Source organism: Caballeronia sp. LjRoot31 (assembly GCF_964253885.1).
Lineage (GTDB): Bacteria > Pseudomonadota > Gammaproteobacteria > Burkholderiales > Burkholderiaceae > Caballeronia.
Genome location: NZ_CAXURX020000001.1, coordinates 172048 through 229361, shown reverse-complemented (window position 1 = coordinate 229361; position 57314 = coordinate 172048). Strand labels below are relative to the sequence as shown.

53 protein-coding genes and 1 riboswitch (2 of these 54 only partly in view) are annotated in these 57314 nt (G+C 60.6%); of the genes, 30 read left to right on the top strand and 23 right to left on the bottom strand.

Annotated elements, in window-relative coordinates:
- Window positions 1–960 carry the final stretch of a methionine synthase gene (gene metH / locus ACSQ8V_RS01020; RefSeq protein WP_213764697.1) on the top strand. Its footprint begins 1758 nt before the window's first position, so only the last 960 of its 2718 coding nucleotides appear in the window; its start codon lies beyond the left edge, outside the window; the stop codon is at window positions 958–960.
- A gap of 139 nt (window positions 961–1099) precedes the next feature.
- A complete protein-coding gene (locus ACSQ8V_RS01015; protein WP_436204641.1) occupies window positions 1100–1318 on the top strand; it encodes a hypothetical protein in 219 nt (72 codons plus the stop codon).
- A gap of 160 nt (window positions 1319–1478) precedes the next feature.
- On the opposite strand, the gene ACSQ8V_RS01010 is transcribed toward ACSQ8V_RS01015, so the two are convergent.
- Window positions 1479–1805 (bottom strand): DUF1840 domain-containing protein, encoded by a 327-nt coding sequence (locus ACSQ8V_RS01010; RefSeq protein ID WP_089164573.1) that lies wholly within the window; start codon window positions 1803–1805, stop codon window positions 1479–1481.
- A gap of 443 nt (window positions 1806–2248) precedes the next feature.
- Here ACSQ8V_RS01010 and argS point away from each other — a divergent pair, with 443 nt between their 5' ends.
- From argS to ACSQ8V_RS00990, 4 genes are all read left to right on the top strand, one after another.
- Window positions 2249–4033, top strand: coding sequence for an arginine--tRNA ligase (gene argS / locus ACSQ8V_RS01005; protein WP_436204640.1), 1785 nt, complete (start codon window positions 2249–2251; stop codon window positions 4031–4033).
- 204 nt (window positions 4034–4237) lie between these two features.
- Window positions 4238–4990: an SPOR domain-containing protein gene (locus ACSQ8V_RS01000; RefSeq protein WP_436204639.1), complete on the top strand. Its 753-nt coding sequence runs from the start codon at window positions 4238–4240 to the stop codon at window positions 4988–4990.
- 188 nt (window positions 4991–5178) lie between these two features.
- Complete coding sequence (locus ACSQ8V_RS00995; protein WP_436204638.1) at window positions 5179–5832, top strand: thiol:disulfide interchange protein DsbA/DsbL; 654 nt, start codon at window positions 5179–5181, stop codon at window positions 5830–5832.
- A 16-nt stretch (window positions 5833–5848) separates the two neighbouring features.
- Window positions 5849–6646 (top strand): SDR family oxidoreductase, encoded by a 798-nt coding sequence (locus ACSQ8V_RS00990; RefSeq protein ID WP_436206570.1) that lies wholly within the window; start codon window positions 5849–5851, stop codon window positions 6644–6646.
- Window positions 6647–6775: 129 nt separating this feature from the next.
- On the opposite strand, the gene ACSQ8V_RS00985 is transcribed toward ACSQ8V_RS00990, so the two are convergent.
- The 13 genes from ACSQ8V_RS00985 to motA all read right to left on the bottom strand — a co-directional run bounded on the left by ACSQ8V_RS00985 (window position 6776) and on the right by motA (window position 20182).
- Complete coding sequence (locus ACSQ8V_RS00985; protein ID WP_436204637.1) at window positions 6776–8095, bottom strand: DUF3443 domain-containing protein; 1320 nt, start codon at window positions 8093–8095, stop codon at window positions 6776–6778.
- A gap of 18 nt (window positions 8096–8113) precedes the next feature.
- The gene (locus ACSQ8V_RS00980; RefSeq protein WP_436180617.1) at window positions 8114–8641 is read right to left on the bottom strand and encodes a DUF2844 domain-containing protein; all 528 of its coding nucleotides are present in this window, start codon (window positions 8639–8641) and stop codon (window positions 8114–8116) included.
- A gap of 259 nt (window positions 8642–8900) precedes the next feature.
- Window positions 8901–9599, bottom strand: coding sequence for a protein phosphatase CheZ (gene cheZ / locus ACSQ8V_RS00975; RefSeq protein WP_213764807.1), 699 nt, complete (start codon window positions 9597–9599; stop codon window positions 8901–8903).
- 11 nt (window positions 9600–9610) lie between these two features.
- Window positions 9611–10006 carry a chemotaxis response regulator CheY gene (gene cheY / locus ACSQ8V_RS00970; protein WP_213764690.1) on the bottom strand — a complete coding sequence of 132 codons (396 nt, stop codon included), beginning with the start codon at window positions 10004–10006 and terminating at the stop codon, window positions 9611–9613.
- Between the two features lie 92 nt (window positions 10007–10098).
- The gene (locus ACSQ8V_RS00965; protein ID WP_213764689.1) at window positions 10099–11214 is read right to left on the bottom strand and encodes a protein-glutamate methylesterase/protein-glutamine glutaminase; all 1116 of its coding nucleotides are present in this window, start codon (window positions 11212–11214) and stop codon (window positions 10099–10101) included.
- Window positions 11211–11930, bottom strand: coding sequence for a chemoreceptor glutamine deamidase CheD (cheD, locus tag ACSQ8V_RS00960; RefSeq protein WP_436204636.1), 720 nt, complete (start codon window positions 11928–11930; stop codon window positions 11211–11213). The genes ACSQ8V_RS00965 and cheD overlap by 4 nt, the downstream gene beginning before the upstream one ends.
- Window positions 11927–12874, bottom strand: a complete 948-nt coding sequence (locus ACSQ8V_RS00955; protein ID WP_436204635.1) for a CheR family methyltransferase — start codon at window positions 12872–12874, stop codon at window positions 11927–11929. The genes cheD and ACSQ8V_RS00955 overlap by 4 nt, the downstream gene beginning before the upstream one ends.
- Before the next feature lie 151 nt (window positions 12875–13025).
- Window positions 13026–14843 (bottom strand): methyl-accepting chemotaxis protein, encoded by a 1818-nt coding sequence (locus tag ACSQ8V_RS00950; protein WP_436204634.1) that lies wholly within the window; start codon window positions 14841–14843, stop codon window positions 13026–13028.
- Window positions 14844–14887: 44 nt separating this feature from the next.
- Window positions 14888–15421, bottom strand: a complete 534-nt coding sequence (gene cheW, locus ACSQ8V_RS00945) for a chemotaxis protein CheW (protein WP_346730505.1) — start codon at window positions 15419–15421, stop codon at window positions 14888–14890.
- 56 nt (window positions 15422–15477) lie between these two features.
- Window positions 15478–17724, bottom strand: a complete 2247-nt coding sequence (gene cheA / locus ACSQ8V_RS00940) for a chemotaxis protein CheA (RefSeq protein ID WP_436204633.1) — start codon at window positions 17722–17724, stop codon at window positions 15478–15480.
- 127 nt (window positions 17725–17851) lie between these two features.
- Window positions 17852–18232 carry a response regulator gene (locus ACSQ8V_RS00935; RefSeq protein ID WP_213764683.1) on the bottom strand — a complete coding sequence of 127 codons (381 nt, stop codon included), beginning with the start codon at window positions 18230–18232 and terminating at the stop codon, window positions 17852–17854.
- Window positions 18233–18298: 66 nt separating this feature from the next.
- Window positions 18299–19288 carry a flagellar motor protein MotB gene (motB, locus tag ACSQ8V_RS00930; protein ID WP_436204632.1) on the bottom strand — a complete coding sequence of 330 codons (990 nt, stop codon included), beginning with the start codon at window positions 19286–19288 and terminating at the stop codon, window positions 18299–18301.
- A gap of 33 nt (window positions 19289–19321) precedes the next feature.
- The gene (motA, locus tag ACSQ8V_RS00925; protein WP_213764681.1) at window positions 19322–20182 is read right to left on the bottom strand and encodes a flagellar motor stator protein MotA; all 861 of its coding nucleotides are present in this window, start codon (window positions 20180–20182) and stop codon (window positions 19322–19324) included.
- Between the two features lie 763 nt (window positions 20183–20945).
- Between motA and ACSQ8V_RS00920 the strand changes: the two genes are divergently transcribed.
- Window positions 20946–22016, top strand: coding sequence for a glycosyltransferase family 4 protein (locus ACSQ8V_RS00920; RefSeq protein WP_436204631.1), 1071 nt, complete (start codon window positions 20946–20948; stop codon window positions 22014–22016).
- A 220-nt stretch (window positions 22017–22236) separates the two neighbouring features.
- Here ACSQ8V_RS00920 and ACSQ8V_RS00915 read toward each other — a convergent pair whose 3' ends face one another.
- On the bottom strand, window positions 22237–22542 hold the full coding sequence (locus ACSQ8V_RS00915; protein WP_213764679.1) for an H-NS histone family protein: 306 nt from the start codon (window positions 22540–22542) through the stop codon (window positions 22237–22239).
- Between the two features lie 293 nt (window positions 22543–22835).
- Between ACSQ8V_RS00915 and aqpZ the strand changes: the two genes are divergently transcribed.
- Together aqpZ and ACSQ8V_RS00905 are read left to right on the top strand one after the other, a co-directional pair.
- Complete coding sequence (aqpZ, locus tag ACSQ8V_RS00910; protein WP_213764678.1) at window positions 22836–23555, top strand: aquaporin Z; 720 nt, start codon at window positions 22836–22838, stop codon at window positions 23553–23555.
- Window positions 23556–23904: 349 nt separating this feature from the next.
- A complete protein-coding gene (locus tag ACSQ8V_RS00905) occupies window positions 23905–24189 on the top strand; it encodes a PXPV repeat protein (protein WP_213764677.1) in 285 nt (94 codons plus the stop codon).
- A gap of 162 nt (window positions 24190–24351) precedes the next feature.
- On the opposite strand, the gene ACSQ8V_RS00900 is transcribed toward ACSQ8V_RS00905, so the two are convergent.
- Entirely contained in the window at window positions 24352–25188 is an 837-nt protein-coding gene (locus ACSQ8V_RS00900; protein WP_436204630.1) for a Cof-type HAD-IIB family hydrolase, read from the bottom strand.
- A gap of 39 nt (window positions 25189–25227) precedes the next feature.
- Window positions 25228–26130, bottom strand: coding sequence for a BadF/BadG/BcrA/BcrD ATPase family protein (locus ACSQ8V_RS00895; protein ID WP_436204629.1), 903 nt, complete (start codon window positions 26128–26130; stop codon window positions 25228–25230).
- 317 nt (window positions 26131–26447) lie between these two features.
- On the opposite strand from ACSQ8V_RS00895, the gene ACSQ8V_RS00890 reads away from it, so the two are divergent.
- The 3 genes from ACSQ8V_RS00890 (at window position 26448) to ACSQ8V_RS00880 (ending at window position 28516) form a co-directional block, all read left to right on the top strand.
- Window positions 26448–27089, top strand: a complete 642-nt coding sequence (locus ACSQ8V_RS00890) for a DNA-3-methyladenine glycosylase I (RefSeq protein WP_436204628.1) — start codon at window positions 26448–26450, stop codon at window positions 27087–27089.
- A 479-nt stretch (window positions 27090–27568) separates the two neighbouring features.
- Window positions 27569–27994 (top strand): hypothetical protein, encoded by a 426-nt coding sequence (locus ACSQ8V_RS00885; protein ID WP_436180605.1) that lies wholly within the window; start codon window positions 27569–27571, stop codon window positions 27992–27994.
- Between the two features lie 162 nt (window positions 27995–28156).
- A complete protein-coding gene (locus tag ACSQ8V_RS00880) occupies window positions 28157–28516 on the top strand; it encodes a hypothetical protein (RefSeq protein ID WP_213764672.1) in 360 nt (119 codons plus the stop codon).
- Between the two features lie 238 nt (window positions 28517–28754).
- On the opposite strand, the gene rpsU is transcribed toward ACSQ8V_RS00880, so the two are convergent.
- Both rpsU and ACSQ8V_RS00870 read right to left on the bottom strand, forming a co-directional pair.
- The gene (gene rpsU, locus ACSQ8V_RS00875; RefSeq protein WP_031357080.1) at window positions 28755–28967 is read right to left on the bottom strand and encodes a 30S ribosomal protein S21; all 213 of its coding nucleotides are present in this window, start codon (window positions 28965–28967) and stop codon (window positions 28755–28757) included.
- 352 nt (window positions 28968–29319) lie between these two features.
- On the bottom strand, window positions 29320–30267 hold the full coding sequence (locus tag ACSQ8V_RS00870; protein WP_436204627.1) for an aldo/keto reductase: 948 nt from the start codon (window positions 30265–30267) through the stop codon (window positions 29320–29322).
- 248 nt (window positions 30268–30515) lie between these two features.
- Here ACSQ8V_RS00870 and ACSQ8V_RS00865 point away from each other — a divergent pair, with 248 nt between their 5' ends.
- The 3 genes from ACSQ8V_RS00865 to fliT all read left to right on the top strand — a co-directional run bounded on the left by ACSQ8V_RS00865 (window position 30516) and on the right by fliT (window position 34056).
- Window positions 30516–32015, top strand: coding sequence for a flagellin (locus ACSQ8V_RS00865; RefSeq protein ID WP_436204626.1), 1500 nt, complete (start codon window positions 30516–30518; stop codon window positions 32013–32015).
- A gap of 139 nt (window positions 32016–32154) precedes the next feature.
- Entirely contained in the window at window positions 32155–33735 is a 1581-nt protein-coding gene (fliD, locus tag ACSQ8V_RS00860; RefSeq protein ID WP_436204625.1) for a flagellar filament capping protein FliD, read from the top strand.
- Window positions 33736–33756: 21 nt separating this feature from the next.
- Window positions 33757–34056 carry a flagellar protein FliT gene (gene fliT / locus ACSQ8V_RS00855; RefSeq protein WP_213764668.1) on the top strand — a complete coding sequence of 100 codons (300 nt, stop codon included), beginning with the start codon at window positions 33757–33759 and terminating at the stop codon, window positions 34054–34056.
- Between the two features lie 142 nt (window positions 34057–34198).
- On the opposite strand, the gene ACSQ8V_RS00850 is transcribed toward fliT, so the two are convergent.
- Window positions 34199–35209 (bottom strand): sodium:calcium antiporter, encoded by a 1011-nt coding sequence (locus ACSQ8V_RS00850; RefSeq protein WP_213764667.1) that lies wholly within the window; start codon window positions 35207–35209, stop codon window positions 34199–34201.
- 136 nt (window positions 35210–35345) lie between these two features.
- Window positions 35346–35523: riboswitch (yybP-ykoY riboswitch) on the bottom strand.
- A gap of 247 nt (window positions 35524–35770) precedes the next feature.
- Here ACSQ8V_RS00850 and ACSQ8V_RS00845 point away from each other — a divergent pair.
- Entirely contained in the window at window positions 35771–37357 is a 1587-nt protein-coding gene (locus ACSQ8V_RS00845; protein ID WP_436204624.1) for an ABC transporter substrate-binding protein, read from the top strand.
- Between the two features lie 51 nt (window positions 37358–37408).
- Here the strand turns inward: ACSQ8V_RS00845 and ACSQ8V_RS00840 are convergent, their stop codons facing one another.
- Window positions 37409–38488: an MBL fold metallo-hydrolase gene (locus ACSQ8V_RS00840; protein WP_436204623.1), complete on the bottom strand. Its 1080-nt coding sequence runs from the start codon at window positions 38486–38488 to the stop codon at window positions 37409–37411.
- Between the two features lie 110 nt (window positions 38489–38598).
- On the opposite strand from ACSQ8V_RS00840, the gene ACSQ8V_RS00835 reads away from it, so the two are divergent.
- The 8 genes from ACSQ8V_RS00835 (at window position 38599) to ACSQ8V_RS00800 (ending at window position 46419) form a co-directional block, all read left to right on the top strand.
- On the top strand, window positions 38599–39063 hold the full coding sequence (locus tag ACSQ8V_RS00835) for a MerR family transcriptional regulator (protein ID WP_436180598.1): 465 nt from the start codon (window positions 38599–38601) through the stop codon (window positions 39061–39063).
- 140 nt (window positions 39064–39203) lie between these two features.
- Window positions 39204–41003: a bifunctional isocitrate dehydrogenase kinase/phosphatase gene (aceK, locus tag ACSQ8V_RS00830; RefSeq protein WP_436204622.1), complete on the top strand. Its 1800-nt coding sequence runs from the start codon at window positions 39204–39206 to the stop codon at window positions 41001–41003.
- Between the two features lie 21 nt (window positions 41004–41024).
- A complete protein-coding gene (can, locus tag ACSQ8V_RS00825; protein WP_436204621.1) occupies window positions 41025–41819 on the top strand; it encodes a carbonate dehydratase in 795 nt (264 codons plus the stop codon).
- Window positions 41812–43005 carry an acetyl-CoA C-acetyltransferase gene (locus ACSQ8V_RS00820; RefSeq protein WP_436204620.1) on the top strand — a complete coding sequence of 398 codons (1194 nt, stop codon included), beginning with the start codon at window positions 41812–41814 and terminating at the stop codon, window positions 43003–43005. Before can ends, ACSQ8V_RS00820 begins: the two co-directional genes overlap by 8 nt.
- Window positions 43006–43026: 21 nt before the next feature.
- A complete protein-coding gene (locus tag ACSQ8V_RS00815; protein ID WP_436204619.1) occupies window positions 43027–43704 on the top strand; it encodes an SDR family oxidoreductase in 678 nt (225 codons plus the stop codon).
- 83 nt (window positions 43705–43787) lie between these two features.
- Complete coding sequence (locus tag ACSQ8V_RS00810) at window positions 43788–44396, top strand: glutathione S-transferase family protein (RefSeq protein WP_436204618.1); 609 nt, start codon at window positions 43788–43790, stop codon at window positions 44394–44396.
- Window positions 44393–44815, top strand: coding sequence for a YchJ family protein (locus tag ACSQ8V_RS00805; protein WP_436204617.1), 423 nt, complete (start codon window positions 44393–44395; stop codon window positions 44813–44815). Before ACSQ8V_RS00810 ends, ACSQ8V_RS00805 begins: the two co-directional genes overlap by 4 nt.
- A gap of 362 nt (window positions 44816–45177) precedes the next feature.
- A complete protein-coding gene (locus tag ACSQ8V_RS00800; RefSeq protein WP_213764657.1) occupies window positions 45178–46419 on the top strand; it encodes a dienelactone hydrolase family protein in 1242 nt (413 codons plus the stop codon).
- Window positions 46420–46723: 304 nt separating this feature from the next.
- On the opposite strand, the gene ACSQ8V_RS00795 is transcribed toward ACSQ8V_RS00800, so the two are convergent.
- Together ACSQ8V_RS00795 and ACSQ8V_RS00790 are read right to left on the bottom strand one after the other, a co-directional pair.
- Window positions 46724–47904, bottom strand: a protein-coding gene (locus ACSQ8V_RS00795) for an IS3 family transposase (RefSeq protein ID WP_436204582.1) whose coding sequence is annotated in 2 segments (ribosomal slippage) — window positions 46724–47652 and window positions 47652–47904 — 1182 coding nt in all. Because the reading frame shifts where the segments join, the coding sequence is not laid out codon by codon here.
- A 736-nt stretch (window positions 47905–48640) separates the two neighbouring features.
- Window positions 48641–49987, bottom strand: coding sequence for an IS4 family transposase (locus tag ACSQ8V_RS00790; protein ID WP_436204616.1), 1347 nt, complete (start codon window positions 49985–49987; stop codon window positions 48641–48643).
- Between the two features lie 202 nt (window positions 49988–50189).
- Between ACSQ8V_RS00790 and ACSQ8V_RS00785 the strand changes: the two genes are divergently transcribed.
- The 6 genes from ACSQ8V_RS00785 to bioB all read left to right on the top strand — a co-directional run.
- The gene (locus ACSQ8V_RS00785) at window positions 50190–51320 is read left to right on the top strand and encodes an IS110 family transposase (protein WP_436180774.1); all 1131 of its coding nucleotides are present in this window, start codon (window positions 50190–50192) and stop codon (window positions 51318–51320) included.
- 1005 nt (window positions 51321–52325) lie between these two features.
- Window positions 52326–53111, top strand: coding sequence for an enoyl-CoA hydratase/isomerase family protein (locus ACSQ8V_RS00780; protein WP_436206569.1), 786 nt, complete (start codon window positions 52326–52328; stop codon window positions 53109–53111).
- A 64-nt stretch (window positions 53112–53175) separates the two neighbouring features.
- A complete protein-coding gene (bioA, locus tag ACSQ8V_RS00775; RefSeq protein WP_436204615.1) occupies window positions 53176–54537 on the top strand; it encodes an adenosylmethionine--8-amino-7-oxononanoate transaminase in 1362 nt (453 codons plus the stop codon).
- A complete protein-coding gene (gene bioF / locus ACSQ8V_RS00770) occupies window positions 54534–55754 on the top strand; it encodes an 8-amino-7-oxononanoate synthase (protein WP_436204614.1) in 1221 nt (406 codons plus the stop codon). Before bioA ends, bioF begins: the two co-directional genes overlap by 4 nt.
- On the top strand, window positions 55751–56476 hold the full coding sequence (gene bioD, locus ACSQ8V_RS00765) for a dethiobiotin synthase (RefSeq protein ID WP_436204613.1): 726 nt from the start codon (window positions 55751–55753) through the stop codon (window positions 56474–56476). Before bioF ends, bioD begins: the two co-directional genes overlap by 4 nt.
- 35 nt (window positions 56477–56511) lie before the next feature.
- Window positions 56512–57314, top strand: partial view of a biotin synthase BioB gene (gene bioB / locus ACSQ8V_RS00760; RefSeq protein ID WP_436204612.1) — the 5' portion only. 259 nt of this gene lie beyond the right edge of the window; 803 of the gene's 1062 nt are visible here — the first part of the coding sequence; it begins with the start codon at window positions 56512–56514; its stop codon lies off the right edge, out of view.

The following is a 57314-nucleotide window of genomic DNA, read 5'->3' as shown; positions in this document are numbered from 1 at the left end:
CGCGCCAACAAGACGAAGATCGATTGGGCGAGCTACGAACCGAAAAAACCGACCTTCATCGGACGGCGCATTTTCAAGAACTACGATCTCGCGGAACTGGCGAACTACATCGACTGGGCGCCGTTCTTCCAGACCTGGGATCTGGCTGGCCCGTATCCGGCCATTCTCAACGACGAGATCGTGGGTGAATCCGCGCGGCGCGTTTTCTCCGATGGCAAGTCGATGCTCTCCCGCATCATCCAGGGCCGCTGGTTGCAGGCGAACGGCGTGGTGATGCTGCTGCCGGCGAACACGGTGAACGACGACGACATCGAAATCTATACCGACGATACCCGCACGCAAGTCGCCATGACATGGCGTAATCTGCGCCAGCAAACCGTGCGTCCGATCGTGGATGGCGTGCAGCGTTCCAACCGCTCGCTCGCGGATTTCATCGCGCCGAAGGACTCGGGCGTGGCGGATTACATCGGCATGTTCGCGGTGACGGCGGGCCTGGGTATCGACAAGAAAGAGAAGCAGTTCGAAGCCGATAACGACGACTACAGCGCGATCATGCTGAAGGCGCTGGCCGATCGGTTCGCTGAAGCCTTCGCTGAAGCGCTTCACGCACGGGTGCGCCGCGAATTGTGGGGTTACGCGGCCGGCGAGACACTCGACAACGCCGCCATGATCGAAGAGAAGTATCGGGGAATTCGTCCCGCGCCGGGTTATCCGGCGTGCCCGGATCACCTGGTGAAGCAGGACATGTTCGACGTGCTGCAAGCCAACGAGATCGGCATGACGGTGACGGAGTCGCTGGCCATGTTGCCGGCGGCCAGTGTGTCGGGTTTTTACATCGCGCATCCGGAAAGCACGTACTTTTCGGTCGGCAAGATCGCGGACGATCAGGTGGAAAGCTTCGCGCAGCGCATGGCGATTTCGAAGAACGACGCCGAACGCGCGCTGGCACCGTTACTGTAGGCAAATACCGGGAATCACAACGGCACAATATTGGCGAAGTCTATTACGGTTATTTTGGTTTTCCTTACACTCGAAGGGGTGCAAAGGCCGTCATGGCGGCGGTCACGCATTCCTTCAATCGTCACGGAGAAAGTCGAAAATGAGCAAGCTGACGCCTGTCCTCGCCGTTGCTGTCGCTGTGCTGTTCACGTCGGGAAGTCCGGCTGCCTTCGCGCAGGGCAACGCCAAGCCGGGTACGGGCGCAAGCTCGAGCACCGCGTCGAGCTATTCGCCGCCCGTCGTGGAGCACAAGAAGAAACCCCGCAAGCCGCGTGCAAAGAAAGGCGCGAGCGTGCCGGCATCCGGAGCTGCGCAGTAAGCGCTGTATACGTCTACACGTCCGTACGCTCCGTATTCATCGGAACAAAAAAACCCGCATCGGCAACGATGCGGGTTTTTTTTAATGCTGACTTACCGGTGCGCGTCAGGCTCAGCCAGCGAACAAATCCCGCCACGTCACCCGAGGCTCAATCCGAGACTCACACGCCCCACAGGATGTCACCCTCGGCCTGATGGGCGAGGCGCATCATGTCGAGGAACGGGTACGCACGCTGCGCCAGACCGACGGGAATCTCGTGCGGTTCATGGCCGGGCTCGCCTTCGTGGAAGTGGCCATCGTGCTCGGCGCGTTCCTGCTTGTCCGTCGCAACAGCCGATTCCAGCTTCTGGATGCATTCAGGGAGTTCTTCATGCGTAATGACGCCGCGCTCGCCAAGCCGCTTACCGATGATGCCAAGCAGGTAATCAGCAAGGTTGTCGAGCATCTGAACGTCTGGTGCAGCTCTGGTTTTAAATGTGATCAGCATGGCAAGGTCCTTTCCCTTTATGTTGGCCTTTTGTGGCTAATGAGCGAGATGCGCCAAGCGTGACAACAGCCCAGGCCACTACACCACACGCCGGCGCATTGTTTTAATTCCTGACTCGCTTTCTCGACTCGACCCTGATTCGACATATTAGCACCTGCTAAAATCCCGATTTAACCGAGCGAATGTTGCCACCGGTTACAAAACCCCGGTTTTGGCGTTATCGCCGCAACCGGCTCCGGCTATGCTTCCAGACGCGCATACGCAGACATGCATTGCGTCCTGACCGAGTGTCGGAAGTCTTCGCCCGCTTCCGGGCGAGCGCAGTGGATTGAAGCAAACAAAGAAACACGCGTCGTATCGGCGTTTGAAGCTCAATCGCACGTTTTTGCCGCGTTCTTCAGCGAGCGCGTGGATCGAAACAATTACCGGATTTAAGAATCAGCATGCTGCCCGCACAAAAACATACACTCGAAACGCTGCTCGCCGACGCGGTCAAGCAGGTCGTACAGGCGTCGCAAGGCGCATCGGAAGCGAGCTTTGTCGCGCCGGTCATCGTCCTGGAGCGCCCGAAAGTCGCGGCGCACGGTGACGTGGCGTCGAACGTGGCCATGCAGATCGCCAAGCCGCTGCGCGCGAATCCGCGCCAACTGGCGCAGCAGATCGTGGATGCGGTGCTCGCTCTGCCGGCAGCGCTGGGCCTGGTCGATGCCGCCGAGGTCGCCGGTCCGGGCTTCATCAACTTGCGGCTGGCGGCAGCGGCGAAACAGGCCGTGGTGCCGGCGGTTATCGCGGAAGGCGCGCGCTACGGCTACAACGCCCGCGACGAAGGCAAACGCGTGCTGATCGAATTCGTTTCGGCCAACCCGACCGGGCCGCTGCATGTGGGCCACGGCCGTCAGGCCACGCTCGGCGACGCATTGGCGAACCTGCTCGGCACGCAAGGCAACGCGGTGCATCGTGAGTTCTACTACAACGACGCCGGCGTGCAGATCGGCAATCTGGCCATGTCCACGCAATTGCGCGCCCGCGGTTTTGCGCCGGGCGACAAGGCGTGGCCGGAGAACGCGTACAACGGCGAGTACATCGCGGATATCGCACGCGACTATCTGGCCGGCGCGACGGTCGCGGCCAAGGATGGCGCCCCGGTGACGGCGAAGGGCGATGTGGACGATATCGACGCTATTCGCGTCTTTTCCGTCGCATATCTGCGCCACGAACAGGATCTGGACCTGACTGCGTTCGGCGTGGACTTCGACCAGTTCTACCTGGAGTCGTCGCTGTATAACGAAGGCCGCGTGCAAGCCACGGTCGACGCACTGATCGCCGCCGGCAAGACCTACGAGCAGGACGGCGCGCTCTGGCTGCGCACGACCGACGACGGCGACGACAAGGACCGCGTGATGCGCAAGTCCGACGGCACGTACACCTACTTCGTGCCGGACGTCGCGTACCACGTGGCGAAGTGGCAGCGCGGCTTCACCAAGGTCATCAACGTGCAAGGCTCGGACCACCACGGCACCATCGCGCGCGTGCGGGCGGGGCTGCAGGGGCTTGGCATCGGCATTCCGAAGGGCTATCCCGACTATGTGCTGCACAAGATGGTCACGGTCATGCGCAACGGCGTGGAAGTGAAGATCTCCAAGCGCGCGGGCAGTTATGTGACGGTGCGCGACCTGATCGAATGGTCGGGCGGCATGACGCCGGGCGAGGAAGTCGCACCGGATCAGATCGATGAAGACACCATTCGCCGCGGCCGCGACGCCGTCCGTTTCTTCCTGATCTCGCGCAAGGCCGACACCGAATTCGTCTTCGATATCGATCTGGCGCTCAAGCAGAGCGACGAAAACCCGGTGTATTACGTGCAGTACGCGCATGCACGGATCTGCACGATCCTCGGCGACTGGAAGACGAAATACGCCGGCAATGCAGCGACGCTGCCGAGCGTCGATCTCTCGCCGCTCTCGAGCGAACGCGCGATGGCGTTGCTGAACAAGCTCGCCGAGTATCCGGACATGCTCTCGCACGCCGCCGACGAACTCGCGCCGCACGCGGTCGCGTTCTACCTGCGCGACCTCGCGGGCGAATTCCACTCGTTCTACAATGCGGAGCGCGTGCTGGTGGAGGAAGATGGCGTGCGCAACGCGCGCATTGCGTTGCTTGCCGCTACGCGGCAGGTGCTCGAAAACGGTCTCGCGCTGATCGGCGTGTCCGCCCCCGTCAAGATGTGATTCCCGCGCCGGGCGTGTCGGGCGTGTCATAGCCCGGTGCATAAAAGCAGCGCGGCGCGCGTACGACGGGTGAAGACGGCTGACGACGGGTGCATGACCTGACGCAACACCGGGCAACCTAATACCGCGCAACACCCAACCACGCTTAAGGCCGCCGTTATAATCGACGGCCATTCAGAAGACTTTTTGCAGGCTATTCATACGATGGCAAAACCACGCAGCACGTCGAAGCAGTCGAAGCAAACCGGGGGCACTTTTCTCGGTATCGTGCTGGGCTTGATTGTCGGCCTTGCAATTGCAGTGATCGTGGCGCTGTACATCACGCGCGCGCCCACGCCGTTCGTCGCGAAGGTCGCGCCGGCTCCAGCCGACGCGGGCTCCACGCCCGCCACGGGCCAGCCGTACGATCCCAACCGGCCACTCCAGGGCAAGACGCCCGGCCAGGCCGTGCCGCAAGCCGCACAGCCCGCGCCGCCGAACACCGCGCCTGGGCAGACGAACAACCAGACGCAGTCGTCGGGCGTGCAGGACGAACCGGAGATCCTGGAAGTGCCGCCATCGGCCGCGAACGGTACGGCCGTTGCGCCGAAGCCAGCTACCGTGCCGCCGGTCGCGAATGCGCCGAGCAGCTCGTCGAGCACAACGCCTGCGAAAAAGCCGGCTGAGGCACAGGCTTCGTCGACGGCCAAGGTCACGCCGCCCGCACCCGGCGACGCGAACACCGGCTATTTCCTGCAGGTTGGCGCGTACAAGACCCAGGCCGATGCAGAGCAGCAGCGCGCGCGGCTCGGCTTCCAGGGTTTCGAGTCGAAGGTCACGCAACGCGATGCGGGCAACGTCACGTATTTCCGCGTACGAATCGGGCCGTTCACGAAGTTCGAGGACATGAACACCGTGCGTCAGCGACTGTCCGACGCAGGCGTGGATACCGCCGTTATCCGCTTCTCGAAGCAGTGAGCATTCAGCAGTAGACCTCGCAGCCCGCGCGGCCTTTCATACAAGGCTGCCGCGGGTTGATAGCATGGCAGCAGCGGCTGACAGTGGCGCCGCCGGTCGGAACCAGGCCGGCGAGGCCCAGCCGGTTTAAGCCTCCTTTAAGCGTCGTGTGTTCCCCTTTCGCGTCTCCACGCCCTTTCCCGGTCATTATGAAAAAACTCTTCCGCGCCCTCGCTCTCTCCATCGGCCTTGTAGCCGGCACCCTGGGCGCCATGAATGCGGCGCACGCATCACCGGCAGCGCCTGTCGCGGGCACCGACTACACGGTGCTGCAAACCGCGCAGCCGGTGGACGCGCAGGGCAAGATCGAAGTGATCGAATTCATGTGGTATGGCTGCCCGCACTGCAACGAATTCGACCCGTACCTGGAAGCATGGGTCAAGAAGCAAGGTCCTGATGTCGCCTTCAAGCGCGTGCCGGTTGCCTTCCGCGACGACTTCATCCCGCACTCGAAGATGTATCACGCACTCGACGCACTCGGCCTCGCGGACAAGCTCACGCCCGCCGTGTTCAACGAGATCCACGTGAAGAAGAACTATCTGCTGACGCCGGAAGCGCAGGCTACGTTCCTCGCCACGCAAGGTGTCGACAAGAAGAAGTACCTGGACGCGTACAACTCTTTCTCGACGCAAAGCGACCTCCAACGCGATAACAAGTTGTTGCAGGACTACAAGATCGACGGCGTGCCGACAATCGCCGTGCAGGGCAAATACGAAACGGGTCCGGCCACCACGAACAGCCTGCCGGGCACGATCCAGGTCCTCGATTTCCTGGTCAGCCAGGTTCGCGCGAAGAAGATGTAAAGGCGTGAGCGCCGCCATGAAGGACACGCCGGGCAATGGTGCCAAGCCAGCCCGGCTGAGAGTTTTCATCACCGGCGCATCCAGCGGCATTGGCCTCGCGCTCGCCGAGGAATATCTCCGGCGCGGCGCGGTGCTTGGTCTCGTTGCCCGTCGTGGCGACACCCTCGCGGCATTCGCCGCACGTTTCCCCTCCCATTCCATCTCGATCTATCCCGCCGACGTCCGCGACGCCGCCGCGCTTGGCGACGCCGCAGCGCAGTTCTGTGCGCAGCATGGCGGCGCCGATGTGGTGATCGCCAACGCCGGCGTCAGCCGCGGCGCGCTGACCGGTCATGGCGATCTCGATACCTTTCGCGACGTGATGGATATCAACTACTTCGGGATGATCGCGACGTTTGAGCCATTCGTCGCCCGCATGGTCGAGGAGCGGCGCGGAACGCTGGTTGGGATAGCGAGCGTGGCGGGTATCCGCGGATTGCCGGGGTCGGGCGCGTACAGCGCGTCGAAATCGGCGGCGCTGAAGTATCTCGAAGCGCTGCGGGTGGAGATGCGGCCGAAAGGGGTGTCGGTGGTGACTATCGCGCCGGGTTATATCCGCACCGCGATGACCGAGCACAATCCGTATCCGATGCCCTTCCTGATGGACGCCGACGTATTCGCCATCAAGACCGCCGATGCAATCGCGGGGAAGAGGAGGTTTGCGACGTTTCCATGGCAGATGCGTGTTGCTGGCGCGATGCTCCACGTGGTGCCGCGCTGGCTGTATGACCGCTTGCTGGAAAAAGCGCCGAGGAAGCCACGCGCAGCGGAATGATCGTTTGGAACCGTATGCGTGCGAAGGCAAAAACCCCTGCCGCGAAAAACAAAGCCCGGCGCAAAAACTCGCCGGGCTTTGTTGCTTTTCGTCGTCGCCTTTGAGTCTATCGAACGGAACTAAACGCGCTTAAAACCCCACGTACGGCGTATTTCCATTGGTGTTAAAGCCGAAATAAACATATCGTCCGAAGAAAAACGGCAGGCCGAAGTCGAATAGCGTCGGGAATGAACCAATACTCCCGGCCAGTCCGTTAAGCGCATAGTTCGTGCCGCTCGCCGCCAGCGTCTGCGCGTTCAGGACCGTGAAGTTCACCGTGCCCGTTACTCCATTCAGCCCGGTAACAGTTGCACTGAGCGCCTGCGAATTGGCCGGACAGTAGAAGTCCGTGAACGTGGACGTACAAGCCGTCAATGAGCTGTCGGTGAAGAACAGGCCGTTCGAACCCGAATCGACAATGGTCGTAACCGCCGCGCCCTTATAGGTTCCAACCAGGTTGCCAAAATCCGTCGAAAGATACGGCGTCGCGCCAGTCAACGCATTATTGCTCTGCGTCCCAATACCGAAGACCAACGTGCCGGTCACCGACGCCGCGGACGTCGCCACCGGCGGCAATTGCACGATCACGCCATTGTTGTCCACCGCGAACTTCGTCACCGGATTCACCACCTGCTGGGCAACCGGCACGGCAATGGCCGAGCAGTTCGTCCCGCTCGGGCACGAGTAGTAGTTGCTGGTTGCGGCGTTCGTACAGGCCACACCGCAATCGGTCGCCGCCACGCCCACGCCAAGAATCCCGTTCGCGCCCAGTTGCCGCGAGCTGTTCTCGTTGCTGCCGTTGATACAGCCATTGAGCGGCACCGTGGAATCAGGCAGATCGCCCACAACCTGGATCGGAATGCCGCTCGCGGTTTCGCCGCCAATCTTCACGTCGGCGGTGCGCACGGTGCCCCATGTGAAGCCATCGGCGAATTGCGTGCATTCCGCCAGTTGACCATTGCTCGTCGACTGGGCCACCGGCAAGCTGCCGACAATCTGCGCCGCCGCGTCGCTTGCCAAACGCAAGCCGTACGAACCGGTATCGAGCTGGATGTTGTTGATGGTCTGGCACGTGTTCGTGCCGGGCGCGCACACCGTCACCGTTACGTTCGGGATATTGACGAAGTTTTGTGCACCCGGTCCCACGGTGATAGGCACCGTGTTGTTCGAGCCCGTGGAGGCGATCGGCTGAGCGTTGGGCGTGCCGCTGGAGCCACTACCACTGCCACCGCCATTGGCGCCGCCGCTGCCACCACCGCTACTGCCGCCGCCGCTGCCGACGGAACTGCTGCCTGAATCGCCGCCCCCGCCACCGCAGGCAGCGAGTAACACCGACACGCTCAGCACGGCGAGCCAGCGGAGCAGGCCCGAAAGCAGGGTCGGCTTGGACGAGGAAATCGTCGGACGCATAGTAGAAGTCTCCGTCCGTTATTGGATGTCGCTGGGGCTGACGCCCGCTGGCAAGGACTGCGGCAGGTAGGCGTGCCCGGCGAATGCGCCCATGTGGCCGCCGGAGCGGACCACCAGCGCGCTGCCTGCCACGCTGACCGGTCCGCGGCCGCCGCCGTTGGCACGCTGGTTCTGGATGCCTTGCACGTATTGAGGGAAATAGCTGCCGAGCAAGGTCGGAAGATCGGGAATTCTTGGACCTTGCCACGCAATGCCAAACACCACGCCATCTGCGCCGACATACTCGTTCACCACCGTCCCGACGGCGAGCGTCGTGGTACGCACGGTGTAAGAACTGGCCGATGCACCCGCTGCGGAAGCAACCGCCGAGACCGCCGCACGCGCCACGGCGTTATTGACGGTGGCGCCGGCGGGCGGTGTCATCGGCGCGCCGCCAAGCACGGCATAAGCCGGCGATACAGCCAGCAAGCTCAATGTCAGCCCTGCCGCCAGGCTGGCGAGCGCAGTAACGCGTCGCGAGCCCAATGAAATGATCGAAGTGTTCACTCCGCCTCCCCTGTTTCGATTATCTCAATATTCGGTATTTTGCCTTTTGCAACGTTCGCGCCACAAAAGCCAAAAGAAAGCACTACCAGTATGCCAGTCGAATGAGTCGGAACCGGGAAAACGACGCTTCGTACAAACGCGTACGGTCGAGCGCCGATAAATGACTTTCAGGGGGTGACGCCGCAGGCAACGGCTCGACGCGGGCAAGTGCGTGCACCTGCGCAGCGCGAAGGCCGCGCGCGTCGAGTGGTCCGTATTGTCAGAAGCCGAGACTGGCGAGCAGATCGTCGACTTGAGTCTGGTCCTGGACTATGTCCGTGCGGCCTTCCGGATTGATCTGCGGACCGTTCAGCAAGGTTTCCGACGAGCCCGTGGGGCTCGACGCGGCCAGCGCCGCCGCCTGTGCCGCAAATTGTTCACGCCGCTCGGGCGCGATGTTCTCCAGCAGCACGCTGAGCAATTGCTGCTCGATCACGTACACCACGTCGGTAATCTTCTTGATCACCTGGCCGGTCAGATCCTGGAAATCCTGCGCGAGCATGATTTCGAGTAACTGCGTATTGGTCGCGACCGTGTGCACCGGCACTTGCTGCAAAAAGCCCCGGGTGTCCGCCAGCAAAGTCTTCACGTCCGCGTTCTCGAGCGGCGCGCCATACCATTGCTCCCAGCGGGCATCGAGCGCCTGTGCGTCGCGCTGCATGGTCTCCTGCAGCGGCTTCGCCAACTCGATGGCGTTCAGTGCGCGCTCGGCAGCCTGCTCCGTCATCGTCGCGACGTACTTCAGGCGGTCGCGCGCGTCCGGCACCATCTCGGCGGCGGCTTCCACTTGTTTGTCGAGGCCGAGTTCGCGCATGGAATCGCGCAGGGTCCGCGTCAACTGGCCGATGCGCGCCAGGATGCGGTCGCTCGATGCATCGCCTTCCTGCTCGATATCGATGAGCGTCTCGTGGTTCGTCATTTCGTTCACGGTCAGCTCCCGGCCTTAGCCATCTTTTCGAGGATCTTCTGCAGCTTCTCGTCGAGGGTCGCAGCCGTGAACGGCTTGACCACGTAACCGCTCGCGCCGGCCTGCGCCGCGGCGATGATGTTTTCCTTCTTCGATTCCGCCGTCACCATCAACACAGGCAGATGGGCAAGCGTGCTGTCGGCACGGATCTGCTTGAGCATTTCCAGGCCATCGAGGTTCGGCATGTTCCAGTCGGAGATGACGAAATCGAAGCCGCCGCCGCGCAGGCGCGAAAGACCGGCCGCGCCGTCTTCGGCTTCATCGACGTTGGAGAAACCCAGCTCTTTCAGCAGGTTTCGCACGATACGACGCATCGTAGGAAAGTCGTCGACGATCAAAATCTTCATGTTCTTGTCCATCTTCACTGCTCCTTGTATTCCTGTGTTTTCTTCAAGCGGCGCATCACGCCGCGTTTCTATCCGAATTCTTTCGGCGGGGCTGTTGGCGACGACTAAACGCGCTGCGCACGTTCACCCATTGAATTGAGCCGCGCCATCACGCGCCGGGTCATTTCCGCCAACGGCGCGATCTCGCTCACCCCGCCCGTTGCGATAGCCTCGCGCGGCATGCCGAACACCACGCAGCTCGCTTCGTCCTGCGCGAAGGTGTACGCGCCGGCTTGCTGCATCTCCAGCATGCCCTGCGCGCCGTCGCGGCCCATGCCGGTCAGGATCACGCCGAGCGCGTTCTTGCCGGCATTCTGCGCAGCGGACCGGAACAGCACGTCAACGGAAGGACGGTGGCGGTTGACCGGCGGGGCATCGGAGAGATGCGCCACATAGTTAGCACCGCTACGCACGAGCACCAGATGCGAGTCGCCGGGCGCGATGTACGCATGGCCCGGCAGCACACGTTCTCCATGCTCAGCCTCTTTCACGGCGATCCGGCAGAGACCGTTCAGGCGCTGTGCAAACGACTTCGTGAAGCCCGGCGGCATGTGCTGCGCGATCATCACGCCGGGCGCGTCGGGCGGCAGCGGCACCAACAGTTCGCGAATCGCTTCGGTGCCGCCCGTCGATGCCCCGACGATGATCAGCTTCTCGGTACTCACCAGCGGATTGTTCAGGTTCGGCGTCGGTTTCGCCGCAGCCACCGCGCCGCTTGAACCGGGCGCCGCGTGCACGACGTGAGGCGTCTGCCGCACTCGTGCGCGTGCGGCAGCGCGGATTTTATCGGCGAGCTTTTCGGAATACTCGAGCATGCCGTCGCGAATGCCCACGCGCGGTTTCGTCACGAAATCCACCGCGCCGAGTTCCAGCGCGCGCAGCGTGATTTCCGAGCCACGCTCCGTCAGCGACGACACCATCACCACCGGCATCGGCCGAAGCCGCATCAGCTTTTCGAGAAAATCGAGGCCGTCCATGCGCGGCATTTCGACGTCGAGCGTCAATACGTCGGGGTTGTGCTGCTTGATGAGCTCGCGCGCCACCAGCGGATCAGGCGCGGTTGCGCACACGTGCATATCGGGCTGAGAGTTGATGATCTCGGTCATCAGGCTGCGCACCAGCGCTGAGTCGTCAACGCACAGCACACTGATTTTTGGTTCCGTGCTCCGGGCCGTTGTCATGCTTCCTCCACCGTCTTCGTGCGGACGGTTCGCTGCAGGCCGGCTGCGGCACCGAATAATTCGATGCGGGGTTTATCGGGTGTTGTCGTTTTGGGCCGACTGAACAACTCGACACGCGCACGCGCCTGTGCAAGCCGTTCGCTGCGTGCTTCGGGTGTTTGCCGCGCGAGCGCGCGCTCGCGTTCGACCACGCTCGGGTCTTGTTGCGTGATGAGTTTCTTGACCATTGCCTGACCGGTGCGCGGCATGAACGCGACCTTGCGCGGATACATGCCTTGCAGATCCTCGGCCACGATGCGAATCTTTTCCAGCGCAAGATATCGGCGGACGAATTCCGAATTGCGATCGCCGATATTGATCGTCGTCATGCCCGCCAGCACTGCGCCGCCGCCGAACACTTTCGCTTCGAAGCGCTCGCGCCGGCCACCGCGCTTGATCATCTCGTTGATCAGCACTTCCATGGCGTAGGCGCCGTAACGCATGGAATCCGAGCTGGATTGCGACGCGTCGGAACCGTCGTCGGGAAGCATGAAATGATTCATCCCGCCAATGCCGGCCGAGCGATCGTGAATGCATGCCGCCACGCATGAACCGAGCACCGTGACGAGCACCATATCCTCGCTCGTCATGTAGAACTCGTTCGGCAACAGCTTCACGCCCGGGAGCTTGAAATGGTTGTCGAAGTAAAGGTTCGATGCGATCGGCAAGCCGCTCATGCCAGCTCCCCGGCAAGCGTCTTGCCCGCTTTCTTCGCGGCTGCCGCGGCCGTTGCCGCCGCCACAGCGTCACGCGACAACCCGTACACCGTCTGGCCGCGCAGCTTGAACGCCTGCGTCACGTAGGTGAAATTCTCCGAGTGCCCGGCGAACAATAAACCGCCCGACTTCATCAGTGGCTCGAAGCGTGCGAGCACTTGCGCCTGCGTGGGTTTATCGAAGTAGATCATCACGTTGCGGCAGAAGATCGCGTCGAACTGGCCCGGCAGCGCGTACTTCGCGTCCGTCAGATTCAGTTGCTCGAACTTCACCAGCGCGCGTACTTCCGGGCGAATCTTCACCATGCCGGCGTGCGCGCCCGTGCCCTTCAGGAAAAAACGCTTCAGGCGTGCGGCCCCGAGTGTTTTCACCGAATCGAGCGAATAGACGCCCGCGTCGGCCTTCTGCAAGACCTGGCTGTCAATGTCCGTCCCAATCACTGTGCAATGGCGCGCGGCGGCGTCGCCGAGTGTTTCCATCAACGTCATGGCGATGGAATACGGCTCCTCTCCCGTCGATGCCGCCGAGCACCACACCGAGAACGGCTGCGGACGGCTTTTCGCGAACGTGGCGAGGATCGGGAAATGATGCGATTCGCGGAAGAACGCAGTCAGGTTCGTGGTCAGCGCGTTGGTGAACGCTTCCCACTCGTCGCTATCCGGCTGCGCTTCAAGACGATCGAGATACAGGCGGAATGTATCGATATTGCAGGCACGCAGACGTCGCGCGAGACGGCTGTAAGCCATGTCGCGTTTATGCTCGGACAGCGAAATCCCGGCGCGCCGGTGAATCAGCTCGCGAATACGGCCGAAATCGGCACTGGTGAATTCGAAGTCGCGCTCCACTTCCGAACCGTTTCGGGTCCGGTCGCGGAGGGGTTCGACGCTCGGGCGCGTTGCCATCATCTAGCCTTTGTTCTGCTGGAACGTGCATCGGCTGCATCCCGTACGGGCGTTGCACCGCATTTCTTCGACAACCACACGGCCCGGCGCGCTTCAGTGAAACGCCCGTCGAGGAGCGCGATGCAATGGGCCTGCATGGTCGTCTGACACTGCCTTAAAAAGTTTCCCAGTCGCCGGACGCGACAACTGCGGGCTTCGTGGCGGGCGCTTTCGCGACCGATTTTGCCGCGGCTGCCGGTGCCGAAGCGTTGCCTGAACCATTGACCAAAGCGGCCCGCGCCGGTGAGGCGATAAGCTTATTAACGGCGCGATTACCCGCGACGTTAGGCCGCGCGGCAACTTTAATCGCCGGACTTGCGTGCGCCCGGGTCGTGACTTTCGGTTCAAGTCGCGCGCGCGGGTCGCTGGAAGGCGCGTCGCTGCTGACCTGCCAATGGCTGACCACGTCCTTCAGCTTGCGTGTCTGCTCTTCAAGCGACGCCGCTGCGGCCGCCGCTTGTTCAACCAGCGCCGCGTTCTGCTGCGTGACTTCGTCCATCTGCCCGACGGCGCGGCTCACCTGTTCAATGCCCTGCGACTGCTCGTCCGACGCGGCGCTGATCTCGCCCATGATGTCCGTGACGCGACGCACGGCCTGCACGATTTCGTCCATCGTCTCCCCGGCGCGAGCGACCAGCACGGAGCCGCTTTCGACCTTCGCGGTGGAGTCGCCGATCAGCGACTTGATCTCTTTCGCCGCCGCCGCGCTGCGTTGCGCGAGGCTGCGCACTTCGCCTGCAACGACCGCAAAACCGCGCCCTTCCTCTCCCGCCCGGGCCGCTTCCACGGCCGCGTTCAGCGCGAGAATATTGGTCTGGAACGCGATGCCTTCAATCACGCCGATGATGTCGACCACCTTGCTCGAACTCGATGAAATCGCGCTCATGGTGTCCACGACCTGCTCCACCACCTGACCGCCGCGCGACGCGATATCCGATGCGTTGACCGCCAGTTGCGACGCCTGGCGCGCGTTCTCGGCGTTCTGCTTCACGGTGCTGGTGAGCTGCTCCATGCTCGACGCCGTTTCCTGCAGCGACGCCGCCTGCTCTTCCGTACGCTGCGAGAGATCCGTGTTGCCGCTCGCAATTTCCCGCGCCCCGACATCGATGGATTCCGCGCCGTGATGCACCGATCCGACCATCGTGGTCAGGTTCGTTCGCATCCGTTCAATGCCCGCAAACAACCGGCCGATCTCGTGGGTCTTGTCCGTATGCGCGGACTGGGTCAGATCGCCTTTAGCGATGCGCTCGAAGTGATCGATAGCGTCGTTGATCGGTTGCACGATCATGCGGCCCAGCGCGACGCGTGTACCGATCAGCGTCAGCACGGCCAGCACCATCACGCCGACGATCACCTCGATCAGCAACGTGATGCTCGCCGCCGCGTCGCTGCGCAACTGCTCGGCGTGCTTCTGCGTTAAACCGACCGTGACAGCCGTGGCCGCGTCGAAAGCGATGAACATCGGGCTGATCTTCGTGTCGGCAATGGCGTGATACGCGGCCATGTCACCGGCGCGCATCGCCGCGAACTCGGGTTCAACGCCTTCGTGCATCAGCGTGTCGTGTTTCGCCACGATGTCGTCGAGCGTAGCTTGCGGCAGCATCGGCTTGGGCGTGGACACGAAAAGCTTCCAGCTCTCGTTCGAGTTATCGAGCAGGAACTGCCCGCGATCGAGCGCCTTCTTGGCTTCATCGGCGTTGTTCGCCTCAGTCAGAGAACGCACGCGGTCGAGCGCCACGCGTGAGCGCAGCAGGTTCGACGAGGCGTCGTTGAGTGCGCGCATGGACACCATGTCGCTGTCCGCCAGCAAGGAAAGCGAATTGCCCGCCGAGCGCAAACCGTTCAGCGACAACGCGCTCACCACTGCTGCAAACCCGACGAACAGCAGACCCACGAGCGTCAGCGTGGTACGAATCGACCAGTTCTTAAGCATGTCTTCTTCCCGACCAGCGTGTTGGTAGCCAACGATATAAAGACTCAGGCGGTCACGGCGACGGAGTCGATCAACTCCATCTCCTTGCTCGTCATCAACTTTTCGATATCCATCAGGATCAGCATCCGGCCATCGACGGTACCCAGTCCCGTCAGATATTCGGTGGTGAGCGTGGCGCCGAATTCCGGCGCCGGCATGACCTGGTCGGCTTGCAGCGTGAGCACGTCGGACACGCCGTCGACCACCATGCCGACCACGCGATGCGCGACGTTCAGGATGATCACGACCGTCTGGTTGTCATACTCCACGCGACCGAGATTGAACTTGATGCGCATGTCGACGATCGGCACGATAATGCCGCGCAAATTGATCACGCCCTTGATGAACGCGGGTGCGTTCGCAATGCGCGTGACGTTGTCGTAGCCGCGAATTTCCTGCACCTTCAAAATGTCGATGCCGTACTCTTCCGCGCCCAGCGTGAAGACGAGGAACTCCTGTCCTGCCGCTTCAGCCTGGCTGACCCGTTGAACGTCACGGCGTTGTGCCGCGGAAGTAATCGATTGGATGTCTGCTGCCACATTAGCCTCCAAAAATTGGTTAGGTATTCCGACTATCTGATTAGTGCACTAGCGCATTAGTGAGTTAACGCGCCGTGCGCCGAGCGGTTTTCACGGTTCAGCGCCGCTACGTCGACGATCAGTGCGACGCGGCCGTCGCCCAGGATGGTCGCGGCGGAAATACCGTGCACCTTGCGGTAATTCGTTTCCAGGTTCTTCACCACAACCTGTTGCTGGCCGACCAGTTCATCGATCAGCATGGCAAAGCGACGCCCTTCCGACTGGATGATCGTGATGATTCCCTGAGTGGGTTCGGTGCGCGCATCGGTCACTTCAAAGACCTGATGCAGCGCGACCAGCGGCAGATATTCGCCGCGCACGCGTACCACGCGCTCGCCGCCGGCGACCGTGTAGATATCGTCGGCAACGGGTTGCAGCGACTCCATGACGAAGTTCAGCGGCAGGATGAAAATCTCGCTGCCCACCTTCACCGACATGCCGTCGAGAATCGCGAGCGTCAGCGGCAACACGATCTTCGTGGTGGTGCCCTTGCCCTCACGCGACTGGATCTCCACGTGACCGCCCATCGCCTGGATGTTGCGTTTCACCACGTCCATGCCGACGCCGCGGCCGGAGATGTCCGTGACCTGCTCGGCGGTGGAAAAGCCCGGCATGAAGATCAGTTGCCAGACTTCGTCGTCGGACATTTGCTCGCTGACCTGCATGCCTTGCTTGAGCGCCTTCGCCAGAATCTTGTCGCGGCGCAGGCCGGCGCCGTCATCGCTGACTTCAATCACGATGTTGCCGCCGTGATGCGCCGCCGACAGCACCAGTTGTCCCGCCGCCGCTTTACCCGCTGCACGCCGCGCTTCCACGGTTTCGATGCCATGGTCGAGCGAGTTGCGCACCAGGTGCGTCAGCGGATCGATGATGCGTTCGATCAGGCTCTTGTCCAGCTCGGTCGCCTGGCCGAACGTGACGAGTTCCACTTCCTTGCCGAGCTTCGCGGCGAGATCGCGCACGAGGCGCGGGAAGCGGCTGAAGACGTAGTCCATCGGCATCATGCGGATGGACATCACCGCTTCCTGCAGATCGCGCGCATTGCGTTCGAGCTGCGCCATGCCGTTGAACAGGCGGTCGTGCAATGCCGGGTCGAAGGTGCTCGTGGTTTCGGCCAGCATTGCCTGTGTGATCACCAGTTCGCCGACGAGGTTGATCAGTTGATCGACCTTCTCCACGCCCACGCGGATGGAGCTGCCTTCCGCAGCGGCGGGCGCGGCTGCCGCGCGCGTTTTCTTGTCGCCCTCGGGTGCTTTCGGCGCTTCGGGCGCTTCTGTCACCGCAGCGATTGCAGGTGTCTTGTTGCGGGACTCGGCGGCGACCGCCACCGGTTCCGTCTTCTCAGATGCGGGTGCTTCAGTTGCCACCTCATTCAACTTTTCCAGATCTTCCTGCTCTGCAGCAGCTTGCGACCCACTAGCAGGCGCCGCGTCCGCTGCATTGCCGCGGCTGACCGCGATCTGCGCTTCATCGATCACGAAACAGCACACGGCGACGATATCGTCGGCGGACACATCCGAGTCGAGCCACAACGTCAAATCGCTGCCCGACTTCTTTTCTCCGACAACATTCCCCAGGTTTCCAAGCTCCTCAGTCAGCAGAGCCTGGTCCTTCTCCCCTACCCCCCGCAATGTAATTTTCAGGTGAGGACCGTCTTGCCCGGCATCATGGCTTGCGTCCGGCGTCGCCGGAAATTCTGCCCACTCGCCGTCTTCCTCGACCGCCTCATTCGCTTGCTCGACCACATGCGGCGGCGGCTCGTTCGGCCCGAGCGCCAGCGCGACTTGCGCGAGATCCTGGGCAATTGCGGCGGCTTCGGTGAACGACGGCTCCGGCTGCGCAACTTCAGCGGCGGCGATTACACCGTCAGCCGGATCGTTGTCCCGCAAGTATTCGAGCTTCGCGCAGATCGCCTTGGCGGCCGCTGCGTCCGGCTCGGCACTGGCGCGATACGCGTTGAGCTGGTCCGACAGCACGTCCTTGGTTTCGAGGAACGTATCGATCATGTCACGACGCAGGACCAGCTCGTTATTGCGCGCCCGGTCGAGCAACGACTCAAGGATGTGCGTCGTCTCGGTCAGCGCCGAAAAACCGAACGTGGCCGCGCCGCCCTTGATCGAATGCGCCGCGCGAAAAATCGCGCCGAGATCCTCGGGATCGGGATTCGCCAGATCCAGCGCGAGCAGCAACCGCTCCATATCCGCGAGCAATTCGTCGGCTTCGTCGAAGAATGTTTGATAGAACTGCGTAATGTCGAGTGTCATGCCTGGGTCACCACCGGATGCCTTGTCTGTCGTCGCTATGCGCGTCGTAAAAGCTAATGTGTTCTTCGTACCTGATGCTCAAGGATCAATGCTTCATGCGTCGTGCTTCATGCAAAAAACGGTTGCTTCAGTTCGGATGTTCCGCTCCCGACAGCGTGGCGACCAGTTCGGTCAGCATGTCGGGATCGAACGGTTTTTCCATCCAGCCCGTCGCGCCCACAGCGCGCGCCGATGCTTTGAACGGCTCGCCCGACTCGGTCGTCAGCACGAGGATCGGCGTGTTCGCATACGCGCGATGTCCGCGCAATTTCCCGATGAGCTCCAGGCCGCTCATGGCCGGCATGTTCTGGTCGGTGATCACGAGATCGAACTGTTCGGCGAGCGCTGCTTCGTAGGCTTCTGCGCCATCCATGGCCAACACCACGCGATACCCCGCCGCGACAAACGTCGCCGAGAGGATTTGCCGCATGGCAGCCGAGTCGTCGATAGCCAGAATGTTCTTGATCATGATGTGTGCCGCCCTCTGTCCGATGTTCTTGTCGTGCTCTCGTGAGCGTGTCTCATGGTGCTGCCGTCATGGTGTCGCTTTCATGGCCGGCAATGCCGGTGCCAGTGAGCCGAAGTTGGGCTTGACGTCAACCGGGCCGCCGGGGCCGCCCGCACTACTGGTAATCGTGGTCGCCGGCATGTCCTCGCGCGTCATGGACGCTTCCGACTTGTGGTTCAACACAAGGATGCTGATGCGCCGGTTCTCGGGATCGAAAGGATCCTGCTTGTTCAGGTTCTGCGTCGACGCCAGTCCAAGCACCCGCAACACCTTCGACTCGTCCATGCCGCCCGAGATCAGCTCGCGCCGCGACGCATTCGCGCGATCCGCCGACAGCTCCCAGTTGCTGTAACCCTTTTCGCCGCCCGCGTATTGCGTGGCGTCGGTGTGTCCCTGCACCACGATCCGGTTCGGCACGTCGTTCAGCGCCTTGCCGATCTCGCGCAGGATGTCGCGCATGTAGGGCTCCACGTTGTTGCTGGAGAGCGCGAACATCGGGCGCTTCTGGGTGTCGACGATCTCGATTCGCAGACCCTGTTGCGTCGAATCAATCCGGATCTGCTGCCTGAACTGGCGCAACACCGGGTTCGCTTCGATCGCGGACATCAGCTTGACCTGCAGGTCGTGCAGACGAGCCTGATCGCGCCGTTCGAGTTCGCCCTGCGCGGCCCTCAGCGTCTGCTCGTCGAGCCGGTCCACGCGCCGCGTACCGTCGCTCATGCGAGTCGTGCCCGGCTCGGGGCTTGAAATATCGCGCCCGCCGCCGTCGATAATGCTGGAGTCCATGCCCGTACGCTGCCCGCCCATGATCGCGTTCTTGAGCGGCATGTTGAAATACTCGGCAATCCCCTGGCGCTGCGTCGGCGACACCGCGCTCAGCAGCCACATCAACAGGAAGAACGCCATCATCGCCGTCATGAAGTCGGCGTAAGCCAGCTTCCAGGCGCCGCCGTAGTGCGGCTTCTTGTTCGATATGACGCGCTTGATGAAAATCGGACGATCTTTGTTGTTCGACATGGCTGGCTCCGGGCGCTCGGTCGCGAAAGGCGGTTACTTCGCCTTCACGCGGCGCACGTGTTCTTCCAGTTCGGAGAACGACGGACGCTCGGTGGAGAAGAGCACTTTGCGGCCGAACTCCACCGCGATAGCCGGTGCGTAGCCGTTCAGGCTCGCCAGGATCGTCACCTTGATGCACTGGAACATCTTCGTCGACTCCGCCACGCGCTGTTCCGCGACGCTCGCGAGCGGGCCGATCAATCCATAGGAAAGCAAGATGCCGAGAAACGTCCCGACCAGCGCCTGCGCGATCATCTCGCCAAGGATGGCCGGAGGCTGGTCGGCGGACGCCATGGTGTGGACCACGCCCATCACGGCCGCGACAATACCGAACGCGGGCATCGCGTCGCCTACCTTGTGCAGCGCCTGCGCCGGGCCGTCGCCTTCCGCGTGATGGGTCTCGATCTCCTCGTCCATGAGGCTCTCGATCTCGAACGCGTTCATGTTGCCGCCGACCATCAGACGCAAATAGTCGGTAAGGAATTCGACGATATGGCGATCCGCCAGGATTTTCGGGTACTGGCCGAAGATCGGGCTTTTAGCCGGGTCGTCGATATCGGACTCCAGCGTCAGCGTGCCCTCCTTGCGTGCTTTTGCGAGCAGCACGTAGAGCAGCGCCATCAACTCCATGTATACGTCCTTGTTGTACTTCGAACCCTTGAAGAGTGTCGGGATCACACGCAGCGTGGCTTTGATCGTCTTCATGCCGTTGCCGAGGATGAACGCGCCCAGGCCAGCGCCCGCGATCATCAGGATTTCAACGGGCTGGACCAATGCGCCAAGGTGACCGCCTTCCAGCGCATAACCGCCGAAAACGGACAACAGCGTCACTAGTGTTCCGATGAAAATCAGCACAATTGAACCCTCATGGTTGCATCGGCGAAACCGCCGTTAAGTGGTTTACGGCAAGTAGCTGGAAAACTTTGAAGGGAAATCGCGGATGGCGACGGCGTGGGCGAGCCTCAGGGATCGTCTTTATTGGCGGCGCGTCGAAACCTGTAAGGTGGTCGACTGGGGCGCCGGTGCAATTGCCTCGTTCGCCTGAGGGCGCGTCGCGAGCAAGAAATCGGGCAAAAATGCCGGTTTTTAGCTTACGAACCGGTAACAGATTGTAAGCAAGCATTAGTCCGATTGAAATGGACGAATACGTTTTCCGGGCCGGCTGCCTTGTTGTCTGATTAACGGCGGATCGCGGTAAATCTTCACGCGACGCACATTTGTTTTGACGGGTGAGGGATGGCACCGCCCGCTGGCGAGGTACAACCGGCGTGGCTGCACGGTGGCACACGCCTTGCTGCATCTGGCGTCCTGGGCAATGCATCTTGCACCGCGCAATTTAATGATGGCCGCGCAATCGCTTGCCGTATAAGGGCGTCGGCAATACGCCGAGCTTCGTAACGGCCGGTGTGTCGGCCTGTAACAAGGTTAAGCGTTTGAAAAATGACTCGTTGATACGGAGAGTCATCTTGATAATGGGTCGTAAGGGATAACCCGATTCATCCGGGTCTTATTTTCAGGGGCGGCAGCATTGGCGCTGGCCCGTCCGCAAGGCTTCACCGGTTTTCGTTTCGTTTTGGAGACTGCGCGTCGAAGCCCACACGAACAGGAGAGTCACGTTATGCGTATCGCACAAATTGCACCGCTGCACGAAGCGGTCCCCCCGAAGTTCTACGGCGGCACTGAGCGCGTCGTGTCGTATCTGACCGACGCGCTGGTTGATCTCGGCCATGACGTGACGCTGTTCGCAAGCGGCGACTCGCAGACCAAGGCGAAGCTGGAAGCCGCCTGGCCGCGCGCGTTGCGCCTTGATCCGTCCATCCGCGACTGGAATGCACCGCACGCGCTGCTGCTGGAGAACGTACGGCGCCGGGCGCATGAATTCGACGTGCTGCACTTCCACCTCGACTACATGCCGTTCTCGCTGTTCTCGCAAATGGACACGCCGTTTTTGACCACCCTCCATGGCCGGCTGGATCTGCCCGAACTGCAACCGGTGTTCAGCGCGTTTCCTGATGCATCGGTCATCTCGATCTCTGATTCACAACGCGTACCGCTTCCACAAGCAGGGTGGCTCAACACGATCTATCACGGACTGCCGGAAAAGCTGCTGACGCCGCAGACGCACAAGAAGCCGGAATACCTCGCGTTCCTGGGTCGTATCTGCCCGGAAAAGCGCGCCGATCTCGCCATCAAGATCGCCGCTCAAAGCGGTCTGCCGCTGAAGATCGCCGCCAAGGTGGACAAGGTCGACCAGGAATACTTCAAGAGCACGATCGAGCCGTTGCTGGCGGAGTCGAAGGCTAGCGTGGAATTCGTCGGCGAGATCAACGAGCAGCAAAAGCCGGAGTTCCTGTCGGGTGCCAAGGCGTTGCTGTTCCCGATCGACTGGTCAGAGCCGTTCGGCTTGGTAATGATCGAGGCCATGGCGTGCGGTACGCCGGTGATCGCGTTCAATCGCGGCTCGGTGCCGGAAGTGGTCGACCACGGCGTGACGGGCTTCATTTGCGAGGACGTGCAGGGTGCGGTCGGCGCACTTCAGCGCCTGGGCGAACTCTCACGTACCGAAATTCGTGCGCAGTTCGAACGCCGCTTCAGTGCAAAGACCATGGCGCTGAACTATGTCGAAAGCTATACCGCGTTGTTGCAGGCAGCCAAGCGCCCGGTATTGCGCCGAGTGGCGATCGGCTAAATTCCGGCTAACTCCGTCAGTCGCCCGGAGACCGGGCGACGCTCGGAAAAGCCTGGAATTGCGGCGCCCGCGTGACTGGAAACGATGGTTGCATCGTTATTCAACGGTTTATCGCAAAGCACAAAAAATCCGCCTTTTCGGGCGGATTTTTTTGTGCTCATTCATGCCAGCATTTACTTCTATTTTTGTCTGCACTATTCGATGCGCCCACCGCACTCCTTTAAGAGTGCGCCTGACTAATCAGGAAGCGCTCGCGATTCTTTCCCGCGATCCATTTCGGCGGTTTGCCGCGGCCGCTCCATGTGCTGCCGGACTTGGGATCCTGATAGATCGGCGGCAGCGGCTCCTTCTTGGGTGGCCGGCCTCGCCGGACCACCGACAATCCCAGGTCCTGGGCTGTGAGCCCGTATTCCACGATCTTGCGTCTGATATCCACCAGTACTGCTTCCAGCTCTGCGCGGCGTACCTCCTCCGCCTGTTCCTGAAGCTTGGCGATCTGCGCCTTGAGCTCGGTGTATTGCGACATTTCCCAATCCTTCTAATAGCCTGCGATTATTGAGAAGCGTAACGGCATCGATTAAAAGATGCAACGTTTGAACATCCAATTGCGAAAAATCCTAATGCAAATGAGAAGAATCTTGAAACTATAGGGCATTCCTAATAAGAGATCCCTTAGTTCCCGATGATTTAACAATTGTTGACAACTAGTCCCGAGACTCGGATTACACTGCTTACCCGCCGTGGTGGTCCGTACCAATACTCGTGATCACAAGCGTCGGGTTTGTTTCGGTTTTTTATATATTTTTAGGACTACGAATCATGCGATTAGGACAGCGCCTCGGCGCAGAAATGTTTGGTACGTTCTGGCTCGTGCTGGGCGGCTGCGGCAGCGCAGTGCTGGCCGCGGGTTACCCTCAACTTGGTATCGGCTTCGCGGGCGTAGCGCTTGCGTTCGGCCTGACGGTGCTCACCATGGCCTACGCCATCGGCCACATTTCGGGTTGCCACTTGAACCCGGCGGTGAGCGTCGGTTTGACGGTTGCAGGACGCTTCCCGGTCCGCGATCTGGTTCCGTACATTGCGGCCCAAGTGGTGGGTGGCGTGATCGGCGCGTACGTGTTGTCGGTGATCGCCAGCGGCGCGCCGGGTTTCGATCTGGTTGCCAGCGGCTTTGCCACCAACGGTTACGGCGACCACTCGCCCGGTCACTACACAATGATCGCGGCGCTCGTGTGTGAAGTCGTGATGACGTTCTTCTTCCTGTTCGTCATCCTGGGTGCCACCGATAGCCGCGCACCTGCCGGGTTTGCGCCAATCGCCATTGGCCTGTGCCTGACACTGATCCATCTGATCTCGATTCCGGTCACTAATACGTCGGTTAACCCGGCGCGTTCCACGGGCCCGGCGTTGTTCGTGGGCGGTGCAGCGTTGGACCAGTTGTGGCTGTTCTGGGTAGCTCCGATCATTGGCGCCATCATCGCGGGCGTAGTTTATCCGTTGCTGACCGGTGCGAAGAACCGGGCGCTTGCTGCAGCGTGAATTAAAAACGGTGAAAACCGATAAAAAGCCGGGCGCTGAACGCCCGGCTTTTTATTGTGCAATTCGTTTTTATTGCGTCGATACAGCAGATCAATATGAATAATCCGCGACAAATGTAATGGCGGCTTACGGCCCGAGAGGGTTTTAAACGTCAATTTACTTATGCGAGGCGGGGAAATCGTCCGACAAAGGATAGCTGAAAGGGCTTTGCGGACATTTACTCTGCAGACGAACCCGGACTTGAAACTTTCGCGACACTTTCATTCGCTAACAACTCGTCGATACTCGTAAGACAGCCATTGCGTAGATTGGAGTCATGCGACACGCGTCGCCCTAAAAGGAGAACACCATGAAACGCATCGTCACTCATTTGCTGGTTGCCGCCGGTCTGGCAATGGGCGCTGTCGGCGCCGCGCAGGCGCACACGGATCTCTCTATTGGGCTGTCGCTGGGCGTGCCCGGCTATGTACAACCTGGACCGGTTTATGTCCAGCCTGCGCCGTTTTATCGCGCTCCGCCGCCCGCCTGGGGCCATCGCGATGACCGCTGGGGCGGACCGGACCGCGGACATTGGAACCGCACCGGCTGGGATCACGGCGGCTACGGTCGTGACGGCTGGAATCGGCGCGGATAAGTTGCGCTTGGCGTAGCGATTTGCCAAGAATCGTTCGCGCAAAGGGAGCGTCGGGTCGAGGCGTTCCCTTTTTTGCTACGAGTCAAGGGCACGGCTACGACGCTGGCGAACGCTGCATTGAGCACTGCCTCGACTAATCTCGCGCTTCCAGCCTTAGCCGCTTTATTCGACAGCGCGAGCCGGCGCCGCGAGTTCATCCGTCATGCCGAACAAGGCACGCAACTGATGCGCGACGCCGGCCTCGAAGTTGTTGCCCGTCCTCGGGACATTCGGGAGGCGTTTGATCAGCGCCGGATTCGCGTTGTTCATCATGAATGGCCGACCCGCGGTCTCGAGCAGATCGATGTCGTTCATGTTGTCGCCAAAAGCGACACAATGCGCTGTGTCGATATCAAGCCTGTCCAGCACAAACTGCAACGCCCGCCCCTTCGAGACATCAGACGTCATCACTTCGAGACAATCCGGCATCGAATAAGTGACATAGATGGAATCGCCAAATTCGCGTTCGAGATTCGCCGCAGTCACCTTGAGATCGTCCGGCTCACCGATATACAGCACCTTCGCAATGTTCTCGCCGTCGTGCTTACGCAGGTCCATCACGTCGTAGTCAAAGCCCGAATCCTGATGGAACGCCAGCAGTTCGGGTGCGTGACGGTCGATCAGCCAGGCGTCGTCGGCGAAGAGATTCACGATCACGCGCTCGCTTCCCGCCAGATCAGGTTGGGCCAGACGGCGCACCGCCGCCGGAGCAATGTCGCGGGCGTAAATACGCTCGTTGTCCGGCGCGTGAATGCGCGCGCCATTCGACGTGATCAGATAAGCGTCAATGCCGAGCACTTTCCGAATTCCGACCACATCGCGATAATGCCGCCCCGTCGCGATGATGAAACGCACACCGCGCGCTTCCAGTTCGCGGACCGTTTCGACGGTGAACGGGTCGACCTGATGGTCGCTGTTGAGCAAGGTGCCGTCGAGATCGGTAGCGATGATGGAATACATGGGAAGCACTTTCCTTTAAGCCGTTAGGAACCTCGCATTTTAGCCCTCATGGGCCGATTTTCGGCTCGCAGCGTGGCGCGCCAGTTGCAGAGCGCCTGCAGCGGAGTCCGCGAAGGGCAGGCGCAAGCGGCGGCGCAGCGCGTCCGGAACGAATGGCGTCAGTGGTACGGCCAAGCCGCCACACAACGCGACCGGCAGAGACTGATCCGGGTCCAGCGCAGACACCATTTTTTCGATCTCATGCCCCGCTTCCTCAAGCAGGCGAGCCGCGAACGGATGTTTTCCATGTTCGAAAACCGTTGGCGCCAGCGTTGCATAACCCGTTTGATTTGCCGCGCACAGCCATACGACGAGGCTGTCCCGATCAGTCGCGTCCGTACACGCGAGCAACGCCGCGGACCAGTCGTCGGCGGGTGCCCGGCCGTCCAGCACATGCTGCAGGTGCACGACCGCCCGCAAGCCCAACCAGGCTCCGCTTGCCTCGTCGCCGCTCGGAAAACCATAACCACCCGTGATCGTTAACTGACCGCTGGCATCCAGCGACGCGGCGATACTGCCCGTTCCCAGCGCCACGATCACGCCCGGCTCGCCTCCATGCGCACCGAGCAACGTAGTGAAAGCGTCGCTTTCGACGGCAAGCGCGCACCCATCCGGCGCGGTGGCATGGAACTCCGCCAGCCAACCCGCGTGATTCACGCCGGCGAGGCCACAGCCAAGCGCACATGCGCTCCACTCGAACGGCAGGCCCGCTGTTTCAAACGCGCGCGAACACGCCGCTTCAATAGCCTCCCACGCACGCTCGACACCGAGCGCCAGGCCTGACGGCCCGCCCGTCGCACGTGCCAGTTCGATGCCTTCCGTGTCCGCCAGGACGACGCGCGTACCGCTGCCGCCGCCGTCGACGCCGATCAGGTATTTGTGTGTGTAAGTTGAAGTAGTCATGTCCGCAAGCTTAACGGCACGACCGGCACGCCGCCACTCAGCCGAACGGGCTATGCGGCCTGAAACGCCGCAGGACAACCCGCGTATCGGGTAACCATTGGGCAACCTTCTCCCATGGGCCAACTGCCACTGGGACTGGACGTTATGCCGTTCGTTATACCTATGCGTCCGGCGAGCCGTCGCATACCGGTCTTGCCGCGCGGGAAACGTTCATGCGCGGCAAGTCGCCCGAGAACCAGGCCAATCGGCCGACTGTTCTGCCCCTGCCCTTCCGCCTATGCTGATCGAACGCCAACCCCGCAGTCCCCGAACCCGACATGACAAACCCGAAGAAGAACCGCCCAGACGACAACACCGAGCCGCACCGTTGCGGCTGGGTGACAACCGAATCGCTCGCCCGCTATCACGACGAGGAATGGGGCGTTGCGTCCCACGACGATCGCCATCTGTTCGAAATGCTCGTGCTGGAAGGCGCGCAGGCCGGACTGTCATGGTTGACGATTTTGAACAAGCGTGAAGGTTATCGGGCTCTGTTCCACAACTTTGACATAGACCGGGTGGCCGCCTTTAGCGAAGACGACGCAGCCCGATTGCTGCTCGACGCCCGCATCATCCGCAATCGCGCGAAGATCTCGGCGGCCGTCGCTAATGCTCGCGCGGTGCAGCGCATCCAGGCGGAACACGGCTCGCTCGCGAATTTCGTGTGGTCGTTCGTTGGCAATACGCCCATTGACACCCCGCGCGCAACTTATGCACAGGGGCCCGCCTCCAACGAAGTCTCCGACGCCATGAGCCGCGCGCTCAAGAAATACGGCTGCAAGTTTGTTGGAACAACCATCTGCTACGCGTTCATGCAGGCAACCGGCATGATCAACGACCATGAGGCCGCCTGTTTCTGCCGGTTCCGCAACAGCGCAGCCGTCCCCAGCCGAGAATCCGCCAGGCGCCAAACAAATTAGGTAATTTGCTCCACCGATTTCCGATACGCACATTGCGTTTTCGCAACATTTTTCGCGGTTTAAGCCCTCGTCAGGGAAAATCCTGACGATAGCCGTATCTACGTGGTGAATCACGCTCTGAAGCCTTTACTACAAAGCCTTTACGGGATTCCGCCTCTGTGCAAGAAGTCAGACATCATGTCAGAATTGCGGCCAACCGCACATAGCACCACTTTTTTACCGGAAAGAACCGCTATAAATACGTTGTAAGCGGCTTTTTCCGGCGAGCCAGTTGACTCTGAAACGGCTGTCGCTTCTTACCACTTACCAAGCGTATTCAGAGCGTGCGAACGATCACGGCCAAGTAGGCAAACCGCTGAAATGGCGCGGTTTTTATGTGGTCGGCCGCGCTATGGCGACGAAGTCTGCGTCCGATACTGATAACGCTGTTGATGAACACCCACGAAGCACCGCAGTTGTCGGTGCAGGGGAGAACCAGAATGAAAAACCTTAATTTCTTAACACACCAGGAAATCTTCGACCGTGCCGTGCTTCACCTGTTTGGCCAAGGCCAGGCAGCGTTGTTGCCCCGCGGCGGCGGTGCATATCGCGGTTATTGCGGCGGTTGTCCCGTCGGCAGCTTCATCAAGGCCCGCGATTACATGACTGCCATGGAAGGCGTGCCCATTCGCTACGTCGGCAAGGGGCCGGAAACCGTGCCGGCATACATGGATGTCGGTGTGACTGCGCTGAAGCGTGCGCTCTTACGCTCGAATATCAACGTCTACGACCCGACGACCGTCGAGCTGCTCAGTTGCCTGCAAAACGTACACGACGTGTTCGGCAAGTGGGAATGGCGTGAACGATTTGCGTCCATTGCGCGGCAGTTCAACTTGTCGGCGGATCGACTTAAGTCGGCAGCCTGAGCGCGAAATTGGACAGGGTTTTGCGGGGCTCCGCGAGGCGGTCATGCTGCCGAAACGATTCCCCTCGCACTGACCCACGAACGAACCGCGCCCGCGCCGATATCGAACGAATAAATAGGCGCGCGGGCGAGCAACGAAACAGTCAAAGCAACGAGCAATGCAATGTTAACGGCGAGAGACATCTACGAGCGCGTGAGCAACCATCTGCTTACGCAACGGGCTGTATCAGAAGACGAAAATGGTTCGTGCCGGCTACGCAGCGGCAATGGCCGCAAGTGCGCGATCGGCTCGCTGATCGCCGACGAGTTGTATCAACCGGAGATCGAAGGCGTTGGGATCTCGTACTACCGGCATGCGAAGGACGGCTCATTGTTGCGCGCGCTGTATGCGTCGGAGGTCAATGCCTACGATCCGGACATCGTCGAGTTGCTGATTGAACTGGAGGAAGTCCACGACGATTTCAACGTGGACGAATGGCCCCAGCTCCTGGCGCGCGTGGGCGAACGGCACGCGTTTGTCTAGGCGCGAATAAACGCCCGCCGGCTTAGGCGAAGGCCTGCCAAGCCGGAGCAAATGCGAAAACGAGGAAGATCCGCTCAAGGCGTAGAAGACAGAAGTCCCACCACGGCGAGCCGAAGTAAACCCAGGACTTAAAACCAGCAAATCAAATCAGACAAGCAAAACGGCGATGCAACCCTTGCGGGCGGCATCGCCGTTTTGCCTGGTGCAGCCGGTCAATCAGGCTGCGACCTGCCAAGACTTAGTGAAGCTTCTTGGGCAGCATCTGGCTGCGCAGACGCTTACGCAGACGGCTGACTGCTGCCGCCTTCTTGCGCTTGCGTGCCGTCGTCGGCTTTTCGTACGACTGACGTTCGCGAAGTTCGGCGATCAGGCCGTTCTTTTCGATGGTTCGGCGAAAGCGACGGATCGCAACGTCGAACGGCTCGTTTTCTTTCAAAACAATAGTGGTCATGGATGTCCTAAATCGCTGATACGTTTTTCTGACTGCGCGGCGAAGCGTCAACCTAAGGCAACGCCGCGCGCCGGCACTCCGATCGTCCACCCAAACAACGGCGGACACGAGCAAAGCGGCCACGGAGGCCGGAAAAGAGAGAGGTGGGATTTCACCGCCGATCACGGCATGCGCAGTCTGTCGAAAACGGAACAGCGCACTTCGGGCCGCCCGGCGTCGCTTAAAAATAGCTGCGCCATCGGGCAAAAATCTCGATTCGGGCGAGATGTTATCAGATCGTCGCCCGGTCGCCAACCCCGCAACACCCATTTGCGGGTTGCAAGCCCATGATCGCGCATGCTTTTTGCCGGCTTCAGTCCGGATTGCTGGCTTCGTCGAGGAGTGCGACGTCTTCGGGCGCCAAAGTAATGCGGGTCGCGTGGGCAAGGGTCTCGAGTTGCTTGACCGATGTCGCGCTCGCGATCGGCGCCGTTACGCCCGGCCGCGCGATCAGCCACGCCAGCGCGATTGCCGCCGGCTCCGTGTCATGGCGATCCGACACTTTAACCAGCGCATTAACAATCCTCAAGCCCCGGTCGTTCAGATAACCCGACACTTTAGCGCCACGCGCACTGTTTTCGGTATCGGCTTTGGATCGATATTTTCCGCTCAGGAAACCGCTCGCCAAGCTGTAATACGTCACAACCGATATCTTGTGCGCCTTGATAACCGGTTCCAGGTCATTCTCGTAGCCGGCGCGATCATAAAGATTGTATTCAGGCTGAAGCACCTGATAACTCGCAATACCCTCTTTCGCCGATATCTTCAGCGCCTCTTCCAGCCTTTCGCCGGTGTAATTCGACGCACCGATCACGCGCACTTTTCCCGCCGTAATCAGCTTTTGATATGCGCCGAGCGTGTCCAGGAGCGGCGTTTTATCGTCGTCTCGATGGGAAAAGTAGACGTCGATGTAATCCGTCTTCAGGCGTTTCAGCGAATCGTTGACGGCAGCCTCGATATTCGCCGCAGAGAGCCCCGTCCGCGTGCTCAGCATACCGACCTTGGTTGCCAGCACGACCTTGTCGCGCTTGCCGCTTTCCTTGAGCCACTTGCCGATGATCGTCTCCGACTCACCGCCCTGGTGGCCGTCGACCCAGGCGGAATAGACGTCGGCGGTATCGATGAAATTAAGACCGTGGTCGACGAAGGCGTCGAGGATGGAGAACGATGTCCGTTCGTCGGCGGTCCAGCCGAATACATTTCCGCCGAAAACAAGCGGCGCGACTTTGAGTTCCGACTTACCGATAGTGCGGTGCTGCATGGTTGCTCCCGGGTTGTTGTAGGCAAACACGAAATAACTGATCGAAAAAGAATACCCGCGAATCCTTTTACTCGCAGGCTGCGCACCGACTGCTATTCCCCCTACAAATCCTTACCTAAGTCCTCAAGTTTTTTTTTCACGCGCCGCTAACCCATGTAGGCGGCCGGCTACATCACTCGGAACCGCCATGCAACAGGACCGTGCAGTAGCCAAAAACAGCCCTTTTAGTTCTTTCAGGAGAAATCCAAATGCTTAGCATCAATAGCAATCTTAACTCGCTGGTCGCTCAGCAAAACTTGAACACGTCGCAAAGCGCACTGTCGCAAGCTATTACGCGTCTGTCGTCGGGCAAGCGCATCAACAGCGCGGCAGACGATGCAGCAGGTCTGGCGATCTCGAACCGCATGCAAACGCAGATCAACGGCCTGAATCAAGGCGTGTCGAACGCGAACGACGGCGTTTCGATGATCCAAACGGCATCGAGCGGTCTGGCGCAGATCACGTCGAGCTTGCAAACCATTCGTACGTTGGCGGTGCAGGCATCGAGCGGCTCGCTGTCGGCAAGCGACCAGGCGGCACTGCAACAGGAAGTGGCGCAGCAGATCGCTGAAGTAAGCCGCGTGGCTTCGCAAACGAACTACAACGGCAAGAACGTGCTGGACGGCTCTGCGGGTAATGTCAGCTTCCAGATCGGCGCGAACGTCGGTCAAACGATCAGCCTGAATCTGAGCAATGGCGTGTCCGCAGCGCAACTCGGTACGGGACTTCCGGCATCAGGCGCAACGCTGGGCTCGCTCTCCGGTCTGTCTCTGGATAGCACTGGCGCCGCAGCTGCCGCAGGGGCGACGCCGGCGATCACGACGATTAACGTTCTCGCAGACGGTAAGGGCGGCTTCACGTTCACCGACCAGAACAACCAGACACTGTCTGGCTCAGTTTCCACCGCTCTGTTCGGTGCGCTCAGTGGCACCACCGGTACCGGCACGGCGTTGACCCTGGTCCCGCAAGGTGCCCTTTCGGGTGCCGCAACGCAGGCTGCCTCACTGGCCACTGCGGGCACGGCGCTGACGGCGTTGAACGCAGCGAACGCTGCGAAAAGCACGGCCGCTCCGGGCGCTGCTGGTCTTACGCTTGGAACAATTAGTGGGCTGAGTTTAGACGCGAACGGCGCAGCAATCACGACCGGTGCGTCTATCACAGCGATTACCGTCAAGACCGATGGGACCGGCAATTTCACGTTCACCGACCAGAACGGGGCCGCACTTGGCGCGCCTGCCGTGGCAGCTCTGTTCACCCAAACTGGCGCAACAGCGACGGTTGGCGGCATTTTGGGGTTCACCGGTGCGTTGTCGAGTGTCGCGGGCTTCTCCGGCGGTGCGAACCCGAGCGCCGCAGTGGCAGGTATCTCGGCGGTGAATTCTAACAATGCACCCCCGACGGTTGCCAACATCAACGTCAGCACGACGAACGGCGCGAACGCTGCAATGGAATCGATCGACAACGCGCTCGCAACGGTCAACAACATCCAGGCAACCCTGGGTGCGGCTCAAAACCGTTTCACGTCGCTGTCCGCGGCGCAGCAATCGCAGTCGACCGACTTGTCCGGTGCTCAGTCGCAAATCACGGACGCCGACTTCGCACAGGAAACGGCTAACCTGAGCAAGGCTCAAGTGCTGCAACAAGCCGGTATCTCGGTGCTGGCACAAGCTAACTCGTTGCCGCAGCAAGTTCTGAAGCTTCTCCAGTAATAGCCTTAAGTAGTAACGGCAGGCGCGTCGCAAGACGCGTCTGCCCAATCCGTTTTCCGGGGAGGCCTGCCTCCCCTACACGTTTTACAAACGTTTATCATTCAGGCTCGAAAGCAAAACCGACGTACGGAGCATCTCAATGTCGACGATTCCCAGCGCCTCCGGCTCGGCCGGCTCGGCCGCGGCCACAGCAGCCGCCACCGCCGCGGCGTCCGCCGCAGCCGAAGCGGCCGCCGCGCAATCCATCATCAGCGGTTCCACGGGCAATTCGTCGCTGGATGTCTCGTCGCTGGTCACGAGCCTCGTCAATGCAAAGGTGGCAGGCCAAACCGGCACGCTCTCCGCACAACAGACGAACGACAACACCCAACTTTCGGCCATCGGCGCGTTGCAGGCGGCGCTCGGCGCGTTGCAGGCCGGCATTGCTTCGCTATCCAACGGCAGCGCCCTGGGCCAGTTCACGGCGACGGCGGACGGTACCGGACTGACGGCATCCGCCGACACCACCGCGTCGGCAGGCTCCTATTCTGTCGCGGTCACGCAAATTGCCAGCGCGCAAACACTCTCGTCGGCCGCGTTCGGCAGCACGACGGCGCTCGGCACCGGCACGATGAATATCTCGGTCGGCGGCAAGTCGATGAGCGTCGCCATCACGTCGACGGACAACACGGTGAGCGGCATTGCCAGCGCCATCAACTCCTCGGCAAATAATCCCGGCGTCACGGCCACGGTCGTCACCGGCACGGACGGCGCACACCTGGTCCTGCGATCGACGGCTACGGGCGCATCGAACACGATCAATGTTGCAGTAACCGGCGTGGCGGGCGATGCCGGCCTGTCCAGCCTCGGCGTCACGTCCACGCCCGGCACCAGCGGGGCTGCATCGACATTCACGTCGGCGGTGAACACGAGCGCGGGCGCGTGGACGCAAACCGCGTCCGCACAAGACGCCGCGTTCTCGATCGACGGGACCGCAGCAACCAGTTCCAGCAACACGGTGACCACGGCACTCCAGGGTGTCACGCTGAACCTCACCGCTGCCGCAATCGGTACGCCGCCCGGCACGCCGCAGACGCTGACCGTGGCACAAAACACTTCGTCGGCATCCACCGCGATCAACAGCTTCGTCAGTCTCTACAACACGCTTGTCACCACCTACGGCCAGGTGGGCAACGACAACTCGGCGGCAGCGAGCACGCAAGGCGGCGCGTTGGCCACCAACCCAATGCTTACGACCATCCAGAACACGCTGGCGGGCATTATCGACAGCGGCGTGCCGAACGGCAATTCGACCATCTCGCTGGGAGCGATCGGGATCACGCTACAGGGACAAGCCACCGCGACGCAGCCAGCGGGCTCACTGGTGATCGATTCCACCAAGCTCGCCGCCGCGCTCCAAAGCAACCCGTCCGGGGTTGCGGCTCTATTCAATCAGACGACCGGCGTGGCCGCACAGATGACGACCAGCCTGAACTCGTTTCTGGCCACGGGCGGCCTGATTTCGAACAGCCAGGCAGCGGTAAACACGGACCTTGCGAGCATCGCGACGCAGCAAACCACCTTGACCGCCTACACGGCGCAGCTCACCAGCCAGTACCAGGCGCAGTTCACGGCGCTCAATACGCTGATGGCGACGATGAACAACAACTCGCAATACCTGACGCAACTGTTCGGCGGCGCCGATAGCGCGGGTGCGCTGGCATCGGCCAACAACAGCTGATTGGGGCAAGGATAAATCGACATGGAACAGAACAGTCTGATCGACCGCCTGCTTGAGTTGACGCTCGCGATCCAGCATGCGGCAGCCATGGCGGACTGGCAGGAAGCGGCCAGCCTGACCGAGGAGCGGACACCGCTTTTCATGGAGTTGACGCCGGAACAGGACGCCACGGCCATGGACGTGATCAAGCGGATCCAGGCAATCGATGCCGCCATTGCCGCCGACGCGAAGACAACGCAATCGGAATTGCAGATCGAATACAGTTCGGCGATGAACAAGGTCAAGGCGGCCAGCAAGTATCACCAGGCCGCCAGGTTCTGATGGGGAGAGCGAGGCCGAGGCCGGTAAGCCGCCTTAATCTTCCTCTGACTCTGAAAAGACAACAATAAGAACTAAGCGCTCAGCGCTTTGGCCACTTCAACACCCCGGGCACGTACGTGCTTCCGGGGTGTTTTCTTATGGGCTAGCGCCCCAGCGTCAGCGCCAGATACAGCGCGTAAAGCCCGCCGTTCACCAGCAGCGCCCACAGCACGACCCCGCCCTTCTTCGCGTTGAAACGCAGCCACGCAGCCGCCGCGAGCGTGATAAAAACGCCCGTCATCACCTCCACGCGCGGCTCCCACGGCGTCAGCATGATGCCGATACCGGGCAGCAGCGTCCCCTGGAACACCATTGCGCCGGTGATGTTGCCGAACGCCAGCGTATCCTTGCCGCGCCGCGCCCAGATGATGCTGTTGACCTTCTCGGGCAGTTCGGTTGCGATCGGAATGATGATCAGCGAGAGCAGCAACGCCGATATCCCCAGCACCCGCGAGACCCCTTCCACGCCGGCGATAAACCCCTTCGCACCGCCAACCAGCAACACCACGCCCAGAATCATCTGCAAGACGATGCTCGCAAGCGAGGTGGGCAACCCGAAGCGCGAGATCAGCAGCCGCTCGGGCGCCTCGGTGCCGTGGCCCTTTTCGACAAGACTGGCGGACGCACGGAACGTCGTCACCACATACGTGACATACACGCCGACCAGTCCCGCGGCAAACAGCGCGCGCACTTGCCATGCGTGATGCGGCACGAACATGGCGGCCGCCGCGATCAGGAAAGCACAGAGGAAAAAGTTGAGATCGCGGGTGAAGCCGCTATGTTCGGGCGCAACGATCCCTTTGAGGCCCCGCGTCTTGAGCACGGCGACGGCCATCAGGCACGTCGACAAGGTCGCCAGCATCAATGGCGCGCCGAGGATCGCGCCCACGCCGATCTCCTCGTTCACCGCGCGGCTGGCCGTGCCGCCCATCAACGCGATGATCGGCACGGTGGTTTCCGGCAGCGCCGTGCCGATAGCCGCGAACAGCGAACCGGTGACCCCTTCGGAGATGCCGAGCTTTTCGCCGAGATGTTCGAGCGCGTTGGTGAAGAGTTCCGATGCCGCCAGGATCACCACGAGCATCAGCGCGAGTTGCAGGAAAAGCAGCGTCATGCGGCACCTCGCGATGAAGCCGGCGAGCAGGTGACGCAATGGGAGTGGCAGAACAACGGCGGAGAAACCGGCGAACTCGAGATATGGCCTGGGGCGGATGTAGGGTGTTTTTGTTTTGGAGACACGATGATTTCACGGTCGGACGTCAGCGAACCAGGGTGCAATCCCGCGCCGTCCGACCGTGAACGACAAGATGCACCCATGGTCTCGCCAAACCTGACCGGTCGAACGCGCCACGGCTAACAAGCCGAGTATGTTGACGCGTCCTCCTCCCATTGCGGAAGGAAGGCTACTCCCCAAAGACGGCCACGAGTTTAGCGTGCGTCGGTGGATTAGGCAACCGGCCGCCGGGATGTTCAAAAAACTGTCACAAGCCCATATGCACATCCCGAATCGGTCGTTGTAGCGGAAATAACGGTTCAGTAAGCTACGGCCCCGCAGGCCCATTCGTTGCACGGGCGCGTCCGACGAAGCCCACCGTACAATAAGCTGCAACTGCCAAACAAGAAACGTCTGACTGACTAACTAACACTGACGACCACGTTCGTAACGGGAGATCCCATGCGCTTCAGAATGCTCGCAGCCGCTGTACTGGCCATCGCGCCGGTGCTCGCGATCGCGAAACCGCTCACTGTGTGCACCGAGTCGAGCCCGGATGGCTTCGACGTCGTGCAATTCAATTCGCTGGTGACGACCAACGCATCGGCGGATGTGATCTTCAACACGCTAGTCTCCTACGATGAAGTCGCGAAAAAGGTCACGCCCGCGCTCGCCGAGAAATGGGACGTGAGTCCCGACGGCCTGACCTACACGTTTCATCTGCGGCCGAACGTGGCGTTCCAGACTACGGACTACTTCACGCCGTCGAGAAAACTGAGCGCCGACGACGTGGTGTTCTCCTTTGACCGCATGCTCTCCGACAGCAATCCGTGGCACAAGGTGGCGGGTGCGAGCGGCTTCCCGCACGCGCAGTCCATGGGTCTGGTCAAGCTGATCAAGTCCGTCTCCAAAGTCGATGACAACACGGTCAAGTTCGAGCTCAACACGCCGAACGCGACCTTCGTGCCCATCCTCACCATGGGCTTTGCATCGATCTATTCGGCCGAATATGCCGGCCAGTTGCTCAAGGCCGGCCACGAAACCGACCTGAACGCGAAGCCGATCGGCACCGGTCCGTTCGTGCTGAAGAGCTACACGAAAGACGCCGTGATCCGTTACGACGTCAACCCGACGTACTGGGGAGCGAAGCCTAAAGTGGACCGGCTGATCTACGCCATCACGCCCGACGCGTCCGTGCGCGCGCAGAAAATCAAGGCCGGTGAATGCCAGATCGCGTTGTCGCCGAAACCGCAGGACGTACTCGACGCGCAGAAGGACAGTTCATTGAAAGTGGTCGAGACGCCGGCGTTCATGACGGCGTTCGTCGCATTGAACACACAGAAAAAGCCGCTCGATAACCCCAAGGTGCGTCAGGCGTTGAACATCGCCTTTGATCGTACGACGTACCTGAAGACCGTCTTCGAAAACACGGCCACGCCCGCTGTGAATCCGTACCCGCCTAACACGTGGAGCTATGACAAGCAAATCACGCCGTATCCGTATTCAGTCGATCGCGCGAAGAAGCTGCTCGCCGACGCAGGCTTCCCAAATGGTTTCGACACGACAATCTGGGTGCGTCCGAACGGCAGCGTGCTGAACCCGAATCCGAAGGTGGGCGCCGAGTTGCTGCAGGCGGATCTGGCGAAGATCGGCGTGAAGGCCCAGGTAAAAATAATCGAATGGGGTGAGCTGATCAAGGAAGCGAAGCAGGGTCAGCACGACATGTTGTTCATGGGCTGGGCCGGCGACAACGGTGATCCGGATAACTATCTATCGCCGCTATTTAGCTGCGCCGCAGTGCGCTCGGGTATCAACTTCGCGCGCTTCTGCGATCCAACGCTCGACCGGTTAATCGATGAAGGCAAGGCAACCGCAGATATAGGCAAGCGAACCAAGGCTTATACCGAAGCGCAACAGATTATCCATGACCAGGCGCTGTGGATTCCGCTTGGCTATCCGACCGCGTCGGCAATCACGCGCGGCAATGTCAGCGGATATCGAGTGAGTCCGTTCGGACGGCAGAACTTCGCTACCGTCGTGGTTCAATAGTCGTTGCCTTGATTCACTGAAGAAGCCGGGCGCGCAAACGCCCGGCTTTTTTTACTTGGGCGAGAAACGGATCACGCCGTCTTCATCATGGGTATGACGAACGAGTTCGCCCGCAAGCCAGAGCAAATGCAAATGCGCCAGCGCTTCGCCGAGTGCGAATGTCATCTGGTGTACATCGAGCGGACGCTTGAACATGAGCGGGACAATGTCAGCGGCGCTTTGCGGTTTGATCGCGCAGGCCTCGCGCACTTCCTGCAGCCGCGCAGCGTGATGATCCCGAAGCTGCCCGATGCGCGTATGCATGCCCCGAAACGGCTTGCCATGCGAAGGGAGCACGAGGGTATCGGCGGGAAGAGATTCGTAGCGGCCCAGTGAACCGAGGAACAGCGCGAGCGGATTGCCCTCCGGTTCAATAGCAAACACCGAGACGTTAGTCGAGATGCGCGGCAGCACCATGTCGCCGGAAATCAGCACCTTCGTCTGAGCGCAGAAGAACGCGCAATGTTCAGGGGAATGGCCGAACCCTGTCACCACTTCCCACTCACGGCCGCCAATCTTGACCTTGTCACCATCCCGCAGGCGACGATAAACCGGCGGAATAGATGGCACGAGCTTCGGGTAATACGTATCGCGCTTGCGCAGCGCTTCGAGCGATGCCGGGTCCGTCATCCCATGCCGGGAGAAGTGCCGCGCGGCGCGCTCGCCGCCCGCGTCGGAGCCATCGCCGGCCGACATCACGCGGCCCATGGCGTACTCGCCTAGCGACATCCAGAGCCTGACCGGGTCCCATCGTTTCTTCTCGCCGCCATTGCAGATCCAGTCTGCAAGACCGAGGTGGTCTGGGTGGCAATGCGTGACAAGCACGCGCAGCACCGGCAGGCCGTCGAGCAGCGTGTCGAAGGTGCGCTCCCAGTTCGCCCGGATCGTTTCGTCTGAAATGCCGCAATCGATAATGGTCCAGCCCGCCACGCCGTCGATCTCGTCACGCATAACCCATAGATTGATGTGATCGAGCGCAAACGGCAACGGCATGCGCACCCAGAACACGCCGGGCGTGACTTCCATCGCGTGGCCGCTCTCAGGAAGACGGTCTGCGAAAACGTAATCGAGTTGCTGTTCGAGCGGGTTCATGCGGTCGGCTCTCCGGGTTGTCAGTGGTTGCATTGCCGCCAAGTTGACGCTAACGTTAACCTGCATTTTAACGTCGACTTCAGAAAAGCGCTGGGAACCTTGTAATTTCAATGACAGACACGCGCTACACCATCACCGAACTGGCACGCGAATTCGAGATCACGCCGCGCGCGATCCGGTTCTATGAGAACCAGGGGTTGCTCACGCCGGCGCGCGAAGGAACGAACGGCATGCGCCGCGTATATTCGGCGCGCGAGCGCACGCGGCTCAAGCTGACGCTGCGCGGCAAGCGGCTTGGGTTCACGTTGCTGGAGGTGAGGAGGCTGCTCGATCTCTATGATTCACCGACCGGGACCGACACCCAGTTGCATGCGTTTCTCGACACCATCGCGGCGCATCGTGCAGTTTTGGAGCGGCAACTGGACGACCTGAACGCAACGCTCGCCGAGCTCGCCGTGTACGAAGCGCAAGGGCGTGCACTGCTTTCAACGAACGCTGAAAAACGCACGCGCAAGGCGGCAATGGCGACTGAATCCGCGGATACAAGCGGGAAGAAAAGCGCGAAGGTGCCGTGAGTTCGTAACAGGCAAGGACTGCCTTCGCTCACGAACCAAAAACGTCCGGCGATACAATGTCGGCCGGATTCAAAGCCCGGTCTGACACTTATAGATAACGTCACCACGTCACGCGACACCACACGAAGTGCAGGGTCGATATGAACCACTTTCCCAAGTTACTGTCGTCGCAGATTGGCTTCGATGTCGCGGAAACGCTGCTCGAAGGCTTCGACCGTCACTATCGCGTGTTTCGCGATGCGGCCATCGCGGCGAAGGGGCTATTCGAGGCCGGCGACTGGCACGCGCTGCAGCGGCTCGCGCGTGAGCGCATCACCTCGTACGACGATCGGGTGGAAGAGTGCGTGATGCGTCTGGAAGACGAGTACGACGCCGAGCACATAGACGATGAAATCTGGCAGCAGATCAAGTTGCATTACATCGGCTTGCTGACGTCGCACCGGCAACCCGAGTGCGCGGAAACGTTCTTCAATTCAGTGTGCTGCAAGATCCTGCATCGCTCGTACTTCAACAACGACTTTATTTTCGTGCGGCCGGCTATTTCGACGGAGTACATCGAGAACGACGAACTCGCGGCCAAGCCGACCTATCGCGCGTATTACCCGAGTAAAGACGGGCTCGCCGCGACGCTGGAGCGGATCGTGACGAACTTCCAGCTTGAGCCGCCGTTCGAGGATTTGCAGCGCGACGTTCAATGCGTGATGCAAGCCATTACCGAAGCGTTCGGCGAGTTCAAGGCTGCGCCTAACTTTCAGATTCACGTGCTGTCGTCGCTGTTCTTTCGCAACAAGGCGGCGTACATAGTGGGCCGGATCATCAACGGTGATCTCGTGGTGCCTTTCGCCGTGCCCGTGCGTCACGCATTACCCGGCCTGCTCGCGCTCGATACGGTCCTGCTGCAGCGCGAACAACTGCTAATCATCTTCAGCTTCTCGCATTCGTACTTCCTCGTGGATATGGAAGTGCCGTCGGCGTACGTGCAGTTCCTGCGCTCGATCATGCCGGGCAAACCGAAGGCGGAAATCTATACGTCGGTGGGATTGCAGAAGCAAGGCAAGAACCTGTTTTATCGCGACTTGTTGCATCACCTGTCGCATTCCAGCGATAAATTCGTCATCGCGCCCGGCATCAAGGGGCTTGTGATGCTGGTGTTCACGCTGCCTTCGTTTCCATATGTGTTCAAGCTGATCAAGGACACCTTCCCACCGCCGAAGGAAACCACACGCAAGAAGATCCAGGACAAATATCAGCTCGTCAAACGCCATGACCGGCTCGGACGCATGGCCGATACGCTCGAATATTCCAGCGTCGCGTTGCCGCTGTCGCGCCTCGACGATGCGCTGCTGAAAGAGCTCACCAAAGAGGTCCCTTCAATGATCGAATACGAAGGCGATAACCTCGTGATCAGGCATCTGTACATCGAGCGCCGCATGACGCCGTTGAACCTGTATTTGCAGAACGGCACGCTGTCGGAGATCGAGCACGGCATCAAGGAATATGGCGACGCGATCAAGGAACTGATCCAGGCGAACATCTTCCCCGGCGACATGCTCTACAAGAATTTCGGCGTCACGCGCCACGGCCGCGTGGTGTTCTACGACTACGACGAAATTGAGTACCTGACCGACTGCAATGTGCGCCGAGTGCCGCAAGCGCGCAATGAGGAAGACGAGATGTCGGGCGAGCCGTGGTACACCGTCGGGCCGCATGACATCTTCCCCGAAACCTACGACACATTCCTGCTCGGCGACCCGCGCGTGCGCGACGTGTTCATGAAACATCACGCCGATTTCTTCGACCCCGCTCTCTGGCAAAAGCATAAGGAACAGATCCTTAACGGCGAACTCGCCGACTTCTTCCCGTATGAACGCAGCGTCCGTTTTTGCGTTCGTTATCCTGAGCGTTTTCTGGACGGCGCACCCGCAGCACGCGCCGCATGAAACCTATCCGCACTGAATGCCATGCCCAACATCAACGACACCGACGCACCTGAAAGCCAGGACAACAACCCGCTCTCGCACCTGTTCGATAACAACCTGAAGTGGGTCGATCGCAAGCTCTCGGAAGACGCCGAATACTTCTCTCGCCTCGCGCACCAGCAAGCGCCCGAATATCTGTGGATCGGCTGCTCGGACTCGCGCGTGCCGGCCAACCAGATCATCGGCTTGCCGCCGGGCGAGGTGTTCGTGCACAGGAACATCGCGAACGTGGTCGTTCACTCGGACCTCAACTGCCTGTCCGTGATCCAGTTCGCGGTCGACCTGCTGAAGGTCAAGCACATCATGGTCGTCGGGCACTACGGCTGTTCCGGCGTAGGCGCGGCGCTCGTGAGCCGGCGCGTCGGCCTGGCCGATAACTGGCTGCGTCACGTGGAAGACGTGCGCGACAAACACTCCGCGCTGCTCGAAGAATGGCCGATGGGCGTCGCGAGAAATCGCCGGCTGGTGGAGCTGAATACCATCGAACAGACGGTGAACGTGTGTCATACGACCATCCTGCGCGATGCGTGGGCGCGTGGTCAGGAGATCACCGTACACGGCTGGACCTACGGCGTGCATGACGGCCGTGTGCGCAACATGGGCATGATGATCGGCGGGTCGGAGGAAGTCGAACCGACCTACCAGCGATGCATCGCGGCGCTGGCGCGCGGTGGGGCGCATTCATCGGAGAACGATGTGCTCGCCTCCGATGCCGCCCGTCTCGGCGATGTCCCGGCTATTGTGAAAGGTGTGATCAAGGAGCTGAAACATGACTGATTTCGCAGATGATCCCGTGGTGATCGTGTCGGCTGTCCGTACGCCGATGGCCGCTTTTCAAGGTGACTTCGCCACGGTGACAGCGCCGCAACTCGGCTCGGTGGCCATCCGCGCCGCGGTTGAGCGCGCCGGGCTGAAGCCTGAGCAGATCGAAGAAGCCGTGATGGGTTGCGTGCTGCCCGCCGGACTCGGTCAGGCGCCTGCGCGGCAAGCCGCGCTCGGCGCAGGCCTGCCGCTGTCCGTCGGCAGCACCACGGTCAACAAGATGTGCGGCTCGGGCATGCGCGCCGCCATGTTCGCGCACGACATGCTGCTGGCCGGCTCGGCGGACGTGATTGTCGCGGGTGGCATGGAGAGCATGACCAATGCGCCGTATTTGTTGCCCAAGGCGCGCGGCGGCATGCGCATGGGTCACGGCCAGGTGCTCGATCACATGTTCCTCGATGGCCTTGAAGACGCGTACGAAAAGGGCCAGTTGATGGGCGCGTTCGCGGAACAATGCGCCGGGTCATATAAATTTTCGCGGGAAGCGCAGGACGCGTTTGCGGTGGAGTCGCTGCGTCGCGCGAAGCGGGCCAACGAAGACGGTTCATTCGATTGGGAAATCGCGCCCGTCACCGTTGCAGGACGCAAGGGCGATACCGTCATCGATCACGATGAGCAGCCGTTCAAGGCGAATATCGACAAGATTGCGACGCTCAAACCCGCGTTCGCGAAAGATGGCACGGTGACGGCTGCCAATGCATCGTCTATTTCCGATGGCGCCGCCGCACTCGTGATGATGCGGGCATCGACGGCGAAACGGCTCGGCGTCACGCCGCTCGCGCGGGTCGTCGGACACAGCACTTTCGCGCAGGAACCGGCGTTGTTCACGACTGCGCCTGTTGGTGCGATCCGCAAGCTGCTGGATAAAAACGGCTGGCGCGCGAACGAAGTCGATCTCTTCGAGATCAACGAAGCGTTTGCCGTCGTCGCGATGGCTGCCATGCAGGAACACGACTTGCCCCACGACAAGGTCAACGTCAACGGCGGCGCTTGTGCGTTGGGGCATCCGATCGGCGCATCGGGCGCGCGGATTCTCGTTACGCTGATCGGCGCATTGCGTCAGCGCGGATTGAAACGCGGCGTGGCGAGCTTGTGCATCGGCGGCGGGGAAGCGACGGCGATGGGTATCGAACTGGTTTAGAGCATCGTGCAGGAGAACGTCATGAAAACCGTATTGATCGTGGGTGCATCGCGCGGACTCGGCCACGAATTCGCGCGAGGATATTGCCGCGATGGCTGGCGCGTGCTCGCCACCGCTCGCGATGCCGCGTCGCTGAAAGCACTCGACGCCATGGGCGCAAAAACCTTCTCGCTCGATACAACTCAACCTGAGCAGATCGCCGCGCTTGGCTGGCAACTCGATGGCGAGAAACTCGATGTCGCGATCATCGTGTCGGGCGTCTATGGTCCGCGAACTGAACACGTGGAAACCGTGCTGCCGGAGGATTTCGATCAGGTCATGCATACCAACGTCCGCGGTCCGATGCAACTGCTGCCCATTCTCCTGCCGCTCACCGACGCCGCGCATGGCGTGCTCGCCGTACTGTCCAGCAAGATGGGCGGTATCGCGGAGATGAACGGGACGGCGGGATGGCTGTATCGCGTGAGCAAGGCTGCAGTGAATGCGGCGTTGAAGGCGACATCGCTGGAAGCGCGCGGCTCGACTTGCATCGCGTTGCATCCGGGATGGGTGCGCACCGGGATGGGCGGCGCGTCGGCGGCGATCGAACCGGCACACAGCATCTCCGGAATGCGCGCGGTGATTGCAGCGGCTGCGGCGAACCCTAAAAAATTCAACGGCTCGTTCGTGCAGTACGACGGTACGCCGCTCTCGTGGTGAACGCCGTATATTAGTAAGGCATCCGAAGTTAGCGTTTCAATCAAACGCTCTCTCAACCGTTCATCAAACGAAAAGGACATGAAGTGGCGTATCAAGTACATGGCGTGGCGTCATCGGGGAATTGCTACAAGGTCCGGCTTGCGCTCGAACAACTGAGCCGGCCGTATGTCTGGCATGAGGTCGACATGATGAACGGCGCCACGCGCACCGAAGCGTTTCGTCAGCTGAATCCGAACGGCAAGGTTCCAGTGCTGCAGATCGATGAGCACACGTGCCTGTTCGAATCGGACGCGATCCTGTATTACCTCGCTGAAGGCACGCCGTTGCTGCCCACGGACCGTCTCTCGCGGGCGCGCGTCCTGCAATGGATGTTCTTCGAGCAGTACAGCCACGAACCCAACATCGCGGTTGCGCGCTTCATCCTTCAGTTCGTCAAACATCCTGACGATCCTCGCCTGCCCGAGAAAACCGCTGGCTCGTATCGTGCGCTCGACGTGATGGAGACGCATCTCGCGACGCGGACGTATTTCGTCGATGAGCAATACACCATCGCGGACATTGCGCTGTATGCGTACACCCATGTCGCCGATGACGCCAACCTCGACCTCGGCCGGTATCCGGCCATTCGCGCATGGCTTGCGCGCGTGAAAGCGCAGCCGCGGCACATCGAAATGCCCGGTGTCGACGTATGACACAAGTAGTGGAATGCCCTTGCGGCGGCGCGTCGCCGGGGTCGAGCAATGCGAAACGCCCGCCTCGCTACGCGGATTGCTGCGGGCGGTTCATGGAAGGCGGCGCGCCGGCGGGCAACGCGATGGAGCTGATGCGTTCGCGCTACAGCGCCTACGTGCTTGGCAACACGGCGTATTTGCGCGCGACCTGGGCCGAGAAAATCTGTCCCCGCGACCTGGAAACCTCCGCCGATCCCACCACCCGATGGCTCGGCTTGCGGATAAAACGCCACACGCCCGTTGACGCAGATCACGCCGAGGTCGAATTTGTCGCGCGCTACAAGCTTGGCGGCCGGGCGTTCCGGCTGCATGAGACGAGCCGGTTCGAACGCGATGCTGCCGGGTTGTGGCGTTATGTCGACGGTGATCTTCGCGATTAGAACGCCGTAGCCGCAAATTTCGCTGCATCGCGGCAATAATTTCCTTAACGTCTGCTTTCGCCTAAAAATTAGCGTGCCGCGCGGGTACTTTCTAATTGCGCCTATTCATTTTGTCCGGGTACTCTAGCTTTTCGCCAGTCGCTGGAGAATGATATTAAGTTGCTGTTTCATAAGCCAAATATCTGTCAGCGCGCCGGTGTTGCGTATTGAAGCCCATTGTCTTGTCTATTCGGGACATGACTTGACGATCCGACCAGCGATACTGATTGACAGTACAAACGTCCGGATCGATGGATTGTGACAATAAGCTGGCTCGTGCTTTGGGAAATCAGCCGGGTCGAGAAGCGGATGGGGTTTCGGGGATGGCATTTAGGCAAGTGTTGTCAGGCTGTGTCGTGGTGTGTGCGCTCGCGGCGGTGTCCGCCTCGGCGCTTGCAGAGCCGTTCCCGGGCGCGCAGCAGTACGCGAACCTCGAGGCACCCGCCTTCGGCACGGCGCCGCCATCGTTCGACCCATCGCTTCCCGTTGTCGACGCGAACCTCAACGAGTCCGTCATCGAAGTACCTTCAGGCGACGTCTCGCTTGAAACCACCATCTTCAAACCTGACGGCCCGGGTCCTTTCCCGATGGTCGTCTTCAATCACGGCAAGCTCCCTGGCAATGCGCATGAGCAGCCGCGCGCGCGTCCGATTGCGCTTGCGCGTGAATTCGTGCGCCATGGTTATGTGGTTGTCGTGCCGAATCGCCGTGGCTTTGCGGAATCGGGCGGCGAATATACCGGTAACGGTTGTGATGTCGAAGCCAACGGTTTCACGCAGGCGCGCGACGTGGCGGCCACGGTGGCTTACATGGACAAGCAACCGTTTGTCGACAGCCAGCACGTGGTGGTGGCGGGCGCTTCGCATGGCGGGCTGGTGACCATGGCGTATGGCGCGCGCGATGCGCTTGAGGAAAAAGGCGTGCGTGGTCTCATCAATTTCTCTGGTGGTCTGCGTCAGGACGAGTGTCCTGGCTGGCAGAAAAACCTGACCAGCGCGTTTGGTGAATACGGTGAGCATGTGAAGTTGCCGTCGTTGTGGATGTACGGGAGCAACGACTCCGTGTGGCAGGGCGACTTGCCTGATGAAATGTTTGCGTCGTATAGCGCGCACGGTGCGAGGGCCGACATGGTCGATTTCGGCGCGTATAAGAACGATGCGCATCGGCTGGTTGGGGATCGTGATGGTGTCGCGATCTGGTGGCCGCGCGTGAAGGCGTTCCTTGAGGATGTCGGTATGCCGACGGATCGGCAATATCAGGTTTCGGATCCGCGGGAGCCATCGCCGACGGGTTATGCGACTGTCGATGCGGTGACTGCGGTGCCGTTCCTTGATGAGCGGGGCCGTGAGGGTTACCAGAACTTTCTGCATCAGTATTCGAGCCGCGCGTTCGCGGTGTCGGATTCGGGTGCGTGGTCGTGGGCGGAAGGGGGTGACGACCCGATGGCGGTGGCATTGAATGGGTGCCAGAAGCAGAGCAGCGATCCATGCCGGTTGTATGCCGTTAATAACGCCGTGGTGTGGAAGGATCGGAATGTTGCGCAGACGCAGACAGCCTCGCGATGAGGGGCCTTTGAGTCCAGCCAAAGGCTGGTGGCTGGGGTTTTGGGGGTGGTCGGGTGGGGTTAGTGCTGGGGCGGTGCTAGGTTCCGGCGTTAGTGGTCGGAGTCAATGCCGGGTTGCTGCTTTCCGCGTTAGTGGTCTGCAAGAGTTGGATTTTCTCTTTATCACTATTAGCCACTGTGCGTGGCGGCACGTCATTTCTTTGTCCAAAGCGACAAAGAAACGAAGCAAAGAAAACGCTTTCAACCACGCTACCCTAAGTGTCCACTGAGGTTCCCTCGATATTTCGTCTTCCAGTAGGTGGAACTTATGCAGCTTGCTCGCCCTGATTTTGTTCACTGATCCAGCGGTCGAGATACTGGATTGGTGACCTGTAGCCGAGCGTTGAATGCTGCCGTTTGCGGTTATAAAAGACTTCAATATAGTCGAAGCTCGCCGCCTTCATTTCGGCGTGTGTGGCGTAACGCACGCCATGATACCGCTCGTTTTTAAAGCTGTTAAACCAGCTTTCAGTGGGGGCGTTGTCCCAGCAGTTGCCCTTGCGACTCATCGAGCAGGTCATGCCATATTCTTTGAGCTTGTCTTGGAACGCGTGGCTGGCATATTGGCTGCCCCGATCCGAGTGATGCATGACGCCCGCGGCCGGCCGGCGGCGAAACCAGGCCATCGCCAACGCGTCCGTCGCAATGTCTGCCGTCATGCGCGGCTTGAGCGACCAGCCAATTACCTCGCGGTTGAACAGGTCCAAAACGACAGCCAAATACAGCCAGCCCTCGTCGGTCCAAAGGTACGTGATGTCCGATGTCCAGACCTGGTTCGGCGCTGCCGGAGTGAAGTTGCGATCGAGCAGGTTCTCAGCCACCGGCAAGCCGTGCTTTGAGTCCGTGGTGACCTTGTAGCGCCGCTTGTGACGAGCGTGGATGCCATTCTCACGCATGAGCCTTTCGACTCGCTGCTTGCCGGCGCTGAAGCCTCGCAGGCGCAATTCACGCATCATGCGCGGACTGCCGTAAGCGCCCTTGAGTTCGGCATGAATGGCGCCAATCAAGGCCAGCATTTGATCATCGGTCAACCGCTTGCGATCAGGCGTGCCGCCGCGCTTCCACGCTCTGTAGCCACTGATGCTAACGTCGAGCACCACGCACATTTCAAGCAGCGCGAACGCCTTGATATGCGTGCCAATCCAGGCGTACTTCACAGAACATCCCGCGCGAAGTACGCCGCTGCTTTTTTTATGATCTCGTTCTCCCGCTTCAAGCGAGCGACCTCGGAGCGCAGGTGGGACAGCTCCATTGCTTCCGGCGTGACGACCTTGCTGCCAGCCCCCGTCAGCTTGCCCGCCACAGCGGCCTTAATCCAGTTGCGCAGACTCTGGCTGCTCAAGCCGAGCTCCTTCGCCGCTTCCGTGATCGTCTGTCCATCGCTCACGCGTTTGACAGCAAGTTCCTTGAACTCTGCCGTGTACGCCTTTTTCGGTATCTTCTTCATTTCTAGTCTTTCCAAAGTAACGTCAATTTTACGTCACCTGTGGAAGGCTAAATTTCGGGGGAAGCTCACACAGCGTGCAGTTTTCATTCATAGGTGCCCCAAAAGCACGGTGCTCGCCAGAGCGCCGGATGTGTGAACCCCTCTTTCTCCGAACACGGATACCCACACGCTTCGCCACCAGTGATTGAACCTGCCCAAGGGACACCCCGCGCTATCCGCGGATAACCTCCCTCCAAATATGTACGCGCCTCGAACCACGTCGCCAACCCTGCTGGAAACGAGGTCGCGAAGATGCGGGCGGCCGTAACCGACGAAGATAGCTGTACAGAACGCGCAGCCAATTCACAAAAACTGAAGCAGTAAACACAAACACGCATGAAGCTCTAGCCAAATGAATACGGTCGCACAGACCAGGTAGCTAACCTGTCAAAAAGCCGCAGCCGTAAATATCTGTAAGGCCGTGCGGGTTCATTGGCAATTGTGCTTGCCCGAGAGCGTACGGGGCGAAGCGTGTTCGTGTCAGGATTCGCGAGAAGGAGGGGTTCAAACATCCTTCGCTCTGGCGAGCACCGTGCTTTTGGGGCACCTATGAATGAAAACTGCACGCTGTGGACACTTAGGGTAGCGTGGTTGAAAGCGTTTTCTTTGCTTCGTTTCTTTGTCGCTTTGGACAAAGTTAGTATGACTTCCGTGAGCAGTAAGGGCTGGCCCCCGTGACAGAGCTAAAACCATCTCGTTATACAGAAGTGTCATAGCCGTCGCGCAAGATCTGGATGGTGATCACAGCGTCCATGACTCGCTGCATGCCAATCCACAGCGTTTTCGCGCCCGGTTCGCCGTCGCTCTTGCGCCCAAGAAATCCGCCCAGCGAGCCGACCATCCGTATCATCTGGTTGAGCGTCGGTGGTTTTTTCGGACGCGCCTTCTTACAGAGCACGTGAGCGCCGTGTATCTCGTCAGCGGCGAAGAACAGCGACGCATCCAACTCCGGACAGGTTCTGCCAACACGTATGAGCCGCGCAATACGCCACGATACGACCATGTACAGCGCGAGCGCCTTCTCCACCCGCTCCATCTGTGAGAGTTGCAGCGCCTCGACCCGGCAGGCGTTCTTCAGGACGTTGAAGAACATTTCTATTTCCCACCTCGCGCGGTACCAGTCAACGAGTTCGATGAGGGCATGCGCATCGCCCGCTTCGCGGTTGGTCACAAGACGCCAGATGACGGGCTTCACACCCGCTGGCGCATCCACTTCATACGCCTCGACGCAGGTGAGCGTGACACCGGCACGCCCGGGCAGCGTGACGCGCTGGCTACGCAGTTCCTGCCTTACTTCACGCGCCTTCTGGCCGCTGCGCCCGGGCAGCACGAAACTGATGTGGCCGAGCACCTTACTGGCGTGCACTGTTTCCCACAAACTTGCTTCGCCCTTGAGCGCGCGATTGTGCTGCGAGCGAATCAGCCAGTCCGCCGGTTCACCCAGTTCCTGCGCACGCTGCATGAGCGCGGCGATATCGCCTTCACGATCGGCCACATACACCAGTCGCGTGTCAGGCACAGCCCGTGCCTGTTCGGCCACGATCTCATAGCTTTCGATCCACCGCACACTTTCCTTGACACCGCCACGCCTGCCGTTTGCATCGCGCGGCTCGCGCGCCCACATCCATGCATTCATCACACCCAGCGGCTCCCGATCCGGTGTCACCGCATAGGTCGCGTGAAGATACATGCCCACCTGTGCTTCATAACAGAGCGGGCCGGCCCCTTCGATATCCTGACCGTTAAAGTTCAACTCTGTCGTATCGGCTATGCACAGCACCACCGGCAACTGCCCCATGCGTGCCGTGGTACGGTCCCAATGCGGCTGCATCATGTCGCGCCAGTCGATGTGCTCATTGCCCAGAAAGCGATATGCCGCGATCGTCTCGGCCCAGCCTTCGCACGCGCCCGGAATGCTGGCCGTGGGCCGGCTGGCGAACCGTTTGACCAGCTCCTTCGCGCGCCGGTCTCGCCGTGGATCACCCAAATCCAGCGTTTCAAATTCCTCGTCCACCCATGCTCCTGCGTCGTCTCGGATCTTCATGCCGAAAATCTGAGAGTAAACGCCAAATCCGCATTGTTAACAACCCCCTTCTGACAACTTTGTTACTCCGTCATCGTTGCCGCAGGTGTCGAGTTGTGTATAAGGAGATGAGCTAAAACACGCGGGTTAGCATAGCGCCAGAGCCGTAACAGTGAGGGCGAACCCGTCACTCATAGGTTTTGTTTCCAACACGGAGGCCAGCATGCAAAACGATATCACGTTATTTGTCGGACTGGATGTTCACAAAGACTCGATTACAGTTGCCTACGCGCTGGGCAGCGGCGAAGTCGAAGTGCTCGGCAAGATCGGCACGCGCTCTCGCGATATTGATCAGTTATGCAAAAAGCTTCAATCCAAGGCTCGCCACGTAAAAATCGTTTATGAAGCCGGTCCTCTGGGCTATGACCTGCAGCGCCGCCTCGCTGCCAAAGGCTTCGAGTGCATGGTGTGCGCCCCCTCGCTGATCCCGCGCAAAGCCGGCGATCGCGTGAAGACCGACCGCCGCGACGCGCTCAAACTCGTGCGCTCACTGCGCGCGGGCGACCTCAGCGCAGTGCATGTGCCCACCGTCGAAGACGAAGCGTTTCGCGATCTTGCGCGTGTCTGGGCCAGTACGCGCGATGCCCTCAAACGCGCCCGCCAAGCGTTAAAATCGTTCCTGCTCGCCCACGCCGTGCGATACGCGGGCACGGCGAACTGGGGGCCGGCGCATCGACGCTGGATCAGCAAGTTCTCGTTCGGCAACGCATGGCAGGACCTCGCCTTCACCGAGTTGCGCCGCGCGATCGAAGACCGGTTTGCGCAGTGCGAGCGGCTTGAGTCGGCCTTGCGCGAAGCGGTGCCGCAGTGGCGCTTTTATCCCGCCGTGCTCGCCCTGCAAACCATGCGCGGCATCAAGTTCACCACCGCCGTTGGCTTGCTCTCGGAGATCGTCGATGTGACGCGCTTTGCCCATCCTCGGCAGTTGATGGCGTGGCTCGGCATAACGCCTTCAGAATACTCGTCGGGGGGCAGCCGGCGCCAGGGCAGCATCACCAAGACGGGCAATTCGCTTGCGCGAAAGTTGCTGATCGAGGCCGCCTGGAGTTATCGGCATACGGCTCGCGTGAGTCCCGAGATTCAGCAGCGTCATGAGGGTGTGCCCAAGGTGATTATCGATCGCGCCTGGGACGCGCAGTTGCGTCTGTGTGGGCGCTTTAGAAGAATGGTGGCGAAGGGCAAACTCAAAAACGTGGCGGTCGTCGCGATCGCTCGCGAACTCGCCGGGTTTATCTGGGACATCGCCCGTCTGGGCATGGAGCAGGCGATCAACAACTCCAGAGCGGCTGTCTAAACCAGCAAAAAACAGTTTTGCAATCATCGAAAAGGCAGTTTCCTGAAGGCGGCGTAGCCCGGCATCAGAGTTACCCGCGGCATTTCTTTGCAACGGCTTATCAACGGTTCACGCCGACTTGCGCACAAAGTTAGCGGCAGGCTCACGAGACGGATCACTGTAATGCGGTAACCAACCCGCGAATATCAGATTGATTCACCGTCGAGTGTTACTGCTACGCCGCCCTCAGGAAATTGTAGGAAGAGAAAAGATGACCACAGCTAAAAACACCTGTTGACACGGAAAGTCATATCAGTTACCCGCGGCATTTCTTTGCAACGGCTTATCAACGGTTCACGCCGACTTGCGCACAAAGTTAGCGGCAGGCTCACGAGACGGATCACTGTAATGCGGTAACCAACCCGCGAATATCAGATTGATTCACCGTCGAGTGTTACTGCTACGCCGCCCTCAGGAAATTGTAGGAAGAGAAAAGATGACCACAGCTAAAAACACCTGTTGACACGGAAAGTCATATCAGAAATGACGTGCCGCCACGCACAGTGGCTAATAGTGATAAAGAGAAAATCCAACTCTTGCAGACCACTAACGCGGAAAGCAGCAACCCGGCATTGACTCCGACCACTAACGCCGAAAGCAGCAACCCGGCATTGACCCTGACCACTAACCCCAGAACCGACCACCCCAGCATTGCCCCCGACCACCAACCCCAAAACCTAGCATCAACCCCGACCGCCACGCCGAAACCCACGAGTAACCAACCATCCCCCACCCCATCCCCCGCCCGAGTGCGAACGGAAAATAGGCGAAATAGCCCCTAAACCCGACCAAGACCCTCCACGATAAGCGAAGTTAGCCGCATCGCCACGCAATCGCCCAACGCGTCCCACGCCCGCCGGAGGCACCATGGGCTCCTAAAATCGAATCCCGCGACAAATTTAGAGATAATTGGTGCTCAGCGAAACACCGTGTCGCGTACATCGAGAAACCCCAATGACCGATGCAATGAACCTGCAGCGCCTGAAAGTCACCGTCGACGGCTACGTCGCACGCGTCACGCTCGATCGCCCCGACGTCCGCAACGCCTTCGACGAAGCCACCATCGTCGAATTGACCGCCGCTTTCCGCGCGCTCGCCGACGACTCCGCCATCCGCGTCATCATCCTCGCCGCGAACGGCCCCGCATTCTGCGCAGGCGCCGACCTCAACTGGATGAAACGCATGGCGGCGTACTCGGACGCAGAAAATCGCGCCGATGCACTCGGCCTCGCCACCATGCTCAACACCCTCTATACCTGCAACAAACCCGTGATCGCGCAGGTCCAAGGCGACGCGTACGCAGGCGGCATGGGCCTTGTAGCCGTCGCCGATATTGCAATCAGCGCAGAATCAGCACACTTCTGTTTGTCAGAGGCGAAGCTCGGGCTGATGCCCGCCACCATCGCACCCTACGTGATCCGGGCAATCGGCGCGCGCGCATCGCACCGATACTTCGTGACCGCCGAACGTTTCGATGCCGCCGAAGCACTGCGCATCGGCCTCGTGCATCAGGTCGTTGCAGCAGACGCGCTGGATGCCACCGTCGATGCAGTCGCAGCCGCGATCGTCGCCAACAGCCCGAATGCAGTGCGCGAGTGCAAACAACTGGTGGTCGATCTGGCGGACAAGGCGATCGATGAAACGCTGATCTCGGACACCGCCGACCGTATCGCACGAATTCGCGCCTCGGACGAAGGGCGCGAAGGCGTGCGCAGTTTTCTGGAAAAGAGCAAGCCGTCGTGGCTTGCCTGAATGTGATCGGGAGCGTTGCCAGAGTTCGCCCACGCGCATGATTGGCCGCTCCCCTGGAGTCGTTTTGAACCTGAATAACCAGCCAAAGCCTGCACCCGATGACTGGGTTGCACGCTCGCTACGCGCCGTATGGCATCCGTGTACGCAAATGAAACATCACGAGCGCACGCCGCTCGTGCCCATCGCTCGCGGCAAGGGCGCGTGGCTCTACGACCACGACGGCCATCGCTATCTCGATGCCATCAGCTCGTGGTGGGTCAACATCTTCGGCCACGCGAATCCTCACATCAATGCCGCGCTGAAGGACCAGCTCGACACGCTCGAACACGCGATGCTCGCCGGTTGCACGCACGAACCCGCCGTCCTGCTCGCCGAGCGTCTGCACACGCTGACGCAGCGCACGCTGGGCCATGCGTTCTTCGCGTCTGACGGCGCGTCGGCAGTCGAAATCGCGTTGAAGATGAGCTTCCACTTCTGGCGCAACAGCGGCCGCACGGAGAAGCGCGAATTCGTGTGCCTCGCGAACAGCTATCACGGCGAGACCATCGGCGCGCTCGGCGTAACCGACGTCGCGTTGTTCAAGGACGCCTACGATCCGCTGATTCGCCACGCGCACGTGGTGACATCGCCGGATGCTCGCCAGGCACGCGAAGGCGAGACGGCGCGCGATGTCGCCCAACGCGCGCTCGCCGATATGAAAACCCTGTTCGACGCCAAAGCCTCGCAGCTTGCGGCCGTGATCGTAGAGCCGCTTGTTCAATGCGCCGCCGGCATGGCGATGCACGATCCTTCGTATTTGAAGGGCTTGCGTGCATTGTGCGATGACTACGGCGTGCATCTCATCGCCGATGAAATTGCTGTCGGCTGTGGTCGCAGCGGCACGTTCTTCGCGTGCGAACAGGCTGCGATCTGGCCGGATTTCTTGTGTTTATCGAAGGGAATCAGCGGCGGGTATTTGCCGTTGTCCATTGTGCTGACACGCGATGAAATCTACGCTGCGTTCTACGATGACGACATGACACGCGGTTTCCTGCACTCGCATTCGTATACGGGCAACCCGCTCGCCTGTCGCGCCGCTTTGGCGACGCTCGACCTGTTCGACAGCGCAAACGTGCTTGAAGAAAACCGCCGCAAATCGTCTGTGTTGCGCGCAGCGCTGAGCCCGCTTCAAGATCATCCGCATGTCAGGAATCTGCGGGAACGCGGCACGATCTTCGCGTTCGACGCCATCGTTGAAGACCCCACTCAAGCACGCTCATTCTCGCGGCGTTTCTTCGAAAACGCCTTGAAACACGAGCTATTGTTGCGACCGATAGGCAAGACCGTCTATCTGATGCCGCCGTACATCCTCAGCGATGACGAACTCGCGCTGCTCGCCGAACGCACGCGCACTGTCTTCGACGCCACGTTATCGGAGGCTGCATGAGCACTACATCGCCCGCTCTTTTCGACACCCTGAAACAAGGCCTCGCCGATATCGAGCGCAACGGTTTGCGTCGTCGCCGACGCATCGCCGACAGCGCCTGCGCCGCTCACATGACGGTGGACGGACGCGAGATCATCGGCTTTGCGAGTAACGATTATCTCGGCCTCGCGGCTCATGAAACCTTGCGCGAAGCACTTGCCGAAGGCGCGCAAAAATATGGCGCGGGCAGTGGGGGATCGCATTTGCTCGGCGGCCATTCGCGCGCGCATGCGCAGCTTGAAGATGACCTCGCGGCGTTCTCCGGTGGTTTCGTCGACCAGGCGCGCTCGCTGTACTTCAGCACCGGCTACATGGCAAATCTCGCGACGCTGACTACGCTCGGCGCTGTGAGTAAGTCAGGCGGTCGCGACACGCTGATGTTCTGCGACGCGTTGAACCACGCATCGCTGATCGATGGCGCGCGTTTGTCCCGTGCGCAAATTCGCATCTATCCTCATGCCGACGCAGAAGCGCTCGGCGCCCTGCTCGATGCATCGGCGAATGAGGGCGGCACGAAGATCATCGTGACGGATTCGGTCTTCAGCATGGACGGCGATATCGCCCCGCTTGGCTCGCTGCTCGAGCTGGCTGAGCGTCACGGCGCGTGGCTGGTTGTCGACGATGCGCACGGTTTCGGCGTGCTCGGTCCGCAAGGCCGCGGCGCGCTGGCTGAGGCCGCGTTGCGCTCGCCACATCTTGTGTACGTCGGCACGTTGGGCAAGGCAGCAGGCGTGTCCGGCGCGTTCGTGATCGCGCATGAGACGGTGATCGAATGGTTCGTCCAGCGCGCGCGGCCGTACATCTTTACGACGGCATCGGCGCCGGCGGTGGCGCATGCGGTGTCTGCCAGTTTGAAGATTATCGAAGGACATGAAGGCGACGCAAGACGTGCGCATCTGGCTACGTTGATCGACAGTACGCGCGCCATGCTAAAGCGCACGCGATGGTCGCCCGTAGATTCGCATACGGCGGTGCAGCCGTTGATTATTGGCGGCAATGAAGAGACGCTGAGGCTCGCCGCCGCCCTCGATGAATACCGCATGTGGGTGCCCGCAATCCGGCCGCCGACCGTGCCCGTTGGCACATCGCGTCTGCGCATTTCACTCTCGGCCGCGCATAGCCACGACGACCTCGCGAAGCTCGACAACGCACTGCAAACCTTGAGCAATCGATCATGACCGCGCCGCTCTCGCTCTTCGTCACCGGCACCGATACCGAGATCGGCAAGACGCTCGTTTCCGCCGCTTTGCTGCATGGTTTTGCCAAGCTCGGCCTGCGCGCCGCCGCGATGAAACCCATCGCGGCGGGCGCGTTCGAACGCGACGGCGAGTGGCACAACGAAGACGCCGATCAACTCGATGCCGCCGCGAACGTTGCACTGCCACCATCGATACGTACGCCATTCCTGCTTAAGGAAGCCGCCGCGCCGCATATCGCGGCGGCGCGCGAGAACGTGTCGCTGGATATTGCGCGCATCGTGGAGGCGCACCAGTTCGCCGTTCAGCAAGCGGACGTGGTCGTGGTGGAAGGCGTGGGCGGATTCCGCGTACCGCTCACCGAGGTCCACGATACCGCCGACCTCGCGTTCGCATTAAACCTGCCGATTGTGCTGGTGGTCGGCATGCGGCTCGGCTGCATCAGCCACGCGTTGCTGAGCGCTGAGGCTATAGCAGCGCGTGGGCTGCGTCTGGTGGGCTGGGTGGCTAACCAGATCGATCCCGCCATGCTGTTTCCCGCTGAAAACATCGAGGCAATCCGGCTGCGGCTGGACAGTCAATACAATGCGCCATTGCTCGGCACGATTCCCCGCCTCACGCCGCCGGATGCGCGCGCGGCTACGCCTTATCTAGATACCTCCCTGCTGCTGGACACACTTCGTTCAGCCGGCGCGGGCCAGTAATTCATCGTTATCTGCACAATGAAAAGGATCCTCACATGACGCAAGTGCAATCCACCGAAAAGACAACGCAGTCCTCCGCTCAACCCGCCGCACCGCAAACGCTGGCGCGCTGGCGCGTGGCGGATATCGTCGCGCTCTACGACCTGCCGTTCAACGACTTGATGTTTCGCGCGCAGGCTGTGCATCGCGAACATTTCGATGCCAACACAGTTCAGCTCTCCACGCTGCTGTCGATCAAGACCGGCGGTTGCCCGGAAGATTGCGCGTATTGCCCGCAGTCATCGCATCACGACACGGGGTTGAAGGCCGAAAAACTGATGGCCGTCGATGAAGTCCTGAAGGCCGCCGAAATCGCCAAGGCGAACGGCGCGACGCGGTTTTGTATGGGCGCGGCATGGCGCAATCCGAAGGACCAGCATCTGGAACCTATCGCCGACATGATTCGCGGCGTGAAGGCGATGGGCTTGGAAACCTGCGTGACGCTCGGCATGCTGGAAGCGCATCAGGCGGAACGTCTGCGCGACGCCGGGCTGGATTACTACAACCATAACCTCGATACATCGCCGGAGTTCTACGGCCAGATCATCTCGACGCGGACGTATCAGGATCGTCTGGATACGCTCGAACATGTCCGCGATGCCGGCATCAACGTATGTTGCGGCGGGATTGTCGGCATGGGTGAAACGCGGCGCGAACGAGCCGGGCTGATCACGCAACTGGCGAACATGGAGCCGTATCCGGAATCAGTGCCTATCAACAATCTGGTGCAGGTTGAAGGCACGCCGCTGACGGGTACCGCGCCACTGGACCCGTTTGAATTCGTGCGCACGATCGCGGT

Bases quoted from the DNA above. Each gene is read 5' to 3' on its own strand.
- ACSQ8V_RS01015 (WP_436204641.1), top strand. From the start codon at position 1,100: ATGAGCAAGCTGACGCCTGTCCTCGCCGTTGCTGTCGCTGTGCTGTTC.
- ACSQ8V_RS01010 (WP_089164573.1), bottom strand. From the start codon at position 1,805: ATGCTGATCACATTTAAAACCAGAGCTGCACCAGACGTTCAGATGCTC.
- argS (WP_436204640.1), top strand. From the start codon at position 2,249: ATGCTGCCCGCACAAAAACATACACTCGAAACGCTGCTCGCCGACGCG.
- ACSQ8V_RS01000 (WP_436204639.1), top strand. From the start codon at position 4,238: ATGGCAAAACCACGCAGCACGTCGAAGCAGTCGAAGCAAACCGGGGGC.
- ACSQ8V_RS00995 (WP_436204638.1), top strand. From the start codon at position 5,179: ATGAAAAAACTCTTCCGCGCCCTCGCTCTCTCCATCGGCCTTGTAGCC.
- ACSQ8V_RS00990 (WP_436206570.1), top strand. From the start codon at position 5,849: ATGAAGGACACGCCGGGCAATGGTGCCAAGCCAGCCCGGCTGAGAGTT.
- ACSQ8V_RS00985 (WP_436204637.1), bottom strand. From the start codon at position 8,095: ATGCGTCCGACGATTTCCTCGTCCAAGCCGACCCTGCTTTCGGGCCTG.
- cheZ (WP_213764807.1), bottom strand. From the start codon at position 9,599: ATGACGAACCACGAGACGCTCATCGATATCGAGCAGGAAGGCGATGCA.
- cheY (WP_213764690.1), bottom strand. From the start codon at position 10,006: ATGGACAAGAACATGAAGATTTTGATCGTCGACGACTTTCCTACGATG.
- ACSQ8V_RS00965 (WP_213764689.1), bottom strand. From the start codon at position 11,214: ATGACAACGGCCCGGAGCACGGAACCAAAAATCAGTGTGCTGTGCGTT.
- cheD (WP_436204636.1), bottom strand. From the start codon at position 11,930: ATGAGCGGCTTGCCGATCGCATCGAACCTTTACTTCGACAACCATTTC.
- ACSQ8V_RS00955 (WP_436204635.1), bottom strand. From the start codon at position 12,874: ATGATGGCAACGCGCCCGAGCGTCGAACCCCTCCGCGACCGGACCCGA.
- ACSQ8V_RS00950 (WP_436204634.1), bottom strand. From the start codon at position 14,843: ATGCTTAAGAACTGGTCGATTCGTACCACGCTGACGCTCGTGGGTCTG.
- cheA (WP_436204633.1), bottom strand. From the start codon at position 17,724: ATGACACTCGACATTACGCAGTTCTATCAAACATTCTTCGACGAAGCC.
- ACSQ8V_RS00935 (WP_213764683.1), bottom strand. From the start codon at position 18,232: ATGATCAAGAACATTCTGGCTATCGACGACTCGGCTGCCATGCGGCAA.
- motB (WP_436204632.1), bottom strand. From the start codon at position 19,288: ATGTCGAACAACAAAGATCGTCCGATTTTCATCAAGCGCGTCATATCG.
- ACSQ8V_RS00920 (WP_436204631.1), top strand. From the start codon at position 20,946: ATGCGTATCGCACAAATTGCACCGCTGCACGAAGCGGTCCCCCCGAAG.
- ACSQ8V_RS00915 (WP_213764679.1), bottom strand. From the start codon at position 22,542: ATGTCGCAATACACCGAGCTCAAGGCGCAGATCGCCAAGCTTCAGGAA.
- aqpZ (WP_213764678.1), top strand. From the start codon at position 22,836: ATGCGATTAGGACAGCGCCTCGGCGCAGAAATGTTTGGTACGTTCTGG.
- ACSQ8V_RS00905 (WP_213764677.1), top strand. From the start codon at position 23,905: ATGAAACGCATCGTCACTCATTTGCTGGTTGCCGCCGGTCTGGCAATG.
- ACSQ8V_RS00900 (WP_436204630.1), bottom strand. From the start codon at position 25,188: ATGTATTCCATCATCGCTACCGATCTCGACGGCACCTTGCTCAACAGC.
- ACSQ8V_RS00895 (WP_436204629.1), bottom strand. From the start codon at position 26,130: ATGACTACTTCAACTTACACACACAAATACCTGATCGGCGTCGACGGC.
- ACSQ8V_RS00890 (WP_436204628.1), top strand. From the start codon at position 26,448: ATGACAAACCCGAAGAAGAACCGCCCAGACGACAACACCGAGCCGCAC.
- ACSQ8V_RS00885 (WP_436180605.1), top strand. From the start codon at position 27,569: ATGAAAAACCTTAATTTCTTAACACACCAGGAAATCTTCGACCGTGCC.
- ACSQ8V_RS00880 (WP_213764672.1), top strand. From the start codon at position 28,157: ATGTTAACGGCGAGAGACATCTACGAGCGCGTGAGCAACCATCTGCTT.
- rpsU (WP_031357080.1), bottom strand. From the start codon at position 28,967: ATGACCACTATTGTTTTGAAAGAAAACGAGCCGTTCGACGTTGCGATC.
- ACSQ8V_RS00870 (WP_436204627.1), bottom strand. From the start codon at position 30,267: ATGCAGCACCGCACTATCGGTAAGTCGGAACTCAAAGTCGCGCCGCTT.
- ACSQ8V_RS00865 (WP_436204626.1), top strand. From the start codon at position 30,516: ATGCTTAGCATCAATAGCAATCTTAACTCGCTGGTCGCTCAGCAAAAC.
- fliD (WP_436204625.1), top strand. From the start codon at position 32,155: ATGTCGACGATTCCCAGCGCCTCCGGCTCGGCCGGCTCGGCCGCGGCC.
- fliT (WP_213764668.1), top strand. From the start codon at position 33,757: ATGGAACAGAACAGTCTGATCGACCGCCTGCTTGAGTTGACGCTCGCG.
- ACSQ8V_RS00850 (WP_213764667.1), bottom strand. From the start codon at position 35,209: ATGACGCTGCTTTTCCTGCAACTCGCGCTGATGCTCGTGGTGATCCTG.
- ACSQ8V_RS00845 (WP_436204624.1), top strand. From the start codon at position 35,771: ATGCGCTTCAGAATGCTCGCAGCCGCTGTACTGGCCATCGCGCCGGTG.
- ACSQ8V_RS00840 (WP_436204623.1), bottom strand. From the start codon at position 38,488: ATGAACCCGCTCGAACAGCAACTCGATTACGTTTTCGCAGACCGTCTT.
- ACSQ8V_RS00835 (WP_436180598.1), top strand. From the start codon at position 38,599: ATGACAGACACGCGCTACACCATCACCGAACTGGCACGCGAATTCGAG.
- aceK (WP_436204622.1), top strand. From the start codon at position 39,204: ATGAACCACTTTCCCAAGTTACTGTCGTCGCAGATTGGCTTCGATGTC.
- can (WP_436204621.1), top strand. From the start codon at position 41,025: ATGCCCAACATCAACGACACCGACGCACCTGAAAGCCAGGACAACAAC.
- ACSQ8V_RS00820 (WP_436204620.1), top strand. From the start codon at position 41,812: ATGACTGATTTCGCAGATGATCCCGTGGTGATCGTGTCGGCTGTCCGT.
- ACSQ8V_RS00815 (WP_436204619.1), top strand. From the start codon at position 43,027: ATGAAAACCGTATTGATCGTGGGTGCATCGCGCGGACTCGGCCACGAA.
- ACSQ8V_RS00805 (WP_436204617.1), top strand. From the start codon at position 44,393: ATGACACAAGTAGTGGAATGCCCTTGCGGCGGCGCGTCGCCGGGGTCG.
- ACSQ8V_RS00800 (WP_213764657.1), top strand. From the start codon at position 45,178: ATGGCATTTAGGCAAGTGTTGTCAGGCTGTGTCGTGGTGTGTGCGCTC.
- ACSQ8V_RS00790 (WP_436204616.1), bottom strand. From the start codon at position 49,987: ATGAAGATCCGAGACGACGCAGGAGCATGGGTGGACGAGGAATTTGAA.
- ACSQ8V_RS00785 (WP_436180774.1), top strand. From the start codon at position 50,190: ATGCAAAACGATATCACGTTATTTGTCGGACTGGATGTTCACAAAGAC.
- ACSQ8V_RS00780 (WP_436206569.1), top strand. From the start codon at position 52,326: ATGAACCTGCAGCGCCTGAAAGTCACCGTCGACGGCTACGTCGCACGC.
- bioF (WP_436204614.1), top strand. From the start codon at position 54,534: ATGAGCACTACATCGCCCGCTCTTTTCGACACCCTGAAACAAGGCCTC.
- bioD (WP_436204613.1), top strand. From the start codon at position 55,751: ATGACCGCGCCGCTCTCGCTCTTCGTCACCGGCACCGATACCGAGATC.